Raw genomic sequence first — 41,923 nt, 5'->3', positions numbered from 1 at the left:
ATGCGAGCAGGGAGCCTCGTTTGCGCGTCCAATTCACCGAGTTGAGCATCGATTCGCTTCGTCATCCGGAAAATTCGACGGCATCTCGTCTGCAACTTGGGCAGTTGGTCCATTGATCAGCGCTTCCTTAGATGATTGCCGGAAAAGATGCACCGGACCAGGATGTAAATCAAACATTTGCCAAATATTCCGGCGCGGCGCGGACAAAATGGCGGGCGCGGCGGCATGCGCGAAGCGGCCTGGCATGCTTACAACCCGTAAAACTTTGGTGAAGCCGAAACAGGGTTGGCCTTACAATCGAGCCATATTCAGACAAGCTGGCCAGTCCGCTGATGAACGATCGAAAAACCAAGGGCTTACCCGACCAGATCTACGGCGACATTCTCAACCGCATCCTCGAAGGCGAGTACAAGGAAGGCGAGCGATTGCCGACCGAGCACGCGCTGGCGGAGCGTTTCGCCACGTCCCGACCGACCGTGCGCGAAGCGCTCGCGCGATTGCGGGCCGACGGCATCATCTCGACGCGGCACGGCTCTGGCACGACCGTCGCGCGGCGCCCCGATCCTGACGTACGCCGTTTCGCGCCGCTCGAAACGCTGTCCGATATCCGCCGCTGCTATGAGTTTCGCATCGTGACCGAGGCGGGCGCGGCCGCGCAGGCAGCGCTGAAGGCCGACGCCGACGACATCGCCGCGATCCAGCACGCGTGGGACGAGCTCGAGCGCATCATCGAGGCGCAGGGGATCGGCGCGAAGGATGACTTCCTGTTTCATCAGGCGGTCGCGCGCGCGTCGAAGAATCCGTTTTTCATCACGGTGATGTCGTTCATCGAGGAGCAGATCCTGTTCAGCATGAACCTGTCGCGCAATCTGTCGCTCGTCAAGACGGTGGAGCGGCAGCGGCTGGTGCAGGCCGAACACATGGCGGTGCTCGACGCAATCCGCCGCAAGGACGCGGCGGGCGCGGGGGCCGCAATGCGCGCGCATCTCGAGAACGCGCTGGAACGGATGTTCGGTTCCTGAGTCCGCGCGCGGGTGAAGGCGTCGCGACTTTTGTCAGGCCGCGCTTCGGCGCGGCTCAAGCAGCGACGGCGACCGGCCCGAACAGCGAGGTCAGCGTTTTCGCGCTCACCGCGACGTCGAGCGCGACGGCCCGCTCGATGCCAATCTGCAGCGGCGGCCCGAGCCGGCTGATGTCGAGGCCGGCACGGCGCAGCATGCGCTCAATCGGCGTGGTGGTCACCGTGACGTAATGCGTGATGCCCATGCGCTGCGCGAAGCGCATCACTTCCTGAATTGCGCGGATTGTCATATCCGTGAAACCAAACGACTGTTCCTCACCGCCGGTTTCGATCGCCCAGCGGCTCAGTTCCCAGATATGTCGCCCGACCGGCGCGGCCGCGCCATGCAGTAGCTGCGGGAAGGTGTCTTTCAGCATGTTCGGACCTTCGGTCGGCATCAGGCGCCAACAGCCGCGCAACCGTTCGTCTTCGCCCTGAATCAGCATGTAGTACGGCCCGAGCGCGTCGTAGCCGTCTATCTCCATTCCCGCGATGGTCGGAATTTCCCAGCCGAGCCGGCCGTGAAAGACACGGGCGCGCAAGCGGTACATCTCGTTGATCAGTTCGTTGTCGAATTCCTGCCGGAGTCCAATTCGGATCGTGGTTTGCATGACGTTCTCCTGTACGCGTTGGGGGGCTGCCAGATACGCAGGAAAACTTATGCATTCTGAATCTTTGCGCCACCTACCTACCTGGATAGGTGTGGATGCTTATCGGGTATATCAGAATTCAGACACGTCTCCGCCCCCAACCTACAAGGGTCCAAAATGGAACTCCTCGACAATCACTGGCAACCGCAAACCCACCTCCAGGCGCGTCCTTCGGAGGTGTCTTCGGCAGTGGATCGCGTCCTGATCATTGCCTATCGGAAGAAGAAAAAAGAGAGCCAGCGCCGTTTCTGGGCTCGCTTCGGCGTCACGCAATCGCGCGGCAGCCGCTTCGAGTCGGGCGCGGAGATCCCGGCGCCGGTGTCGATCCTGCTGGGTCTGTACTTCATGAAGACCGTGTCGGACGCCGATCTGGGTCGCGCCGAGCGTGTGATGTACAGCCGCGACGCGGCCGCGCTGCTCAACCCGGGTCAATAAGCCCAAGCTGCGCCGCGATCACGGCTGCCGCACGCCGCGAATTCACGCCGAATTTCGCCCTGATGTTTTTCATATGGAAGTTCACCACCGCTTCCGAGCAACTCAGGATGTGAGATATCTCCCACGTGGATTTGCCGCGTGCGGTCCATTTCAGACATTCTCGCTCGCGCGGCGTGAGCTTCGGCATCAAGGTCTGCGCATGTGAATTCAGATGCTGTTTGCTGGTGTCGATCACCAGGTCGCGCAACAGCACGAGGTTCGGCAACGCGGCGTTCACATGGCGCCTGAACCCGTCTGACGGCTTGTCGTCATTGACGAAGCACATCATGCCGGCTTCCAGATTCGGCCCATGAATTGGCAGCGTCACGCCCGCGCCGAGGCCGTACGAGCGAGCTTCCTCATACAGGGATTGCTGCGCCGGGCTGGCGAAAATCTCGGGCGTCCAGACCAGCGGCGATGAGCGTGACAGGCAGTGTGCGACCGTCGGATCGATATGCACCATGCCTTGCTCGTCGTACGTCTGGCGCCATGCCGGTGCGTAAGTGCTGCGCAGGTAAGCGTCCTCGAGACGCATGGTTGGCCGCGGCAGCATCGCGACCAGAATCTTGTCGAAGCCCCACGTTTCGGCAAAGCCCGTAATCACGCCGAACCATTCCGCCTCGTCGGCGGCGTCCAGTAGCGGTGCCATCTGCTCGATAAAGTGTAGCGACAATTTTTTGGCTCTCTCAGGCTCGCAAACATCCCGTTCGCGGTTATTGGCAGACAAACTTCGGTCCGCTCTTTTGGTCCGCATAATCTATCACTAAAAACTCGAACGCAATGCGCCGGTGCTCCGCGGGGTAAACGATAGCCGCCACGTGATAGCAACGTCGGCGTCGCCTATTATTATGCTGATTGAAATAAATCTTTAACCCGGCCGGGCTTCTCGGGTGCGCGGCGCGGCTAATCGGCATCCAGCGACAGATTTTAATATGTTTCGTTGACAGCATTATTTCGTCGCGCTTTAAACTAAATCGTATTTACTCGATTATCTCGGAAAGCGGGTTATTGCTCGCCGTGTCTTTGTTGCCAAAAAAAGCCTGCGCCGATTCCGCTGGCTGCGGGCTCGCTTCATTGTTATACAAAAGGAAATTTCGTGATCGGCTCCCGCGCAATTCGCCGCCGACGGCACGCTGGGCGATCGTCACGCGCAGGTTGTTTGACAACATTGTGATGCCGATGCTACCGTGAAACCTCCGCCTAGCGCGTTTCCGCGTCAACCATCATGAACGAATCACCGCTTAGCGACGGCGAGTTCGCCGCGTCGGTCATGGCCGTGCCGCCGCTCGCGCGCCGGGCCGACTACACGCTCGACCCTGCCCAGAATCTCGCGCTGATCCGCCATATCGAAGCGGGCGGCGTACGCACGCTGCTGTATGGCGGCAATGCGAACCTTTATCACGTCGCGGTCAGCGAATACCGCGAGCTGCTGGACCTGCTCGCCGAGGCCGCGGGTCCCGGGACACGGGTGATTCCGGCGCTGGGTCCCGACTACGGCAAGATGCTCGATCAGGCGCGCATCCTCGCGCAGACGCGTTACCGCACGGCGATGGTGCTGCCGCTCGGCGGCTTCACGACGCCCGAGGGCGTCGAGACGGGCCTCACGCGGATCGCCGACACGGCCGGCATGCCGCTCACGCTGTATATCAAGAGCGAAAACTACGTCGCTGTCGATACGCTCGCGCGGCTCGTCGAGCGTGGGACGCTGAGCGCGGTCAAGTATGCGATCCCGCGCGACAACCCCGCTGACGATCCGTATCTGCGCCGGCTGCTGCAACGCGTGCCGGCCGCGAAGATCGTATCGGGCATGGGCGAGCGGCCGGCGCTCGTGCATCTGCGCGAGTTCGGGCTCGCAGCGTGGACGACCGGAAGCGGCTGTATCGCGCCGAGCATGGTGATGGCGCTGCTGCGCGCGGTGCGAAGCGGCGGGAGCGCCGGTAGCGCCGGTAGCGCCGACCACGACACCGCCCAACGTCTGTACGATGCGTTCATGCCGCTCGAAACGCTGCGCAACGACATCTCGCTGATCCGCGTGCTGCACGATGCAATCACGTTCACGGGCCTCGCCGACATGGGGCCGCTGCAGCCGCTGCTCAGTTCGACACCGCGCGAGCATCATGCGAAGATCGCGCAGACCGCGCGCACGCTGCTCGCTCTCGAGCGCGAGTTCGCGCCCACCCAATCGAACCGCTCCGACACGCAGACAACCCCATGACCGATCACAGCCGACGCTATCCCGATCCCTCCATCCGTGTGTTCGATCCGCGCTTCAAGTCGTTGATCATCGCGTCGGCGTCGGTCGAATGCTTGTATCAGGGCACGCGCTGGTCGGAGGGGCCGGTGTGGTTCGGCGATGGCCGCTATCTGCTGTGGAGCGACATTCCGAACGACCGCATCCTGCGCTGGGACGAAACGACGGGCGCGGTCAGCACGTTCCGTCAATCGTCGAACAATGCGAACGGCCATACGCGCGATCGCGAAGGGCGTCTCGTCAGTTGCGAGCACCTGACGCGGCGTGTGACGCGCACCGAGTACGACGGCTCGATCACCGTGCTCGCCGATCGCTATCAGGGCAAGCGCTTCAATTCGCCGAACGACGTGGTCGTCAAATCGGACGGCTCGATCTGGTTTACCGACCCGACCTTCGGCATCGAAGGTTTCTACGAGGGCGAGCAGCAGCAGTCCGAGCTGAAGGCGTGCGTGTATCGGATCGACGGCCAGTCGGGCGAGGTGTCGATGGTCATCGACGACGTGCTCGCCCCGAACGGTCTCGCGTTCTCGCCGGACGAATCGCTGCTGTACGTGGTCCAATCGCGCGGCGAGCCGCGCAAGATCCGCGTATTCGATGTCGAGGTCAATGGCAAAGGCACGACGCTGTCGAACAACAGCGTGCTGATCGACGCGGGTCCGGGCACCCCGGACGGTTTTCGTGTCGACACGCATGGCAACTTGTGGTGCGGGTGGGGCATGGGCACCGACGAGCTCGACGGCGTGCGCGTGTTCAGCCCGCAAGGCGAGCCGCTCGGCCACATCGCATTGCCAGAGCGTTGCGCGAACGTTTGCTTCGGCGGACGGCATCGCAACCGTCTGTTCATGGCGGCGAGCCACGGGTTGTATTCGCTGTTCGTCAATACGCAGGGCGTGCGCGGAGGTTGAGCAGTGGTCCGCTAACCAGACAACATGTATTGCTATCGCGGCGAGGGCTCGGGTTTGCCCTTAACCCGCGGTGCCGGGCATTGAACGACAAGGATTTCAGGTTAAACGCGCCATTTTCTCGCCCGACCCACGCTCTCGACTATTTGCTTGACATCGGCTGTTGCGCTTCGCTATGTTCCCTTGGTAGAAAGACACCGCCCGCATCGCATCGACCAGCGGGCTTCCATACCAAGAAGCGAGGAGACGCAATGACTGTTTCGCACAGGTTGTCGTTCAAGCTGGTATCCGTCTGTATCGCCGCGAGCGCGGCGTTCACCCTTGCCGCGCACGCGGCCGATCCGGTCACGATCAATATCGTCGACGTGGCCGGCGATCTTCAACTCACGCAGAAGGGCTTCGAGGCGTTCAAGGCGAAGAATCCGAATCTCGTCGCGAACATCACGTTCACGAACGCGCCCGCGCCGCAATTGCCCGGCAAGATCAAGGCGATGCAGGCCGCGGGCCGCTCCGACATCGACCTCGTTTTGACCGGCACCGACGCGCTCGCGGCCGGCATCGAACAGAACCTGTGGATCAAGCTGCTGCCCGACAACGCGGCGCAGTTCCCCGGCGTGCTCGACAAGTACGCGCCGGGCCCGCGCAAAATGCAGGATCTCGCGCAAGGCTACGGGCTCGAGGTCGCGTATATGCCGGCTGGTCCGCTGCTCGAATACAACCCGGCCAAAGTCAGCGATCCGCCAAAGACACCCGAGCAACTGCTGCAATGGTGCAAGGCCCACCCCGACAAGCTGATCTACGCGCGGCCGGCCAATTCCGGTCCTGGCCGCACGTTCCTGATGGGCTTGCCCTACGTGCTCGGCGACAAGGACCCGCAGGACCCGGTGCACGGCTGGGACAAGACGTGGGCGTTCCTGAAGCAGTTGAACGACTGCATACCGTACTATCCGGGCGGCACCTCGGCGGTGATGAAGGAACTGGGCGAAGGCACGCGCGACATGACCGTGACCGTGACCGGCTGGGACATCAATCCGCGCGCGCTCGGCATCGTGCCGGCCGAATTCCGCGTACAACCGTTCGACAACATGACGTGGGTCAACGACGCGCACTACATGGTGGTCCCGAAGGGCGTGCCGAAGGAAAAGCTCGACGTGCTGTACAAGATGATGAACTTCATGCTGGAGCCCGCGCAGCAGGCGCTGACCTACGACGACGGCTATTTCTATCCTGGCCCCGCGATCAAGGGCGTCTCCGTCGAGCAGGCGCCCGCGCATAGCCAGGAGGTACTGCAAAAGTATGGCCGGCCCGAATACGCGAAGTTGTTGGCCGATCGTCCGCATGCTTTGCCGCTGAATGCAGCAGCGATGGTCGCCGCCTTCAGGAAGTGGGATAGCGACATCGGCGCGCAGAAGACCCGTTAGGCCTTCTCCATTGCGACGGAAAACGAGGCGAAACGCAGCGCGGCGTGAGGTACCGCCGCGCTGCATGTTTTCAGCGATCACGCGCCTCGGCTTAACTGCCTGATGCGCCGCGCCCACCGCACGCGCGGCATTCGCGACATCCGTCGCCTCACGCGGACCAGGAAACCGCCATGAAGCATCACTTTGAGCAGTTGCGGCTCGATTCGGTGAGCCGCAGTTTCACCAACGCGCAAGGCCACGCGATCGCCGCGCTGCAGGGTCTCGATCTGACGATCCGGCGCGGCGAGTTCATCGCGCTGCTGGGGCCGTCGGGTTGTGGCAAATCGACGGCGCTGAACTGCATCGCCGGATTGCAGCCGCTCACCGGCGGCGGCATCTGGCTCGACGAGCGGCGCATCGACGTGCTGCCGCCGGAAAAGCGCGGCTTCGGCATGGTGTTCCAGAACTACGCGCTGTTCCCGCATATGAGCGTGCTGGAGAACGTCGGCTTCGGGCTGAAAATGCGCGGCGTCGGCAGACGCGAGATCGCGCGCCGTGCACGCGAGGCCTTGAAACTGGTGCAACTGACCGGTCATGAGCACAAGCTGCCCGGCCAATTGTCCGGTGGCCAGCAGCAGCGTGTCGCGATCGCGCGTGCGATCGTGATCGAGCCGCCGCTGATCCTGATGGACGAGCCGCTGTCGAATCTCGATACGAAGCTGCGCATCGAAATGCGCGCGGAAATTCGCCGCATCCATACGCAGCTCGAACGCGCGACGCTGTACGTGACGCATGATCAGGACGAAGCGCTGTCGATGGCCGATCGCATCGTCGTGATGAGGGAGGGTGTCGTGCAGCAGGTCGCGACGCCGAAGGAGGTCTATACGCGGCCGCGCAATCTGCATGTCGCGCGCTTCATGGGTTATCGCAATGTCGCCGAGTTCACGCTGGAGGGCATGCAAGGCGATGGCGTCGTGGTCAGTGCCAACGGCGTGCGGCTCATCGGCACGCCGATGGCCGGCTTCGACGGCAAACGCGTGAGTGTCGCGCTGCGCCCCGAAGACATGGAGCGCGCCGAGCCCGGCGCCGACAACGCGTTCGAGGCGCTGATCGACGCGGTCGAGTATGGCGGCCACGATTCGCTGCTGCGCGTGAAGACCGCGTTCGGCGACGTGTGGGCGCGCGTGACCGGTGAATGCGCGGAGGGCGAGCGCATCACGCTGCGCGTGCGGCCGTCGTGCGTGCTCGTCTACGACGCCGAGGCCGCATGAACACGCCGACGCTTGTCCCCCCGCTTACGTCCCGCGCGCCGCGCGATGCCAAGGCCTGGCTCGTCGCGCCCGCGCTGCTCTTTATCATCGCGCTGTTCATCTATCCGTTCGCGTATGGTCTCGCGCTGTCGTTCCGGCCGATGAACGGCGGCGGCGTGTGGGCCAACTATCTGACGTTCTTCACCGACACGTCGATGTGGCCGACGATTCTCGTTACGCTGAAGCTGTCGGTGCCGGCCACGCTGATCAACGTCGGCGTGTCGGTGCCAGTCGCGTTCGCGCTGCGCCGCTACTCGCGGTATCAGAAGATCGTCACGACGCTGTTGGTGATCCCGGTGACGCTCGGCACAGTGCTGATCGCCGACGGCATGCTCACGTACTTCGGTCCGCACGGCTGGCTGCCGCAGGCGTTGCAGGCGCTGCATCTGTACACCCAAGAGGTGCGGCTCACGCACAACTTCACGGGCGTGCTGCTGTCGCTGATCGTGTCGGGCTTTCCGTTCGCGTTTCTGCTGACGCTGTCGTACGTGACCGGCATCGACCCGACGCTCGCAAGCGCGGCCGCGACGCTCGGCGCGAGTCCGTGGCAGCAGTTTCGCCGCATCTATCTGCCGCTGCTCGTGCCGGGGCTCACGATGGCCGCGTGTCTGTCGTTCGTGCAGGCGTTCTCGGTGTTTCCGTCGGCGGTGCTGCTCGGCGCGCCCGCGGGTCCGACGCGCGTGATGTCGATTGCCGCGGCCGAAGCCGCGTTCGAGAGCTACGACTATTCGCTCGCATCGGCGATCGCGATGGTGATGGGCTTCGTGCAACTGCTGGTGGTCGCCGCGCTGCTTGGCGCGCGCCGCTGGTTCTATCGTGGTCCCGTAACGGGAGGCAAAGGCTGATGACGACCGATCGTCGCGCGACGCAGCCCGACTGGTCCGCGTCCACCTCCGCTTGCGCGGCGCCTCAGCCGGGCGACGGCGCCCGCGAGCCAGCGCAACATGCGCGTCAGCGCGCGAATCTGCCGGGCCGCATCTGGCAGGTGCTGGTGTGGGCCGTGATGGCGTTCTTCCTGATCAACGTCGTGCTGCTGATTGCGACCGTCGCGGTGAATTCGATCGCGACGCGCTGGTTCGGCACCGCGTTGCCGCAAGGCTTCACGTTGCACTGGTATGCGCAGGCCTGGAGCGACTTCCAGCTCGCGAGCGTGCTGTGGGTGACCGTGCAGGTGGTCGGCGCGGTCGTGTTGCTGTCGGTGCTGCTCGGCGTGCCGGCTGCGTATGCGCTCGCGCGCGTGCAATTCCGCGGCAAGCGCCTTGCGATGCTGATCTTTCTGCTGCCCTTGATGGTGCCGCCCGTCACCTACGGCATTCCGATGGCGACCGCGATGTACAAGGTCGGACTCGCCGGGACGCTATGGGGCGTGATTCTTGCGAATCTCGTACCGGCGCTGCCGTTCGTGATTCTGGTGATGACGCCGTTCATCGAGCAGATCGATCCGAATCTCGAAGCGGCCGCGCGCATTTTCGGCGCGAACACGTTCCGCTATTTCCGGTACGTGTTGCTGCCGCTGCTCGTGCCGGGCATGCTGGCGGCGGGGCTGCTCGTGCTGGTGCGCACGATCGGCATGTTCGAGCTGACGTTTTTTACGGCCGGTCCGGCCACGCAAACGCTGGTGGTCGCGTTGTATTACGCTGTGTTTTCGACCGGCGTGCGCGCGCCGCAATCGATCGATGCGATGGCGATGATCTATATGGCGATCACGTTGATCTGGGTGCTGATCGCACTACAATTCGTGAGCCCGACGCAGATCGTGTCCCGCGTGAAAGAACAGAGGCGCTGACGCATGGTCGGCGCCAATCGTGGAGTAGACGTTGACGAAGAGAAAGACCCCCGAGGAATTGCGTAGTCATCGCTGGTACGGCGCGAACGATCTGCGTTCGTTCGGCCACCGCTCGCGCACCGCGCAGATGGGCTACAACCGCGACGAATACGCGGGCAAGCCGGTCATTGCGATTCTGAATACGTGGAGCGAGATCAATCCGTGCCACACGCATTTCAAGCAGCGCGTCGAGGAAGTGAAACGCGGCATCTGGCAGGCCGGCGGCTTTCCGATCGAGCTGCCTGTGCAGACGCTGTCCGAGCCGTTTCAAAAGCCCACCACGATGCTGTACCGCAATTTCCTCGCGATGGAAGCCGAGGAGATGCTGCGCTCGTATCCCGCCGACGGCGTCGTGTTGATGGGCGGCTGCGACAAGACCACGCCCGCTTTGTTGATGGGCGCGATCTCGATGGATCTGCCCGCCATCTTTCTGCCTGCCGGCCCGATGCTGCGCGGCAACTGGAACGGCGTGACGCTCGGCTCGGGTTCCGATTCATGGCGCTACTGGGCCGATCTGCGCGCGGGCACGCTGACGCCGGACGACTGGCAGGGCGTCGAGGGTGGCATCGCGCGCTCGCCCGGTCACTGCATGACGATGGGCACCGCATCGACGATGACGAGCGCGGCCGAAGCGCTGGGCTTCACGCTGCCCGGCTTCGCGTCGATTCCCGCGCCCGATTCGCGGCATGCGCAGATGGCCGCGAAAACCGGCATGCGTATCGTCGAGATGGTGTGGGAGGATCTGAAGCCGTCGGACCTGATCACGGCGGCATCGGTCGATAACGCGGTGACGACTTGTGTCGCGCTGTCCGGGTCGACCAATTCGGTCGTGCATATGATCGCGCTTGCACGGCGCGCGGGCATCGAGTTGACGCTCGACCGCTTCGACGAGATCGCGCGCCGCACGCCCGTGCTCGCGAACATCAGACCGACCGGCGCCTATCTGATGGAGGACTTTTTCTACGCGGGCGGTTTGCGCGGGCTGCTCGCGGAACTGGGCGAACTGATCGACGGCTCGCAGAAAACCGTGAACGGCCGCACGCTCGGCGAGAACCTTGCCGGCGCGCGCATTTTCAACGACGACGTGATCCGCCGCCGCACGAATCCGCTACTGCGCGACAGCAGCCTCGCGGTGCTGCGCGGCAATCTCGCGCCCGACGGCGCCGTGATCAAGCCGGGCGCGGCCGAGCCGCATCTGCTCGTGCATACGGGCCGTGCGGTCGTGTTCAGCGACTACGACGACATGGCCGCGCGCATCGACGACGACGCGCTCGACATCGACGAAAGCTGCGTGCTCGTGCTGCAGCACGCGGGGCCGGTCGGCGCGGGCATGCCCGAATGGGGTCAACTGCCGATTCCGCGCAAGCTGCTGCAAAAAGGCGTGCGCGACATGGTGCGCATCTCTGACGCACGGATGAGCGGCACGAGCTATGGCGCGTGCGTGCTGCACGCGGCGCCCGAGGCATTCGTCGGTGGGCCGCTGGCGTTGGTGCGAAGCGGCGATCTGATTGAGCTCGATGTGCCGCGCCGCAGGCTGAATCTGCTGGTATCGGACGAAGAACTCGCGCGCCGCAAGGCCGCGTGGGTCAAACCCGCTGCGCGCTTCGAGCGCGGGTATGGCGCCCTGCATCAGGCGCACGTGATGCAGGCGGATCAAGGCTGCGATTTCGACTTCCTGCAGCGTGGCGGCGTGAGTCCCGATAGCTCGGGCGAGCCGGAGATTCACTGAGGTTCAATACCCCACGCGATACACGCGCCCCGTCTGCGCCCCTTCCACACTGCGCAGATAAGCAAGCGCCGCGCGTTGCGCGTTGACGGGCTCGAAGCCGCGAAAGAACGGCGCGTAAGCCTCCATCGACTCGGTCAGCACGGTCGGACTCACCACGTTGATGCGCAGCCCGCGAGGCAGTTCGATCGCGGCGCCGCGCACGAAGCCCTCGAGCGCGAGATTGACGGTCGTCGCGCTCGCTCCCTGCGGGATCGGCTCGTCGCCCAGAATGCCGCTCGTCAACGTGAACGATCCGCCGTCGTTCACATACGGCAGCGCCGCGAATACGACGTTGATCTGGCCCATCAGCTTGTCGCGCAGCCCGACCCAGAACTGCTCGATGCTCATCTGCTCCAGCGGACCGAAATGCACCTTGCCGGTCGCGGTGACGACGCCGTCCACCTTGCCGATGTCGCGAAACAGCCGCTCGACGCTCGCCGGGTCCGTGCTATCGACGTGATATTGCCCGCGCGTCGCGCCCACCTCGATCACTTCGTGACGCGCCTTCAGCTCCGCGCGGATCGCCTGGCCCAGCGTGCCCGTGGCACCGATGACGACGATTCTTTTCATCCGCAACTCCGTTAAACGAACCCACGTTAAACCAAGCAAAGCACGCACCAGAATAAAACGGTGCGTGCTGCGTGATTGCCTGATAAATCGGAATAAACCCGGTAATTCAAACGCGCGCGTATAAAGGGATGATACGCGCGCGCCTATTTCACCCGGTGTAATTCGATTACGCGCGCAGGCCGCAAATGATTGAGCGCATAGTGAATGCGGCCACGATCGTGGCGCTGTCCGACCGGACGCGGGTCGTCGTACTGATGGTCGGCCGAGTAGACGCCGAGCGGCTCGGCCATGCCCTTGTCGATCACCGAGTAGCCCGGCTCGAGCGCGAGCAGCAGGTGGTTGCCGCCGACCCGGCTGTCGAAGCCGGCCATGCCATCGAGCGACTCGGGCACGCTATTGTCGAGCGTCGCATTGCTGGTCGTGACCGCGTCGGGCGAGATCGCGCCGTGGCCCGCCAGACGGGCCGCTTCGCGGTTCTTGCCGTCGGTGTCGACCGTGCTGTCGTGCGTGCGATCGTTGTGCAGGTCCGTGCTTCGTGGGTCCTTCGGGTCCGGTTTCGTACCGGCGTTTTCGGGTTTGCTGATCGCGCTGTTCATCGTGCATTCTCCTGAAGCGGACATTCGAAGAAAGAGCAAAAGCCGTTCCGACTGACACGGCGCCGCGGTGCGCGGAAGTCGCGATGCGTTGTCCGCCATCCTTCGATGCGAGTGGCGTTGCCTCGCGATTGAATGGCGATGACGTCCGCGATTCATTTCGTTTTTTTTAATGGACGCGTATTTTCTACAGAGTATGATCTTACTCCTGCGACCGACGCGCGGATAAATTGGCGGCATGCTCCGGCTGTTCCAGCATGGTCGGAAAAACTAACAAACAAATGGCCGCGCGACTGAGAAAATGTTACGGGGCTTCAGGGGCGGGTGACTCATGCACTTCGATGCTGCATTCACACATCGCGGCTATCTTCTGAATTGCGAACCGGCGCGCTCGGGCGACGGCTCCTGGCAACCGTATGTGGTGATCTCGCGCTCGAGCGACGGCGAACTGGTTGCTAACCGTTTCTTTCCCACGGAACTGCGCTTCTCCGACGAAGCCGCAGCCATCGCGCACGCGCGCGATTGGGCAGTGCGCTGGATCGACGCGAGCAGTCTGACTATCTGAAGTCAGGGAACGATGCGTGCATGCCAGCGCACGTCGACGCAATGAATCCGAGCCGACCTGCGCGCTGCCGGGCGGGCACCGTTAAAACGCGGTAATCTCTGCTCGATAACCACTTCGAACCGTGCACGCCGCACGGCGCCGTCCCTTATGCCCAACGAGCCTTCCCATAACTGGGGCCTTGAACAGATCGTCGCCGACCTGCGCGCCTCGCGCGAGCAATTGCATCGCACGCGGCATCCGCTCGGCATTCGCGAATTGCCATCGCGCGAAGCGGTGGTCAATATCGTGGCCGGTCTGCGCGCCGCGATGTTTCCGACGCATTACGGCGCGCCAGATCTAACCGACGAAACGGTCGACTACTACGTCGGCCACACGCTCGAAAGCACGTTGCGGCTGCTCGCCGAACAGATTCGCCGCGCGCTGCGCTTCCTGCCCGAGTTCGGCGAGACGCCGGACGCCGAGTTGCGGGAGCGCGCGTTCGCGGTGGCGCGCGAGTTCGCGACGCAGCTGGCGGGCATACGCGCGCTGCTCGTCAGCGACATCCAGGCTGCGTACACCGGCGACCCTGCCGCGCAGCACATCACCGAAATCCTGCTGTGCTATCCGGGCGTGTGGGCGATGACGCATCATCGGCTCGCGCATGCGCTGCATCGGCTCGGCGTGCCGCTGCTGGCGCGCTTCATCAACGAGATCGCGCACTCGGCGACCGGCATCGACATTCACCCGGGCGCGACGATCGGGCCGAGCTTCTTCATCGATCACGGCACCGGCGTGGTGATCGGCGAGACAGCGATCATCGGCGAGCGCGTGCGCGTGTACCAGGCGGTCACGCTCGGCGCGAAGAGCTTCGCGGCCGATGAGGACGGCACGCTGATCAAGGGCAACGCCCGGCATCCGATCGTCGAGGACGATGTCGTGATCTACGCGGGCGCGACGATTCTCGGACGCGTGACGATCGGGCGCGGGTCGGTGATCGGCGGCAACGTGTGGCTCACGCATAGCGTGCCGCCGGGCAGCAGCGTATCGCAAGGCAAGGTCCGCGAAGGAGAGCGCACCGACAACGGACGGCAATGATGCACGGCTAGCCGCCGCGCCCGCACGCCGGGCCGATAGCATCGCGCTGCGCCTAGCCGATCGGCCAATGGCGCAGCCACGGCAACGCATGCATGCCATGCAGCCACACATGCTCGCCGATAAGCCACGCGGCCGCCCAGGACGCCGCGACGACGATCAGATCGCAGTGCCCGCTATTCCATAGATTCAACGAATGTCGCCCGGTGATCCACGGCACGCCGAGCGGATTCGGCCAGTCGGCGAGCAGATGCATCAGGCCGCCGCACGCGAAGCCGAACGCGGGCGCCGCGAAGATCGAATGTCCGAGCGTGTGATACGACACCGCGAGCAGCGCGAGCCAGCCGATGCCCCAATGCGTCAACGTGCGATGCGTGATCCACAGCCGCCGCGCGCGCGACCACCATGCGACTTCGAGCCAGTCCGGCGCAGTGCTGCCGGCCACGCCGGCGATGAAGCTCAGCAGCACGCCAGCATGAAACGGACCGCCGCCGCTGCGCGCGACGATCGCCGCCGCGATGATGCCGGCTGCGAAACCGGTTGCATGATGCGCTTTGCTGGATGCCATCGAAACTCGCGGCACACGTGCCGCGCGAAAAACAAAGGGCGGCTATGTTCGCAGATGGGCGCATAAAAAAATAGCCGATGCGCGAGATAAAAATTCGCGCACCGGCCTTCCGTGCATGACGCGCACGGCGTTCAAGCGCGCCGCGCCGCTCAGGTCGCGCAGCGCGCGATATCGAAGCGCATTTCCTCTTCGGGCGGATCGTCGGGCGCATTGGCCGGATGCACGACCTTGATGACCGTGTTGCCGTTGAGCGGGGTCAGCGTGACGAAGTACGAGTTGTGCGAATCGGCACCGACCGCAAGTTCGGTCGCCGCGCCGGCGTGCGAGGTGCGCACGCGCGGCAGACGTTCTTCGAGGCAGGCGGCGATGGACGCAGGCGTGCGTGACGACGACACGTACACGAGCGGTGCGGACGCATCGCACGCGGGGCCGCCCGACGAACCGCAAGCGGCGAGGGTGGCGGTGAGGGCGACAGCTGGGGCAAGCAGGAGAAGTCTTTTCATGATCCGATCGTCGGCATTCCCGGTCATGCATGGGAAGGTGAGGCGCGGGCGAAGCGCGATGCGCTGACGTACAGCGCGATGCTTCGCGACGAAGCTGCCGTGCAGGCGGCGCGGTTTCGCGGCGTCGCACGGCGGCCGGGGCAGTATACCGAGCATGTGTCGACGTCGTCACTAGCGCGGCCATGCGCTTATTGCTCTGACGGCAAACCGTAAGGCCCATGAAAATACCCGAACGTGATCGTGTCGCGTGGGTTCGACCGCGCCACGCGGGGATGGCCGCGCGGCGCAATGCCTGCATGAAAAGCGTGGTGAGAACCGCCGTCAGAAGCGATGCCGCAGACCGACTGCCGCGGCGACCTGGTTGCCGGTCGACGACGGCGCAAGCGTATTGATCGCCGCGACGTTCGCGCCGAACTCGCCGAGTTCGCCCTATGCATGCTGGTACACGCCTTCGAGGTACACGTCGGTGCGCTTGCTCAGTGAGTCATCGCCCTGCAGCGACACGGTGTGCCAGTTCGGATCGCCCGAGCCGTTCGAACCACTCATCTTGCCGTCGGTGAACGTGTACGACGCGGCGACGCTCAATGCCGGCGTCAGCGCATAACGGCCGTCCACTTCGTAGTTGTCCAGATGCAGGTTGGCTCGCGATGCCCGGCAGCAACGCGCCGCCGACGTTCACGCCGGTGATGCCGTCAAGTTGCGTGTGCGTGTAGACGAAGCCCGCGGTAGCCGGCCCGTACGAATAGTTGATGCCTGCGCCGAACGTGGGTTGCAGACCGGCCGCGATCGCCGCGGTGCCGTCGCCTTGCGACACGGCGCCGTTCAGGTTGGAGCTGCCCGAGCTGTTCAACTGCAGATAGGCGGCGAAGCTGGTTGTTCGAGTAGACGAGGCCCGCGTCGAGCGAGCCGTACAACGTGACCGTGCTTTGCGCGTGGGCGGTGAGTCGGCATTCCAGCGAAAGTTGCTGCTTGCGCCCCGTTGACTGTCGATTCGCAGCGAAGTGTAATTGCCGCTATGCGGATATTTAATTGCGCGCCTTACAACGGTTTATTTTCGAATCCGGGATTATGTGAATTAATCGCGTAAGTGCAGGTCCGCAAAAGGAGAATATTTTTAACGATGAATGGCGGGACGCGCTGTCAAGTCAGGGGCTGTTGTCGGGCGGTAACGGCTCAAGGCCTCGCGGTGAGCATAAGGGGAAAGCGGACGAGGCCGTTTGCGCTGATTCCCACGGTTTTGCGCAATGCAGTCTTTCGAAGAAAGCCTTAAATCGAGGGGGGATGCCACTTATAATTTTGATAGACCCCTTCGACCAAAGGGTGTCTTTTTCATTTTTACACGCGGCTTTCGGGCCGCGTTTTTTTATCTGACATTTAAAGCGGATTTATAAATCGTCGCGTAGGTAAATATAACTTTTTGCGCGTTGAGCGGCGGCGCCGTTCCGAACGCGCCTTGTCCGTTCGTCAGAGCGAGCAGGGCCAAGCGGCTGGGCAGGTAGAATCGCGGGTTCGAAATCTGTTTGTGCGCCCCGCGAAGTGAGTGAACCTGTGATGACCGACACGCCCTTTCCCTCGACCGACACGAATGCCGAGTTCCTCGGACCCGACGACAGCGTGCATGAAGAACGTCTGTGGCGCGACAACGGCTGGACCGCGCGCATCATCAAGAACGAAGACGACGAAGGCTGGGCCGTCGAAATGATCAAGGACGGCGAGGCGGAGCCTGCGCTCGTCGGACCGTGGACGATGGGCCGCAACAAGAAGGATCCGAAGCCGCTCGACGTATCGGCGTTCAATACGCTCGTGAAAACCGCGGCGGAAGTGCTGCGTCGTCACGAGCAGCAGCTGCGCGCGCAGCTCCACAAGACGGTGCGCGTGCCGAGCGCGGACGGCAACGACGAACTCGACATCACGCTCGACATCGTCCCCGACGAAGACGAGCCGTATGCACTGTTGAGCGCGCTCGATATTTTCGGCGAGCAGATCGCGCAAGTGCAGGTTGCGCCGACGTTCAAGCTCAGCAAGGCGAGCGCCGCGGCGTGGGTGGCAAACGAGTTTCGTCGGCCGGGGTAAGTGGCGGTTGTAGGCGCGGTTGCGTCGTGATCGGATCCGCTGGTCGCTGACACTGCCGGCGATCATGGCGCAGTTGGCAGAGCGGCGCTGCTATGTCACTGGCCACTCGAACTGGCTCGTGGTCGAAGATATCGACGATCGTGGCGAAACGGTCGAATACGACGTCTCGCCAAACCCTAGCTGCGCTTGCAGAAAATCGCCGTGATGAGCGGCGCGACGTGATGCACGATCGCCGTGCTGCCGGCGTTTTCGAGCGCGCTTTTAACCTTGTCGTCGCTGCCGAACACGACCGCGCCATACGCGGACCGGGCGACCGGTTCGCCGTCGCCGACCCGGAACATCGGGTCGTCCTTTTCGAAGCCCACCACCGCGAATACGCGGAAACCGAACGCGGTCAGATGCGCATCGGGCATCGGCGAGAACGCGTTGATCGAGTTGCTTTCGACGTGACTTGGCTTTGGTTTGATCAGCTGCTGCTGCATCAGATCGGCAATGAACTGATGGCCGCTCTCATTGCATGTCAGCGGCGCGTCGAGCTCCACGGCGAACGAGGAAAGGGGCAGCGCGGCGGCGGCGGCAAACAGCAGAGGGACAAGGAGACGGTTCATGAGCGTAGGCGGGCGTCAACAGTCGATGTCGTGGATTAGCAACCACTGCGCCATACCCCGGAGGGCACGAGCGGTGCTGCACATCGAACAGATTCCGCGTGACTGGCACAACTGGATTCGCACTTTACAGCGATTCGGTGAATTCCGCTTTGTGACGGACACACGAACGGCATTTGCAAATTGCAGAGCAACGTATGGCATAACAGCAAGCTTTCAGAATCCCGTATATATTTCCGCCTTATGACTTCGCAACCCCGACCTCCAATCAACGTTCCGCCGCCACGTACGTGGGACGCCCGGCTCGCCCGCCGGCTCGTGACACCGCTAGTCGACACCTGGATCACCCCGAACCATTTGACCACGCTGCGCCTGCTGATCGGCGTCGCAGGCGCGCTGTGCCTTGCGCACGGGGGATTCGCGTGGGCCAATGCGGGCGCGCTGCTAATCGTCCTGTCGAATTTCGTCGATCACACGGACGGCGAACTCGCGCGAGTGGGCGGCAAGTCGAGCCGCATCGGTCATTTTTACGACCTCGCCTGTGATGCGCTCGTGACCGTGATGCTGTTCGTCGGCATGGGTATCGGTGTCGGCGGCGCGCAGATCGACGCTTTGAAGCTCGCGCCCGGCGTGCTCGGCGCGGTGGCTGGTGTCGCGGTCGCCCTGATCTTCTTTTTGCGCATGCGGATCGAGGAAATGGTCGGCAAGGCCGGCACGAAGCAGGCGTCGATGGGGGGCTTCGAAACCGAGGACGTGCTGTACCTGCTGCCCATCGTCACGCTGACGAATGTCGTCGCGCCGTTCGTGGTGGTCGCGTCGATCGGCGCGCCGCTGTTCGCCGTATGGGTGGTGATCGACTACTGGCGCGTCGCGCGCCGTAGCGCCCGCTCGACGGCCAAGGCCGCCGGCGCGTCTGAATCCCGTCAACAGTGGGCCAGCAAATGAATCTGCACGCCGAAGACGACGTGATCGCGCCCGTGTCGTCAGGCACGCCCGTGGCGGCGCTCACGCCCGCGCCCGATGCCGACCGCGCGGTCGCGAGCCGTACCCGCACGTTCGACAACGCGCGTCTGCGTAAAGACTTCGCCGCGCAGGACGCGTTTCTGTATCTGGACGATTTCCTCGCGCCGGAAGTGACCGCGCAGCTGGTACACAGCGCGCGCGCGCTGCTCGACGAAGTGAACCGCAACTATCTGCCGGGTCACAAGCAGGGCGGCAGTGTGAGCCGCCATACGATCGACCGTCTCGCGCCGTTCATCGCCGAGCTGTATCGCTCGAAGGAGTTGATCGGCTGGCTCGAGCAGCTGAGCGGCGACCAGTTGCAGGTGTCGCCCGCCGACGATCCGCACGCCTACGCGCTCTACTATTACACGCGCCCCGGCGACCATATCGGCTGGCACTACGATACTTCGTATTACGACGGACGCCGCTACACGCTGCTGCTCGGCGTGATCGACGAATCGTCGTGCCGGCTCGACTACGAACTGCATACGCGCGATCCGGAGGTGCCGGACCAGCCGGGCTCGGTGCAGATTCCGCCGGGCGGCCTCGTGTTTTTCGATGGCGACAAGCTGCGTCATCGCATCACGCCGGCCGGGCCGAACGAGATGCGTGTGTCGCTGACGTTCGAATACGTCACCGATCCCAACATGCGGCCGTGGCGCCGCTTCGTTTCCAACATGAAGGACGCGATCGCGTACTTCGGTTTCCGCCAGGTGTTCCGTCAGATGGCCTCGCGCGGCAAGGACGCCGCGTGAGTCGGGCGGCCCTGCTTCTGCTGTCGATCGGCTCGGCGCTGTTCGTCGGCCTGCTCGCCTGGCAGGGCTTCGGCTCGGTGGCGTCGACCTTGCTCGCAGCCGGCTGGGGGCTCGCGGTCGTCGCCGCGTTCCACGTGGTGCCGCTCGTGCTCGATGCGGCTGCGATCGCCGTGTTGTTCAGGCGCGACCACCCCTCGCGTGACGGTGCGCATGAAGGTCCGGCAAGCGGTGCAACCAGCCGCCCGACGAGCGCTGCGCGAGCCGAACCCTCGCTGCGCGATGCGTTGTCCGCGCGCTGGATCGGCGAGTCGGTGAATAGCCTGCTGCCCGCTGGGCAGATCGGCGGCCCGGTGGTGATGGTGCGTCAACTGTCGCAGCGCGGCATGCTGCTGCGCGACGCGGCCGCCGCGATCACCGTCAGCACGACCTGGCAGGCGCTCGCGCAAATCGTGTTCGCGCTCGGTGGCCTCGCGATGTTCGGCGCGTACGCCGCGCACGGCACGCTGCACGACCTGCGCACCGCAACGCTGATTGCGACCGGCGTGCTCGGCGCGCTGATCGCCGCGTTCTACTTCGCGCAGCGGCGCGGTCTGTTCGGCCGGCTGCTGGGCGTGGTGTCGAAGGTGTTCGGCAAGCGCGACTGGTCGTCGCTGATGACGCGCGCGGAAGCCGTCGATGCCGCCGTGCAGTCGCTGTACCGCGAGCGCGGCCGCGTGGCGGCGAGCTTTGCGCTGAGCCTCGTAGGATGGGTCGTCGGCACGGCCGAGGTATGGCTCGCGCTGCGTTTTCTCGGTCATCCGGTCGGCTGGATCGACGCGCTGCTGCTGGAAAGCATCGGCCAGGCGATTCGCGGCGCGGCCTTCATGATCCCGGGCTCGCTCGGCGTGCAGGAGGGCGGCTATCTGCTGCTCGCGCCGCTGGTGGGTTTGCCGCCCGACGCGGCGCTGGCGTTGTCGCTCGCCAAGCGTGCGCGTGAACTCCTGCTGGGCCTGCCGGGCCTGCTGGTATTGCACTTCAGCGAACGAAGCTGGCAACGGCGGCGCGCTCCACGGCGCGTGCCGGTTGCCGATTGACCTCCGTACTTTTTTCAAAGGACCGCGCATGCGCGCAATCATTCTCGCAGCGGGCCTCGGCCTGCGTCTCCAGCAGCCGCCGCAAGCCCAGTTTCCGAAATGCCTGTTGCAGTTCGACGGCATGAGCCTGCTCGAACGGCATCTGCAGATGCTCGAAACAGCCGGCGTGACCGACGTCGTGCTGGCGCTCGGTTTCCAGCCGGAATCCGTGCAGGCGGAACTCGCGCGCATCGACTGGCCTCACAAGGTCGAGACCGTGCTCAATCCGCGCTTCGATCTTGGCAGCGTGCTGACCGTGCATACCGTTGCCGACGCGTTGACGCGCGGCGGCGACGTGCTGCTGATGGACGCCGACGTGCTGTACGACGAGCGCATCCTGAGCGCGCTGGTGGCGGGCGAGTCGGTGAACCGTCTGCTGATCGACCGCGATTTCGAAGCGGGCGATGAGCCCGTCAAGCTGTGCCTGAAGGACGGCGTGCCGGTCGAGTTGCGCAAGCAGCTCGCGGTCAATCTGGAGTACGACACGATCGGCGAGTCGGTCGGCTTCTTCCGCTTCCGCGAGGAAACCGCGCGACGCTTCACGCAGATCGTCGCGGGCTATATCGACAGCGGCCGCGCGAACATGCCGCACGAAGAGGCGGTGCGCGACCTGCTGCTCGAGCGCAGCCAGCGGTTCGACACGGCCGAGGTGACCGGCGCGCCGTGGATCGAGATCGACTTCCCGAACGACGTCGCGCGCGCGGCCAACGAGATCCTGCCGCAGTTGCAGCCGCTCGTCAGCGCATCGCGCTGAGGCGTCCGTGCCGCGCGCGAAGATGCACGGCAGCGCGCGATGGCACACGGCAAAATCACGTCGCGCGACAACATTTGTTGTCGCCGCGATGCCATAATCGACGCTTTCCATTGATGGCTGGCCGCCCGTCGCCATGACAATGCTGCTCGCTTTAGGCGCTTTCATCGTTCCGCTGATCGTCGCGTGCGCGATGTTCATGGAAAACGTGGACGGCACGGTCATCGTGACGTCGCTGCCGGTTCTGGCACGCGACCTCGGTCATGATCCGATCACGCTGAAGCTTGCGGTCACCGCGTATGTGATCGGCCTTGGCGTCTTTATCCCGATCTGCGGCTGGGTCGCCGACCGCTTCGGTTCGCGCACCGTGTTCCGGACCGCGATCGGCATCTTCATGGCGGGCTCGCTGCTGTGCGCGGCCTCCACTTCGCTCGTTACCTTCGTGCTCGCGCGCTTCGTGCAGGGCATCGGCGGCGCGCTGATGGTGCCGGTGGGCCGCATCATCATCTTCCGGTCGCTGCCGAAGTCGGAGTTCATTCGCGCGATGAACTATCTGACGGTGCCGGCGTTGCTCGGTCCGGTGGTCGGGCCGCCGCTCGGCGGCTTTATCACCACCTATCTGCACTGGCGTCTGATCTTCGTGATCAACGTGCCGATCGGCCTGCTCGGCATCTGGCTCACCAACAAGTACATCGCCAATACGCGCGAGCCGCATCCGGGCCGGCTCGACTGGCTCGGCTTCGTGCTGTCGGCTAGCGGGGCTTCGCTGTTCATGCTCGGGCTCTCGCTGGTCGGCGGCGAACTGGTGTCGACGGGACAATCGGTCGGCATGTGCGTGACCGGCATCGTGTTGCTGCTGCTTTATGTGCTGTACGCGAGCCGCGTCGCGCTGCCGGTGCTCGATCTGCGTTTGCTGCGCATTCCAAGTTTTCATGCGAGCGTGATCGGCGGTTCGCTGTTTCGGATCGGTCTTGGCGCCGTGCCGTTCCTGTTGCCGCTCGCGTTGCAGGAAGGGCTCGGCATGACCGCGTTCAGAGCCGGCGCGATCACGTGCGCATCCGCGTTCGGTTCGATTTTCATGAAGACGGTGGCGTCGCGCATTCTCGAACGCTTCGGCTTTCGTACCGTGCTGATGGTCAACGCCGCGTGCGCGGGTCTCGCGATCGCCGTGTACGGGTTGTTCTTTCCCGGCACGCCGCATTGGGTGATCTGGTGCATCGTGCTGGTGGGCGGCTTCTTTCCTTCTCTGCAATTCACGTCGCTCAATACGCTGGCCTATGCGGATATTCCGGGCAGCGACGTCGGCCGCGCGACGAGTGTCGCGAGCGTCATCCAGCAGATGTCGCTCGGCCTCGGCGTGACGATCTCGGGCATCGTGCTGCAGATTTCGCATCGTGTGCAAGGGCATCCGAACATCGTGTTCTCCGATTTCTGGCCGGCGTTTCTCGTCGTCGGTCTGTTCTCGTGCCTGTCGATTCCGATTACGCGGCGGCTGCCGCGAGACGCGGGCGATGAGATCTCGCGCGGCCGTCGCGGGCGCGCGTAAGCCATCATGCGGATGTCGTCGTCGTCGATGAGGAGGTCATGAACTTGTTTCGCAACGTCAAAGCTTCAACCAGTGCTTCGATCAGCGGTCTTGCCCTGATCGCAATCCTCTGCGTTTCAACCGGGTTTCTCGAGGCGGCGCCTGCTGTCGCGAAAGCGCCCGCGAAGACGCAACCGGCCGTGCTTGCCGGTTCGGCGATTGCGGTGCCGGACTCATACAGCGCCGATGCCGCCGAGGAGATCTTCAACGAAGGCGGCAATGCGGTCGATGCGGCCGCCGCGATCGCCTTCACCCTTGCGGTCACGTTCCCGGATGCGGGCAACATCGGCGGGGGCGGGTTCATGACGCTGTACGTCGACAACAAGCCGTATTTCCTCGACTATCGCGAGCGCGCGCCGCTCGCCGCGACGAAGAACATGTATCTCGACGACAAGGGCGAGATCATCAAAGGTATGAGCCTGGTCGGCTATCGCGCGGTGGGCGTGCCAGGCACCGTCGACGGCATGTGGCAAGCGCAGCGCCGTTTCGGCAAGCTGAAATGGCAGCAGGTGCTCGCGCCGGCTATTCACTATGCGCGCGACGGCTTCGTGGTCGCCCCGCAACTGCAGAAGCGGCGCGACGATGCGGCGAAGAACTTCGCGGGCAAGACCAATTTCGACACTTACTTCGGCAATCTGAAGCAGGGCGTCATCTTCAGGCAGCCTGACCTTGCCGCGGTATTGCAGCGTATCTCCGATCAGGGCCCGAAAGATTTCTACACGGGCAAGACTGCCGATCTGATCGCCGCTTCGATGCGCGGCCACGGCCTGATTACGAAGGCCGATCTCGCGCAGTACAAGGCGGTTTGGCGCGAGCCGGTGCAGGCGAACTGGAACGGCTACCGCGTGATCACCGCGCCGCCGCCGAGTTCGGGCGGCGTCGGGCTCGTGCAACTGCTGAAGATGAAGGCCGATATCGCGCCCGAGTTCAAGAACGTGCCGCTCAATTCCGTGCAATACGTGCATCTGATCGCGGAGCTCGAGAAGCGCGTGTTCGCGGACCGCGCGCAGTACCTCGGCGACCCGGATTTCTACAAGGTGCCGGTCGCGCAACTGATCGACGACCCGTATCTGGCCAAGCGCGCGGCCGAGGTCGATCCGAATATGCCGTCGGACACGAAGAGCATTCAGCCGGGGCTCGGGACCTCGATGCCGGAGAAGGCGGAGACCACGCATTTTTCGGTGGTCGACAAATGGGGCAACGCGGTGTCGAACACGTACACGCTGAACGGCGCGTTCGGCTCGGGCGTCGTGGTGGATCGGGCAGGCATCGCGCTGAACGACGAGATGGACGACTTCTCCGCGAAGCCGGGCGCCGCCAACATGTTCGATGTGGTCGGCAGCGACGTGAATGCGATCGAGCCGAAGAAGCGCCCGTTGTCGTCGATGGCGCCGACGATTCTGACGAAGGACGGCAAGGTCGCGCTCGTGATCGGCACGCCGGGCGGATCGCGGATCTTCACGACGATCTTCCAGGTGATCAACGACATCTACGACTTCGACATGCCATTGCCGGATGCGCTCGCCGCGATGCGTTTCCATCACCAGCTATTGCCGCCGAATACGATCTATTCGGAGCCGTACAAGCCGATCGAGGGCGAACTCGCACAGCAGCTCGAGGCGAAGGGCTACACGCTGGAAGGGCAGCAATTCACCGGCGATGTTCAGGTGATCAGGATCGATGGGGACGAGCCGGAGGCGGCGGCCGATCCGCGCGGGCGAGGGGTGACGCGGGTGGTTCGGTAGGGTTTCACGTTGGGCATCCAGGCAAGGCTGCCCAACGCAAAGTGCCCCATCACCCTGCCTGCTCCACCGGCGTCACCGTCAACTCCACCCGCTGCGCGCCGCGCAACACCGTCACGTTGACCGGCTTGTCGATACGCGAAGCATCGAGCGTGCGTTGCAGAGCATCCACATCCTGCACCGGCTGCGCGTCGATCGCGACGATCGTGTCGTCGGTGCGCAAGCCGCCGAGCGCCGCCGGACTGCCTTTGACGATCTCCATCACGCGCACGCCGCTTTGCGTGCCGAGCCCGAAGTAGCGCTGCACGCGCCGCGACAGCGGCGTCGTCGTGCCGGCCACGCCGATATACGCGCGTCGCACGCGACCGTGCGCGAAGATCTGCATGATGACCCACTTCGCGGTATCGATCGCGGTCGCAAAACAGATGGCCTGTGCGCCAGGAATGATCGCGGTATTCACGCCGATCACCTGACCCGCCGAATTGATCAGCGGTCCGCCCGAGTTGCCCGGATTCAACGCCGCGTCGGTCTGGATCACGTCGTAGATCATGCGGCCGGAGTTCGAGCGCAGCGACCGGCCGAGCGCCGAAACGACGCCGGTCGTCACGGTCTGTTGCAGCCCGAGCGGGTTGCCGACCGCAATGGCGATCTGCCCGACGCGCAGCTTCGATGATTCGCCGAGTTCGACATGCGGCAGCGGTTCCGGCGAACCGATGCGCAGCACCGCGAGATCGCTGCCGGGATCGTCGCCGACCAGATCGGCGTCGAACTTCGCGCCGTCGGCTAGCGTCACCTGGATGTGCGTCGCGCCATGCACGACGTGGCTATTGGTCAGCAGGTAGCCGTCGGGCGTGAACAGGAAGCCCGAGCCGGTGCCGCCGCGCGCGCCGCGCCCATGCGCGGACGCGTCGCCGGGCAGCCGGCGTTCGACGGCGATAAACGCGACCGCCTGCTGCACGCGCTCCAGTGCACCGATCACGGTGCGGGAGTAGGCGTCGAGCAGCGCGTCGTCGTCGTGGGTCAAAAGGTCGGTGGATTGGGGCCCGGGGGCGTCGGATGCGGCGCTCGACAGGTCATCGATGAAGCGTGGGCGGCTTCCCATAACGATGCTCCGGATAGACGGGCTCCGAGATGCGGGGCGCTGCGCGAGTTTTCAAGTGCATCCCGGGGGCGTGGGCGGTGCCCCGGCCGCGCCGCCAGACCGGTGGCCACTGCCCGTGAGACACTTTCCCGGGCGGGCCGTCGCTCGCCGCTCGCTCGCGCCACGGAGACCCTGTTCATGTCCGCATCTAACGCTTCAGCGCCGCAATCCCCGCAGCCGGGTCCACGCATCGAGTCGCTCTGTGCGATCACGCTCGCCACCAGCGACATGCAGCGCGCCGTCGCGTTCTACGAAGCGCTCGGCTTCCCGCTCAAGTTCGGCGGTCCGCGCGAGGCCTTCACGTCGTTCGCGTTCGGCAGTTCGTATTTGAACCTGATCGCCGATGCGCGCGCGCCGGTCAACTGGTGGGGGCGCGTGATCATCTACGTGTCGGACGTCGACGCGTTCTATGCCAGGGCGGTGGCGGCAGGCTTGCAGCCGACGTTCGCGCCGTCGGATGCGCCGTGGGGCGAGCGCTATTTTCATATTACCGATCCGGACGGCCACGAACTGAGCTTCGCGCGGCCGCTGCCCTAGCGGCGGAAGTCGGGGCAAAACTCGCTATCATGGGGTTATCACGCATGTGCAGCGGCCGCCCACGCGGTAACACGGCTGACACCTCGCGCTTCGATAATCGAACGCGACCGCGTCGCGCTAGCCGCCGCGCGCCATCCCATTCCTGTTGCGAGGAGAGCCGCAATGAAAGAGCCGGACCCGAGACCCGATATCGAACTGATGGCGGAGCGGCAACGCCGTTTCGAGGAAGACCTCATCGACGCCTACGACGAAGAACTCGAAATGGAGGTCGACGACCGCATCATCGACGGCCCGGCCGGCCTTACGCCCGAGCATCGCGAGGCGCGCAAGCAGTACTTCCGCGAACTGTTCCGGCTGCAGGGAGAACTGGTCAAGCTGCAGGACTGGATCGTCGCGACCGGGCACCGGCTCGTCGTGATCTTCGAGGGGCGCGACGCGGCCGGCAAGGGCGGCGCGATCAAGCGCATCACACAGCGCCTCAATCCGCGCGTGTGCCGCGTGGCCGCATTGCCCGCGCCGAACAATCGCGAGCGCACGCAATGGTATTTCCAGCGCTATGTATCGCATCTGCCGGCGGGCGGCGAGATGGTGCTATTCGATCGCAGCTGGTACAACCGCGCGGGCGTCGAGCGCGTGATGAACTTCTGCACCGACGAGGAATACGAAGAGTTTTTCCGCTCGGTGCCGGAGTTCGAAAAGATGCTGGCGCGCAGCGGCGTGCAGATCCTCAAGTACTGGTTTTCGATCACCGACGAAGAGCAGGAAATCCGCTTCCAGAACCGCATTCACGATCCGCTCAAGCAGTGGAAGCTGAGTCCGATGGATCTGGAAAGCCGGCGCCGCTGGGAAGCCTATACGCTGGCTAAGGAGGTGATGCTGCAGCGCTCGCATATCCCCGAGGCGCCGTGGTGGGTCGTGCAGGCCGTCGACAAGAAACGCGCGCGCCTGAACTGCATTCAGCATCTGCTGAGCCAGGTGCCGTATCACGAGATCGAGCATCCGCAGATCGACTTGCCGTCGCGTGTCTATCACGAGGACTATAGCCGTCAGCCGGTGCCTCAGTCGATGATCGTGCCCGAGGTGTATTAAAAGCGGATCGTATGAAATAGCTGGCCAACGAAAAAGCGCGGTACGTATATCAGCGTACCGCGCTTTTCTTCGTGCTTCGCCCCGCCAGATCGGCGAGCTCAGAACACCGAACGGAACACCCAGAACAGCCCGCCCGCGAGCGCGATCGACGCGGGCAACGTCAGCACCCAGGCGAGGATCAGACTGCGCACCGTGGCCCATTGCAGACCCGAGCCGTTGGCCGCCATCGTGCCGGCCACGCCGGAAGAGAGCACATGGGTCGTCGACACCGGCAGACCGTAGACGTCGGCGGCACCGATCGTGACCATCGCGACGAGTTCAGCCGACGCGCCCTGGCCGTACGTCAGATGCTGTTTGCCGATCTTCTCGCCCACCGTAACGACGATGCGCTTCCAGCCGACCATCGTGCCGAGACCCAGCGCGATCGCGACCGCCACCTTGACCCACGGCGGAATGAACTTGGTCGCGTGGTCGATCTGCGTTCTGAAGTTGGCGATGATCTTCGCGTCCTCGGGCGAGAACTGCGGCTGATTGGCCTTCTGCATCAGACGGATCGCCTCGGAGGTGACATACATGTTGTTGCGCACGTTATCGACGATGCCTTGCGGCACCGCGGCCATCGAGCCCGACTCGCCGACCTGGCGACCGATCTGCTCGGTCAGCTGCTGCAGCGCCGGCAGCGTGGCGGGCGTCAACTGACGGGTGCGCACGAAGGCCTCGACGTCGGCGCGCGGATCCGCGGAAGGCACCGCGCCCTGCGTGTAGCGCGACAGCGTCGCCGCGGTTTGATGCGCGACCGCGACGAAGTTCTGCGTTTGCGCCGGCGTGACCGCCTTGTTCAGCGCGTAGGCGGTGGGCACGGTACCGATCAGGATCAGCATGATCAGCCCCATGCCTTTCTGGCCGTCGTTCGAGCCATGCGCGAACGACACGCCCGTGCAGGTCAGAATCAGCAGGCAGCGAATCCAGAACGGCGGCGGCTCCTTGCCCTTCGGCTCGGCATACAGCGCGGGCACGCGCACGACGGCCTTCAGGATCAGCAGCAGCAGGCCCGCAAGCAGAAAGCCCACGATCGGCGAAAACAGCAGCGACTTGCCGACGCCGAGCGCCTGATTCCAGTCCACGCCACTGGTGCCGTTCGCACCATGCAGCATCTGATTCATCAGACCTACGCCGATGATCGAGCCGATCAACGTGTGCGAACTCGAAGACGGCAGGCCCAAAGACCACGTGCCCAGATTCCAGATGATCGCGGCGATCAGCAACGCGAATACCATCGCGAAGCCGGCGGCGCTGCCAACCTGCAGAATCAACTCGACGGGCAGCAGTTGCAGAACGCCGAAGGCGACCGCTCCGCTCGACGTCAGCACGCCCAGAAAATTCCACGCGCCGGACCAGACGACCGCGATATTCGGCGTCAGCGAGTGGGTATAGATGACAGTGGCGACCGCGTTGGCCGTATCGTGAAAGCCATTGACGAACTCGAAGCCGAGCGCGATCAGCAGCGCGACACCGAGCAGCAGATACGGCAGTACCGAGCTTTCGCGTACGGGCTGCAGATCGTCTATCAGATGAACGCCGCAGTACACGACGCCCGCGATGAGCAGGGCAACGAAAATAACCAGGCCCGCGCTACGGCCTTTGCCGCTGGCGGCGCCTGGTTGCGGATACGAAAGTTCCGGCATGACGTGAGCCCCAAAAAGTGGTCGCAGAGTTCTTGATGCTGCTTTCGCTGTGTGTCGCAAGGATGACAACTACGTGACGGCATTGGGGTGCGGGAAAAGCAGGCGCGGCGCGGCCTATGCTACGCCGCGCACGCCGGTAAATACTACGCAGGCTGGCGGACGGGAATAGCAAGATGTCCGAACCGAACTAAGCAAGAGCACGAGCGGCGAGCGGACTTCGGTTGCGCTTACGATGCGCTGACTACTTCGCCGCTTGCGCTGCCACCGAGGGTGCGTTTATAAGCTTGCGCGACGATTTCCGCCGGTACCCCTTGCGATGGATCGCGGCCCATCGATTCGAGCGTTTCGGCGACCCACCCCGGGCTCACCACATTGACGCGGACCTTGCCCCGCAACTCGAGCGCGGCCGAGCGCGCGAACGCTTCGACACCCGCATTGACGATGCTGACCGCGGCGCTGCCTTCCATCGGCTGTTGCGCGAGCACGCCGCTCGTCAGTGTGAACGAGCCGCCTTGCGACACATGGTCCACGCCGCAGCGCACCAGATTGACCTGCCCCATCAGTTTGTTGGCAAGACTAAAAGAAAAGTCTTCGTCGCCAAGCGCCGCGAGCGGCGCGAATTTCGCGGAGCCGGCCGCGCAGATGATCGCGTCGAAGCTGCCGGCTTGCGCATACATCGCTTCGATGCTGCGTTTGTCCGACAGGTCGACGTGCAGTTCGGAGCCTTTGCGGCTCGCGCCGACCACGTCATGCTCCGTGGCCAGCAGCCTCACGATGTGCGAACCGAGCAGGCCGGTCGCACCGACAACGAGTATTCGCATACATCCTCCTAAGGTCTGTTTGCGGCATTTGCCGCACTGCACACTGCATCGTCGCCGGAGCACTCGCCGAGCCGTGCAACGCGCGATCCTATCGGTCGAGGATAGACGCTGCCGGCGCGACGCGCCAACGCGTGAAGGAAGAGCCGGCTGATACGCGCCGCGATCCTCCTGAGCATCATTTTTGCTACGCTGGAAGTAAGGTCATGTTTCTGGAGAGCGTCGATGAAGCAAGACAGCGAGACAGTCAACGAGCCGGTAGAGGACGAACCGGCACAGCGTGCCTTCACTTCCTATGCCGCGCCGCTCGTCGATGAGGCAATCCGGCTCGCCAACGGGGTGCACGGCGACGCGTCACCCGAGGCGCTGCACAAACTGCGCGTTTCACTGCGGCGTTTGCGTTCGTTATGGTGGGCTTTCGCACCGCTGCTCGACAAGGGCGAAAATTCCCGGCAACGCGCGGTCTACAAGTTTCTCGCCACCGCGGCGGGTAAAACGCGCGATTGGGACATCCTGATCGCGTTGCTCAGGCAGCAAGACAGCGGCGCGCAAGCATTGATGCCGAAGCTCGAGCAGGCGCGCCGCGACACGCTGGCGACCAGCCGCGAGACGTTGTTGAACGCCGACGTCAAACACCTGCTGCGCGATGCGTTGGCCACCACTTCCGCGCAACTGCACGCCACGCACGATTCGGCTCTTGCGCTGCGCAAATTTGCCGCTCGACGCATAGGGGCGTCGGAGCGCTCATTGAAAAAGCGCATCAAACGCGCGCGCCATGCGAAACGCTCGAATTACGCAGCCTTTCACGATGTCAGAAAAGCGGGCAAGAAACTGCGCTATCTGTTCGAGTTTTTCGGGCCGGTGCTTAAAACCAGCCATAAGCGCACGCTCAAGCGCCTGAAAAAAATCCAGAAGCGCTTCGGCATGCTCAACGATACCGTCGCGAGCGAAACGCTGTTGCGCGATAATGCCGCGTCGCTTGCCGACGCGGACCACATCGAAGCCGCGTTGGGTTGGCTCGACAGGAAACGCAAACGCCGCTTGCGCGCGGCGTCGGAGCTACTGGGCTGAGAGAGCGCGTTCGGTCCTCGCTAGCGCGGAGGATCCGCAGCCCAAAATGCACGGCGCACCGCGCTGCGGTCCGAAAGAATAGTCCGCGAAGGAGGCGAGGAGCGTGGCACCGCATGGGCTTTCGCTGCGTCATCGGCTGCGCCTGACGTTGCGCGCCGCTCGAGCCGGGATGACCCGCTATGTGGGCAACCGCCCGTGGGTGGCCGGCGTCGCCGGCACGCTCGTCGCGTTGGCGATGTCGATCCTGACAGCGGTGGAGGTCGGCGAAGGCCGCCGCGAAATGCTCGATCATGCGCGCCAGACGTCGCAAAACCTCGTGTCGATCATTTCCGCCGATCTCGCGCGCAACGTCGAAATTTATAGTCTGTCGCTGCAATCGATGGTGGATGCCGCGGGCGATCCGCTCACCTGGACGCTGCCGGTTCCGGTGCGCCAGGCGATGCTGTTCGATCGCGCGACCACCGCCGCGTTTCTCGGCGGCGCGTATATAGTCGGCGCCGACGGTGAAGTGGCCGCCGCGCAGTACGCCGACGCCAACACCACCGTCCATCTCGACGATCGCGAATACTTTCAGGTGCATCAGCGCAATCCGGCGGCGGGCCTGTATTTCTCGCATCCGTTCATGTCGCGGCTGCGTGGCGGCAAGCTGTCGATTGCGCTGACGCGGCGCATCGACGATGCGCAAGGCCGCTTTGCCGGCATCGCGCTGCTCGCGATCCGCATCGAGTATTTCCAGCACCTGCTGGACCGGATCGACACCGGCGAGCAGGGCTCGGTTTTCATCGTGATGGCGGACGGCACGCTGCTCGCGCGCAAGCCGTTCGACGCGCGCGCTATCGGCACGAGTGTCGCCAAGTCGCCGACCTTCGCGCCGATGACCGTGCGCGACTCCGGCAGCTACGTATCGGTCTCGCCGGTCGACGGTGTGCGGCGCATCTTCACCTACACGCACGTATCGGGCACGCCGCTGATCGTGGCCGTCGCGCCCGCCGTCGATGACGTGCTCGCGCCGTGGCAGCGTCGCAGCCACGTGGCCGCCGCGCTGACCATCTCGTTCGGCTCGGTGTTCGTGCTCGTGTCGTGGCTGCTCGCGTTCGCGCTGCGCGACAAACAGCGCGCGCAGGCCGCGTTGCTGCGTCTTGCCGCGACCGATCCGCTGACCGGGCTCAACAATCGCCGCGTGCTCGACAAGCGGCTCGACGACGAATGGAAGCGGGCGCGACGCGAGAACAAGCCGCTGTCGGTGCTGTTCATCGATATCGATCACTTCAAGCGTTTCAACGATACCTACGGCCATGAGAGCGGCGACGAGGTATTGGTCGCGGTGGCTGATTGCATCGCGTCCGTGGTGCGGCGCTCGGCCGATCTGGTCGCGCGCTACGGCGGCGAAGAGTTCGCGGTGGTGCTGCCGGATACGACCGCGCAGGGCGCGTTCGCGGTCGCGGAGCAGATTCGTCGCAAGGTGGAAAACCAGGTCATCGTGCGCGGACACGATGCGCCGCAGGCGGTGACGGTGAGCGTCGGCTGCGCAACGGCGCTGCCGAGCGCCACGGATGTTGCGAACGGACTCGAGCTGATGGCGGCCGCTGATGGACAGTTGTATATGGCGAAGAACGAAGGGCGCAATCGCACCCGGTCGGCGCAGTGGGACGAGTATTCGGCGGCGCAGGGGGTCTCGCGCACGGGGGCGGCGCCTTAACGCCAGCTGTTCGTTCGCGTGAGCGTGAGCGCCTTCCCGGCCCAGATTGTTGCGACGCAACGCAATTCAGGCGCGCTCCGCACTGCGCGGCGCGAAGCCGCGCAACGTCACCGCCGCTGGTGTTTCGCCCAGCAACGCCGAGCGCGGCCGATCGGCGGCCGAACCATCCGCGTGAGCCAGCAAGCCCACCGGGAAGCCGCGCCGCTGCCATGCATCGAGCCCGCCGGGCAGTGCGCGAATCCGCGTGTAGCCATTGCTGCGCATATGTTGCGAGACTTCGAGCGCGGTCGCGCTGTCCGGGCAGATGCAATAGATGACCAGGTCGTATGTGCGTAGCGCGCCGTCGATCTGTTCAGGCGAATGCGGATCGAGCGCGCGCGCGTCGGGAATCTGGCGTCGCAGATCGAGCAGCGGAGCGCCGGGCCGCGCATCGAGCACGCGGGACGGCGCCATGCGGCTCAGGCGGCCGGAGCGCCGCCAGCGCCACGGCATGCTCGACGCGGCGGCACTCGCCGATGAGGCCTGCGTCGGCGCGGCCAGCATCGGCGCGGCTTGGGCCGACGTGGCTCGCGTGAACCGGCGCCGTTCGTAATATCGCAGATACAGCCGGTAGAGCAGATAGACGAGCGCCACCGCAAGAAGAATGTCGGCGATCGTGCCGCCGCGCTGCTCGACGAACGCGCGCAGCATGTGCACCTCGCGTTCCACGGCCGCGCCGCCGAGCAGCCAGAACGTCGCCCACGCGATCACGCTGGCCAGATCCCATAGTGCGTAGATGCGGATGTCGACGGCGGTCGTACCCATCAGCGGCGGCGTGATCAGGCCGAGGCCCGGCACGAACTTCGAAACCGACACGAGCGGCACGCCATAGCGTTCGAATAGTGCGCGCGCGGTTTCCAGCCTCGTATCGACGGCGGGCGACAAGCGGCCGAGCCACGCGAGCAGTTTGCGTCCATACAGACGGCCCGCCGTGAACCAGGTGCCGTCGCCGATCAATGCGCCCAGCACCGCCGCGCCGAGGGTCGGCCAGAACGCCAGGGTGCCCGCAGCGATCGCCGAGCCCGCGAACAGCAGCATCGGCACGGCCGGAATCGGTACGCCGAGGCGCGTCAGCAGGACGTTGACGAACACGATAGCGCTGCCCCAGGTTGAAACCGCCGACAACGGAAACTCGACCAATTGAGGCGCTCCTGTTGCTGCTGTTGGGCTGCCATGCGTGGACGGCCGGTGTCGACCATCGGCCTCAATCGTCAATACGCAACTAACTGTCACTCCCGCGTACCCACCGCAACGTGGCCGGCGCGCTTGAAGAGAGTGCGCGCGGGCGCGCACGCTGGATTCGCAGGGGCGGGGGCTGCATCGTCAACGAACCACGAGCAGCCCCCGGATCCACCTCATCAGGCATTCGGCATCGCTACCACGCCCGGATTCCCGACGATCGCCAGAAACTCCCGCCGTGTCGACGGATCGGTGCGGAACGTGCCGAGCATGCGCGACGTGACCATCGTGACGCCCGCCTTGTGCACGCCACGCGTCGACATGCACTGATGCGCGGCTTCGAGAATCACGCCCACGCCGGCCGGCTGCAGCACCTCGTTCAGCGTATCGGCGATCTGCACCGTCATCTTTTCCTGGATCTGCAGCCGTTTCGCGAACGCATCGACGAGGCGCGCGAGCTTCGAAATGCCGACCACGCGATGGTTCGGCAGATACGCCACGTGCGCGCGTCCGATGATCGGCACCATATGGTGCTCGCAGTAGCTTTCGAAGCGGATGTCCTTCAGCACGATCATTTCGTCGTAGCCGTCCACTTCGGAGAAGGTACGCGCGAGGATGTCGCGCGGATCGACCTGGTAGCCGACGAAAAACTCGTCGTAAGCGCGCGTCACGCGTGCCGGCGTGTCGATCAGGCCTTCGCGCTGCGGATCGTCGCCGGCCCAGCGCAGCAGCACGCGCACGGCTGCCTCAGCTTCTTCGCGGCTCGGGCGTTCGGCGGCCGCTACGGGTTTGGTCTTCTTTGCCTTGCTGCTGGTCATGCGTCGCTCTCCTGGATCGCGCGTCGACGCTGCGCGGCGCGCGGGGTCAGTAACTGAGGTCATTGTTCCATGTTTTGCGCTGAAGGTGCCGATGCCCCTTTCGCGGCCGGGGCAGTCGCGGGCGTGCTGCGCACGGCTACTTCGGCCATTCGTCCATCGCATCGTTGAACAGCTCAGCGACCACGCCGCGCAGCCAGCTGCCGCGCGGATCGTTATGAAACTTGCGATGCCAGTGCTGCCGCAGGTCGAAGCGCGGCAGCGGCAGCGGCGGCTCGACGAGCATGATCGACGCATGCTCCGACACGTACGCGAAGCCGATCGCGTGCGGCACGGTCGCGAGCAGGTCGGTGCGCGCGAGGATGAAAGGCAGGCTCATGAAGTGCGGCGTTTCGAGCACCGCGCGTCGCTTGATGCGCTTCTTTTCGAGGTACTGCTCGAGCACTTCCTGGCTGCGTCCCTCGGCGCGCACGACCGCATGCCCGGACGCCACGTATTGCTCGATCGTGAGCGGCCCCTTCGACAGCGGATGTCCGCTGCGCATCAGGCAGATGAAGCGATGCGTGAAGAGCCGCTGCTGAAAGAAGTTGTTGCCCGCCAGGTCCGGAAAATAGCCGACGGCGAGATCGACATCGCCCGATTCGAGCCCGCGTTCCACTTGCGACGGCGACAGCGTGACCGAGCGCAGATTCGCGGACGGCGCGCGCTCGGCGAACAGCTGCAAAAGACGCGGCAGAAACACGATTTCGCCGACGTCGGACAGCGCAATCGAAAACGTGTGCGTGCTCGTCGCCGGATCGAAATCCTGCACGTCGAGCATGCCTTTCTCGATGCGCAGCAACGCGTCGCGCGCGGCGGGCAGGATCGCGAGCGCGCGCGGTGTCGGCTCCATGCCTTTCGATGTGCGCACGAACAGCGGATCGTCGAAGTATTCGCGCAGGCGCCCAAGCGCGGTGCTCACGCGCGGCTGGCTCACACCGAGCTGCTCGGCGGCGCGGCTCACGTTGCGCGTGTCTTCCATCGCGACCAGATAGGGGATCAGGTTCAGATCCAGATGTGTCTCGGACATGCTTGTTATGGCTCGCGGGGAGGGCGGGGCAAGGGAATGCTTATGCCGTATCGCTATAGAGCCTAGTTGAAAAATCGCCCGTAAGCATAGTGGGATTTTGCGCGGCCGGCATTTTCGCGCGCAGGGCGAGCGCTGGACGAGGGCATCCCGGACCTTCGCCGCCGCGCGCGGCGACCTATGATGAAGGGGGTTTCCCTGCCTTGACAACCCGCCCACAGGACAACCATAATCGCCGAAGCGTTCGCTAAACGAATCACTGTTCACACAACGAACAATTCAGCAGCGAAGCAATCGAAGGCGCCAGCCCGCTCTCCCCCTCGCGAGCCGTCGCCAGCATGCCCGGAGACTGTTTCCGCGCGAGCCTTGCCGGTTACGGCTGTCAGCCCAGCGGCACGTAGCGCCCCCAAAGGAAATTCGACATGATCAACAAGATTTTCGAGACACTTCAATCGGCGGTCGCCGATGTCCACGACGGCGCGACCGTCATGATCGGCGGCTTCGGCACGGCCGGCATGCCGTCCGAGTTGATCGACGCGCTGATCGAGCAGGGCGCGCGCAATCTCACCATCGTCAACAACAACGCAGGTAACGGCGATATCGGCCTCGCGGCGCTGCTGAAGGCCAAGCGCGTGCGCAAGATCATCTGCTCGTTCCCGCGCCAGACCGACTCGTATGTGTTCGACGCGCTCTATCGCGCCGGCGAAATCGAACTCGAACTCGTGCCGCAAGGCAACCTCGCCGAGCGCATCCGCGCCGCGGGGGCGGGCATCGGCGGCTTCTTCACGCCGACCGCGTACGGCACCAAGCTCGCCGAAGGCAAGGAAACCCGCCTGATCGACGGCCGTCACTACGTTCTCGAAGCGCCGCTGCACGCGGACTTCGCGCTGATCAAGGCGTACAAGGGCGATCGCTGGGGCAACCTGATCTATCGCAAGACCGCGCGTAACTTCGGACCGATCATGGCGAGCGCAGCGAAGACCGCGATCGTGCAGGTGTCGGAAGTGGTGCCGCTCGGCGGCCTCGATCCGGAAGAAATCGTAACGCCCGGCATTTTCGTGCAACGCGTGATCGCGGTGCCGCAAGCGGCGCATGCCCCCACGCCCAATCCTCACGACGCTGCTGCCTGACCCGGAGACCGACATGAAGAAACTGACTCGCGATGAAATGGCCAAGCGCGTTGCCCAGGACATCCCTGAAGGCGCTTACGTGAACCTCGGCATCGGCGTGCCGACGCTGGTGGCGAACCACCTCGCCGCAGACAAGGAAATCTTCCTGCACAGCGAAAACGGTCTGCTCGGCATGGGCCCGGCACCGGCGAAGGGCCAGGAAGACGACGAACTGATCAACGCCGGCAAGCAGCACGTCACGCTGCTGACGGGCGGCGCCTACTTCCATCACGCGGATTCGTTCGCGATGATGCGGGGCGGCCATCTTGACTTCTGCGTGCTCGGTGCGTTCCAGGTGTCGGCGAAGGGCGATCTCGCGAACTGGCACACCGGCGCACCCGACGCGATTCCGGCGGTCGGCGGCGCGATGGACCTCGCGATCGGCGCGAAGCAGGTCTACGTGATGATGGACCATCTGACCAAGCAGGGCGAGAGCAAGATCACCGCCGAGTGCTCGTACCCGGTCACCGGTATCGGTTGCGTGACCCGTATCTATACGGACCTCGCAATGATCGACGTCACGAAGGAAGGCCTCGTCGTGCGCGAGATTTTCACGGACATCGGCTTCGACGAACTGCTGAAGCTGACCGGTGTGCCGATGACCGACGGCACGCAGGCCGCGCGCGCGGCCTGATGGCTGGCTGAGGCGTCGCGGGGGCGGTCTGCTTTGCGGCCGCGCCGATGGCGTCTCGTCTGAAAGCGGCATTGCGCGAACGGGCCAGCGCTGACGGGGCGAACTCCTCGTCAGCGCTGGCCTGGCAACTTCAGCGACGGGTTGACCGCGTTTGGCGCACAATACGCAGCACATACCGCGGCATACGCACGGCACGAGCGCTTGCTCCGCCACGGCGTCTGCTTCGAATCGCCGCGCGCCGTGCCGCTTCTTCGCTTCCGATTCCCTCAAACATCGTCGTCACCATGCTCGACTCCAGCGCCCGTCTGACTGGCCTTCTTTGCGGCACACAGCCGATGAACGACATCTGGGCGCCGCGTGCCACGCTGCAACGGATGCTCGACGTCGAAGCCGCGCTCGCGCGTGCCTCTGCCGCGCACAAAGTCATTCCCGAATCCGCCGTCCCCGCGATCGAAGCGGCCTGCCAGGCCGACCAGCTCGACGCGGACGCGCTCGCACGCGACGCCGCGCTCGGCGGCAACCTCGCGATTCCGCTCGTCAAGCAACTGACTGCACGCGTCAAAGCCGCCGATGCCGAAGCTGGAAAATACGTGCATTGGGGCGCGACGAGCCAGGACATCATCGACACCGCGACGGTGCTGCAACTGCGCGACACTTTCGATCTGCTCGACGGCGGCCTGCAAGCCACCTGCGACGCGGTCGCGAAGCTCGCGGCCATCCATCGCGCGACACCGATGATCGGCCGCACGTGGCTGCAACAGGCGCTGCCGATCACGCTGGGTCTGAAGTTCGCGCAATGGCTCGACGCGCTGTTGCGTCATCGCGAGCGGCTCGACGCGTTGCGCGAACGTGTGCTGGTGCTGCAATTCGGCGGCGCGGCCGGCACCCTCGCGAGTCTGCGCGAGGCGGCGCCGCAGGTCACGCAGTCGCTCGCCAAGGAACTCGGCCTCGCGGTACCGACCTTGCCGTGGCACACTCAACGCGATCGCATCGCCGAGACGGCGTCGCTGTTCGGCATGCTGATCGGCACGCTCGGCAAGATCGCGCGCGATGTTTCGCTGCAGATGCAAACCGAAATCGACGAACTCGCCGAACCGGCCGCGGCCGGCAAGGGCGGTTCATCGACGATGCCGCACAAACGCAACCCGGTCGGTTGCGCGGCGGTACTGACGGCCGCGACGCGCGCGCCCGGCCTCGTGTCGACCGTGTTCGCCGGCATGGTGCAGGAGCACGAACGCGCGCTCGGCGGCTGGCAGGCCGAATGGGACGCGCTGCCGGATCTCGCGCGCCTCGCGGGCGGCGCGCTCGCGAACATCGAACAGATCGCGTCCGGCCTGAGCGTGAACGTACCGCGCCTCGCCGCGAATCTCGACGTCACGCACGGCCTGATCCTCGGCGAAGCGGTGATGCTCGCGCTCGGCGATTCCATCGGCCGGCTCGACGCGCATCATCTGGTCGAGCGCGCGTCGAAGGCGGCGATCCGCGACGGCAAGACGCTGTATGACGTGCTCGCCGCCGACGCGGCCGTCACCGAACATCTTTCGCTCGAGCGCCTGAAGCAGCTGCTCGATCCCGCTCAATACGTCGGCCAGGCGCACGCATATGTCGACGCCGCGCTGGCGCTTCACACCACGCGCGCGCAGCGCGCCCATTCCAAGGAGTAACCGGCATGCCCTACGCCGCAGTCAACGGCACCGAGCTTCACTATCGTATCGACGGCGATCGTCACGGCCACGCGCCGTGGCTCGTGCTGTCGAATTCGCTCGGCTGCGATATGTCCATGTGGACGCCGCAGGTCGCGGCGTTGTCGAAGCACTTCCGCGTGCTGCGCTACGACACGCGCGGCCACGGTCATTCGGAAGCGCCGAAGGGTCCGTACACGATCGAGCAGCTGAGCGGCGATGTGCTCAGCCTGATGGATACGCTGAAGATCGCGCGCGCGAATTTCTGCGGCATATCGATGGGCGGCCTGACCGGCGTCGCACTCGCCGCGCGTCACGGCGACCGCTTCGAGCGCGTCGTGTTGTGCAACACGGCCGCGCGCATCGGCTCGCCGGAAGTGTGGGTGCCGCGTGCCGCGAAGGCGCGCAGCGAAGGCATGTTCGCGCTCGCCGACGCGGTGCTGCCGCGCTGGTTCACGGCAGACTTCATCGAGCGCGAGCCGGTCGTGCTGGCGATGATCCGCGACGTGTTCGTGCATACCGACAAGGAAGGCTACGCATCGAACTGCGACGCAATCGACGCGGCCGATCTGCGTCCCGAAACGCCGGGCATCAAGCTGCCGACGCTCGTGATCAGCGGCACGCACGATCTGGCCGCCACGGCCGCGCAAGGCCGCGAACTTGCGCAGTCGATTCCGGGCGCGCGCTACGTCGAACTCAATGCCTCGCATATCTCCAACATCGAAAAGGCCGGTGAGTTCACGAAGACCGTGCTCGACTTCCTGACGGAGGCAAAATGAACGACGAAGACCGTTACGAAGCCGGTATGGAGGTGCGTCGCGCGGTGCTGGGCAACGCGCACGTCGACCGTTCGCTCGCGAACCGCACCGAGTTGACCGAGGAGTTCCAGAACCTGATCACGCGTTATGCGTGGGGTGAGATCTGGACGCGTGAAGGTCTGCCGCGTCATACGCGCAGCTTGCTGACGATCGCGATGATGGTGGCGTTGAATCGCAGCGAAGAACTCGCGCTGCACCTGCGTGCCGCCAAAAACAACGGCGTGACGCGCGAGCAGATCAAGGAAGTGCTGCTGCAGACCGCGATCTACTGCGGCGTGCCGGCCGCTAACTCCGCGTTTCACCTGGCCGACAAGCTGTTCCGCGAGGATGATGCGGCGGCCGCGGCGGCGAAGTCGTAAACACTGCGAGCTGTAGTTTTCCACTTAATTCAGCAAAAGCGCGGCGGACATCTCCGTCGCGCTGAGACCGTCGACGAGCCGGGTGCAGGCCGGGTCGATCACGCAGCCGTGGCGACGGTTTAGCAGGCGCGCGACGCCACCTTGCGCAGACCGAAGCAGTTGGTCGCGGCGGGTAGGGCATTGATCTGGTAGCGGTGCAGGAGCTGCACGGGCGTGAGGCATAACGGTCTCCGGCAGATGGGACATGCAGGACTCACACCACTCGCAACGACGAAGTCAACCGGGATGCTATCCGCGCATCGGGTTGTTTAGGACAAACATCGCTCCTGCCGAAAGTTGCGATGCCGACCCCCCTTCTCGCGGCGTCGAGCGCCCTGCGTGAGCGCAGCAGGTTCGCTCTTCCGGCACCACCGGAAGAGCGCGCGTGAAAAGCTACTTCTATTCTTTAATCAGGGGTTCGACTGGCCCCATGTGTTGCGAAACGACAAAAACTTCAACGCCGCTCATTGAGCATTCTGTCCAGCCGGCGTCGTTCACAGTAATAACGCTTACCTGCTTTCCGCTCTCTTCGTAGAAGGTAATGTGATAGACCTGGCGATACAAATCCTTGCCGTAAAACTGGTCTTTGCCGATTTTTTCCGATGAAAGTCGCACGGCCCTGGTTTTCGAGAAATCCAGCTTCGTCTGGTCAATCAGCCCCGCTGCTTTCAGCTTACCTTCGGCTACGTTGGTTGGCCATCTGTCGCAGGGCGGGGGCTTCGCCAGAGATAGCGCAGGAAGTGATAGCAGCAGGGTTGCAACAGCGCGTTTCATGGATGCACCACTTTTAACAGTCTGTCTCGACTGTCCAGATTCTCTCCCCCCCGGCGTCATAGTAGTTGTCGCCTCTGAATTTTTTTATCAAGAAGAGTCAGAGGTGCAAGTTGAAGGCGAAACAAACTTATTCTGTCGAGTTCAAGGAGCAGGCGCTCTCGAAGGTCCTGCAGC

At 64.3% G+C, this 41,923-nt stretch carries 42 protein-coding genes and 1 pseudogene; 27 read left to right on the top strand and 16 right to left on the bottom strand.

The annotated features are described in order from the left end of the window. Window positions 1–332 precede the first annotated feature (332 nt). Entirely contained in the window at window positions 333–1,022 is a 690-nt protein-coding gene (locus F6X39_RS32480; RefSeq protein WP_090807327.1) for a FadR/GntR family transcriptional regulator, read from the top strand. Window positions 1,023–1,077: 55 nt separating this feature from the next. On the opposite strand, the gene F6X39_RS32475 is transcribed toward F6X39_RS32480, so the two are convergent. After that, window positions 1,078–1,671, bottom strand: coding sequence for an acyl-homoserine-lactone synthase (locus F6X39_RS32475; RefSeq protein ID WP_090807325.1), 594 nt, complete (start codon window positions 1,669–1,671; stop codon window positions 1,078–1,080). A 156-nt stretch (window positions 1,672–1,827) separates the two neighbouring features. Between F6X39_RS32475 and F6X39_RS32470 the strand changes: the two genes are divergently transcribed. Next, complete coding sequence (locus tag F6X39_RS32470) at window positions 1,828–2,145, top strand: hypothetical protein (protein ID WP_013092374.1); 318 nt, start codon at window positions 1,828–1,830, stop codon at window positions 2,143–2,145. Here F6X39_RS32470 and F6X39_RS32465 read toward each other — a convergent pair. Next, a complete protein-coding gene (locus F6X39_RS32465) occupies window positions 2,129–2,833 on the bottom strand; it encodes a helix-turn-helix transcriptional regulator (protein WP_184024798.1) in 705 nt (234 codons plus the stop codon). The genes F6X39_RS32470 and F6X39_RS32465 overlap by 17 nt on opposite strands. Before the next feature lie 331 nt (window positions 2,834–3,164). Next, window positions 3,165–3,353, bottom strand: coding sequence for a hypothetical protein (locus F6X39_RS32460; protein WP_187619624.1), 189 nt, complete (start codon window positions 3,351–3,353; stop codon window positions 3,165–3,167). Window positions 3,354–3,409: 56 nt separating this feature from the next. Here F6X39_RS32460 and F6X39_RS32455 point away from each other — a divergent pair, with 56 nt between their 5' ends. The 7 genes from F6X39_RS32455 (at window position 3,410) to araD (ending at window position 11,601) form a co-directional block, all read left to right on the top strand. Then, window positions 3,410–4,399, top strand: coding sequence for a dihydrodipicolinate synthase family protein (locus F6X39_RS32455; protein WP_187619623.1), 990 nt, complete (start codon window positions 3,410–3,412; stop codon window positions 4,397–4,399). Further along, a complete protein-coding gene (locus F6X39_RS32450) occupies window positions 4,396–5,340 on the top strand; it encodes an SMP-30/gluconolactonase/LRE family protein (protein WP_187619622.1) in 945 nt (314 codons plus the stop codon). The genes F6X39_RS32455 and F6X39_RS32450 overlap by 4 nt, the downstream gene beginning before the upstream one ends. 248 nt (window positions 5,341–5,588) lie before the next feature. After that, complete coding sequence (locus F6X39_RS32445) at window positions 5,589–6,758, top strand: extracellular solute-binding protein (RefSeq protein ID WP_184024804.1); 1,170 nt, start codon at window positions 5,589–5,591, stop codon at window positions 6,756–6,758. Window positions 6,759–6,928: 170 nt separating this feature from the next. Beyond that, window positions 6,929–8,008, top strand: coding sequence for an ABC transporter ATP-binding protein (locus F6X39_RS32440; RefSeq protein WP_187619621.1), 1,080 nt, complete (start codon window positions 6,929–6,931; stop codon window positions 8,006–8,008). Beyond that, complete coding sequence (locus F6X39_RS32435) at window positions 8,005–8,892, top strand: ABC transporter permease (protein ID WP_187619620.1); 888 nt, start codon at window positions 8,005–8,007, stop codon at window positions 8,890–8,892. The genes F6X39_RS32440 and F6X39_RS32435 overlap by 4 nt, the downstream gene beginning before the upstream one ends. Continuing rightward, window positions 8,892–9,833 (top strand): ABC transporter permease, encoded by a 942-nt coding sequence (locus tag F6X39_RS32430; RefSeq protein WP_184063285.1) that lies wholly within the window; start codon window positions 8,892–8,894, stop codon window positions 9,831–9,833. Before F6X39_RS32435 ends, F6X39_RS32430 begins: the two co-directional genes overlap by 1 nt. A gap of 31 nt (window positions 9,834–9,864) precedes the next feature. After that, the gene (gene araD, locus F6X39_RS32425; RefSeq protein ID WP_187619619.1) at window positions 9,865–11,601 is read left to right on the top strand and encodes an L-arabinonate dehydratase; all 1,737 of its coding nucleotides are present in this window, start codon (window positions 9,865–9,867) and stop codon (window positions 11,599–11,601) included. Window positions 11,602–11,604: 3 nt separating this feature from the next. On the opposite strand, the gene F6X39_RS32420 is transcribed toward araD, so the two are convergent. Next, window positions 11,605–12,210, bottom strand: coding sequence for a short chain dehydrogenase (locus F6X39_RS32420; protein WP_187619618.1), 606 nt, complete (start codon window positions 12,208–12,210; stop codon window positions 11,605–11,607). A 143-nt stretch (window positions 12,211–12,353) separates the two neighbouring features. Further along, window positions 12,354–12,806: a DUF3005 domain-containing protein gene (locus F6X39_RS32415; protein ID WP_187619617.1), complete on the bottom strand. Its 453-nt coding sequence runs from the start codon at window positions 12,804–12,806 to the stop codon at window positions 12,354–12,356. 328 nt (window positions 12,807–13,134) lie between these two features. Between F6X39_RS32415 and F6X39_RS32410 the strand changes: the two genes are divergently transcribed. Together F6X39_RS32410 and epsC are read left to right on the top strand one after the other, a co-directional pair. Next, the gene (locus tag F6X39_RS32410) at window positions 13,135–13,368 is read left to right on the top strand and encodes a hypothetical protein (protein ID WP_013092363.1); all 234 of its coding nucleotides are present in this window, start codon (window positions 13,135–13,137) and stop codon (window positions 13,366–13,368) included. Window positions 13,369–13,515: 147 nt separating this feature from the next. After that, window positions 13,516–14,442: a serine O-acetyltransferase EpsC gene (gene epsC, locus F6X39_RS32405; RefSeq protein WP_090807303.1), complete on the top strand. Its 927-nt coding sequence runs from the start codon at window positions 13,516–13,518 to the stop codon at window positions 14,440–14,442. 52 nt (window positions 14,443–14,494) lie between these two features. Here the strand turns inward: epsC and F6X39_RS32400 are convergent, their stop codons facing one another. The 3 genes and pseudogenes from F6X39_RS32400 to F6X39_RS32390 form a co-directional block, all read right to left on the bottom strand. Beyond that, complete coding sequence (locus tag F6X39_RS32400; RefSeq protein WP_187619616.1) at window positions 14,495–15,007, bottom strand: metal-dependent hydrolase; 513 nt, start codon at window positions 15,005–15,007, stop codon at window positions 14,495–14,497. A 149-nt stretch (window positions 15,008–15,156) separates the two neighbouring features. Beyond that, complete coding sequence (locus tag F6X39_RS32395; RefSeq protein ID WP_187619615.1) at window positions 15,157–15,666, bottom strand: hypothetical protein; 510 nt, start codon at window positions 15,664–15,666, stop codon at window positions 15,157–15,159. Between the two features lie 165 nt (window positions 15,667–15,831). Next, window positions 15,832–16,378 (bottom strand): annotated as a pseudogene (locus F6X39_RS32390) (porin); the annotation flags it as partial. A 683-nt stretch (window positions 16,379–17,061) separates the two neighbouring features. Here F6X39_RS32390 and F6X39_RS32385 point away from each other — a divergent pair. Then, window positions 17,062–17,583: a hypothetical protein gene (locus F6X39_RS32385; protein ID WP_184024828.1), complete on the top strand. Its 522-nt coding sequence runs from the start codon at window positions 17,062–17,064 to the stop codon at window positions 17,581–17,583. Window positions 17,584–17,759: 176 nt separating this feature from the next. Here the strand turns inward: F6X39_RS32385 and F6X39_RS32380 are convergent, their stop codons facing one another. Continuing rightward, window positions 17,760–18,191 (bottom strand): hypothetical protein, encoded by a 432-nt coding sequence (locus F6X39_RS32380; RefSeq protein ID WP_187619614.1) that lies wholly within the window; start codon window positions 18,189–18,191, stop codon window positions 17,760–17,762. Window positions 18,192–18,431: 240 nt separating this feature from the next. On the opposite strand from F6X39_RS32380, the gene F6X39_RS32375 reads away from it, so the two are divergent. The 6 genes from F6X39_RS32375 (at window position 18,432) to ggt (ending at window position 25,138) form a co-directional block, all read left to right on the top strand. After that, window positions 18,432–19,133 carry a CDP-alcohol phosphatidyltransferase family protein gene (locus F6X39_RS32375; RefSeq protein WP_187619613.1) on the top strand — a complete coding sequence of 234 codons (702 nt, stop codon included), beginning with the start codon at window positions 18,432–18,434 and terminating at the stop codon, window positions 19,131–19,133. Continuing rightward, window positions 19,130–19,945 (top strand): 2OG-Fe(II) oxygenase, encoded by an 816-nt coding sequence (locus F6X39_RS32370; RefSeq protein WP_187619612.1) that lies wholly within the window; start codon window positions 19,130–19,132, stop codon window positions 19,943–19,945. The genes F6X39_RS32375 and F6X39_RS32370 overlap by 4 nt, the downstream gene beginning before the upstream one ends. Next, window positions 19,942–21,018 carry a lysylphosphatidylglycerol synthase domain-containing protein gene (locus tag F6X39_RS32365; protein WP_184063263.1) on the top strand — a complete coding sequence of 359 codons (1,077 nt, stop codon included), beginning with the start codon at window positions 19,942–19,944 and terminating at the stop codon, window positions 21,016–21,018. Before F6X39_RS32370 ends, F6X39_RS32365 begins: the two co-directional genes overlap by 4 nt. A gap of 28 nt (window positions 21,019–21,046) precedes the next feature. Then, the gene (locus F6X39_RS32360; protein WP_187619611.1) at window positions 21,047–21,811 is read left to right on the top strand and encodes an NTP transferase domain-containing protein; all 765 of its coding nucleotides are present in this window, start codon (window positions 21,047–21,049) and stop codon (window positions 21,809–21,811) included. A 139-nt stretch (window positions 21,812–21,950) separates the two neighbouring features. Then, window positions 21,951–23,354, top strand: coding sequence for an MFS transporter (locus tag F6X39_RS32355; protein WP_187619625.1), 1,404 nt, complete (start codon window positions 21,951–21,953; stop codon window positions 23,352–23,354). 38 nt (window positions 23,355–23,392) lie between these two features. Further along, window positions 23,393–25,138, top strand: coding sequence for a gamma-glutamyltransferase (gene ggt, locus F6X39_RS32350; protein ID WP_187619610.1), 1,746 nt, complete (start codon window positions 23,393–23,395; stop codon window positions 25,136–25,138). Window positions 25,139–25,187: 49 nt separating this feature from the next. Here ggt and F6X39_RS32345 read toward each other — a convergent pair whose 3' ends face one another. Next, on the bottom strand, window positions 25,188–26,237 hold the full coding sequence (locus F6X39_RS32345; protein WP_187619609.1) for a S1C family serine protease: 1,050 nt from the start codon (window positions 26,235–26,237) through the stop codon (window positions 25,188–25,190). Window positions 26,238–26,414: 177 nt separating this feature from the next. Here F6X39_RS32345 and F6X39_RS32340 point away from each other — a divergent pair, with 177 nt between their 5' ends. After that, window positions 26,415–26,813 carry a VOC family protein gene (locus tag F6X39_RS32340; protein WP_187619608.1) on the top strand — a complete coding sequence of 133 codons (399 nt, stop codon included), beginning with the start codon at window positions 26,415–26,417 and terminating at the stop codon, window positions 26,811–26,813. A gap of 162 nt (window positions 26,814–26,975) precedes the next feature. After that, window positions 26,976–27,902 carry a polyphosphate kinase 2 gene (gene ppk2, locus F6X39_RS32335; protein ID WP_184024931.1) on the top strand — a complete coding sequence of 309 codons (927 nt, stop codon included), beginning with the start codon at window positions 26,976–26,978 and terminating at the stop codon, window positions 27,900–27,902. A 98-nt stretch (window positions 27,903–28,000) separates the two neighbouring features. Here the strand turns inward: ppk2 and F6X39_RS32330 are convergent, their stop codons facing one another. Next, a complete protein-coding gene (locus F6X39_RS32330; protein WP_187619607.1) occupies window positions 28,001–29,587 on the bottom strand; it encodes an inorganic phosphate transporter in 1,587 nt (528 codons plus the stop codon). A gap of 227 nt (window positions 29,588–29,814) precedes the next feature. Beyond that, window positions 29,815–30,408 (bottom strand): short chain dehydrogenase, encoded by a 594-nt coding sequence (locus F6X39_RS32325; RefSeq protein ID WP_187619606.1) that lies wholly within the window; start codon window positions 30,406–30,408, stop codon window positions 29,815–29,817. 222 nt (window positions 30,409–30,630) lie between these two features. Between F6X39_RS32325 and F6X39_RS32320 the strand changes: the two genes are divergently transcribed. Then, on the top strand, window positions 30,631–31,476 hold the full coding sequence (locus F6X39_RS32320; protein ID WP_187619605.1) for a CHAD domain-containing protein: 846 nt from the start codon (window positions 30,631–30,633) through the stop codon (window positions 31,474–31,476). A gap of 103 nt (window positions 31,477–31,579) precedes the next feature. Next, a complete protein-coding gene (locus tag F6X39_RS32315) occupies window positions 31,580–33,175 on the top strand; it encodes a sensor domain-containing diguanylate cyclase (protein ID WP_187619604.1) in 1,596 nt (531 codons plus the stop codon). 66 nt (window positions 33,176–33,241) lie between these two features. On the opposite strand, the gene F6X39_RS32310 is transcribed toward F6X39_RS32315, so the two are convergent. From F6X39_RS32310 to F6X39_RS32300, 3 genes are all read right to left on the bottom strand, one after another. After that, complete coding sequence (locus F6X39_RS32310; protein ID WP_187619603.1) at window positions 33,242–34,354, bottom strand: VTT domain-containing protein; 1,113 nt, start codon at window positions 34,352–34,354, stop codon at window positions 33,242–33,244. A gap of 218 nt (window positions 34,355–34,572) precedes the next feature. After that, a complete protein-coding gene (gene folE, locus F6X39_RS32305) occupies window positions 34,573–35,211 on the bottom strand; it encodes a GTP cyclohydrolase I FolE (protein ID WP_187619602.1) in 639 nt (212 codons plus the stop codon). A 136-nt stretch (window positions 35,212–35,347) separates the two neighbouring features. Further along, window positions 35,348–36,277 (bottom strand): LysR family transcriptional regulator, encoded by a 930-nt coding sequence (locus F6X39_RS32300; RefSeq protein ID WP_187619601.1) that lies wholly within the window; start codon window positions 36,275–36,277, stop codon window positions 35,348–35,350. 419 nt (window positions 36,278–36,696) lie between these two features. Here F6X39_RS32300 and F6X39_RS32295 point away from each other — a divergent pair, with 419 nt between their 5' ends. The 5 genes from F6X39_RS32295 (at window position 36,697) to pcaC (ending at window position 40,936) form a co-directional block, all read left to right on the top strand. Continuing rightward, window positions 36,697–37,404: a 3-oxoacid CoA-transferase subunit A gene (locus tag F6X39_RS32295; RefSeq protein WP_062131411.1), complete on the top strand. Its 708-nt coding sequence runs from the start codon at window positions 36,697–36,699 to the stop codon at window positions 37,402–37,404. A 13-nt stretch (window positions 37,405–37,417) separates the two neighbouring features. Further along, the gene (locus F6X39_RS32290) at window positions 37,418–38,077 is read left to right on the top strand and encodes a 3-oxoacid CoA-transferase subunit B (protein ID WP_184063370.1); all 660 of its coding nucleotides are present in this window, start codon (window positions 37,418–37,420) and stop codon (window positions 38,075–38,077) included. 284 nt (window positions 38,078–38,361) lie between these two features. Continuing rightward, window positions 38,362–39,741, top strand: a complete 1,380-nt coding sequence (locus F6X39_RS32285) for a 3-carboxy-cis,cis-muconate cycloisomerase (RefSeq protein WP_187619600.1) — start codon at window positions 38,362–38,364, stop codon at window positions 39,739–39,741. Window positions 39,742–39,746: 5 nt separating this feature from the next. Beyond that, the gene (gene pcaD / locus F6X39_RS32280; protein ID WP_184063224.1) at window positions 39,747–40,538 is read left to right on the top strand and encodes a 3-oxoadipate enol-lactonase; all 792 of its coding nucleotides are present in this window, start codon (window positions 39,747–39,749) and stop codon (window positions 40,536–40,538) included. Continuing rightward, window positions 40,535–40,936, top strand: coding sequence for a 4-carboxymuconolactone decarboxylase (gene pcaC, locus F6X39_RS32275; protein WP_187619599.1), 402 nt, complete (start codon window positions 40,535–40,537; stop codon window positions 40,934–40,936). Before pcaD ends, pcaC begins: the two co-directional genes overlap by 4 nt. A 438-nt stretch (window positions 40,937–41,374) precedes the next feature. Here the strand turns inward: pcaC and F6X39_RS32270 are convergent, their stop codons facing one another. Further along, window positions 41,375–41,749, bottom strand: coding sequence for a hypothetical protein (locus F6X39_RS32270; protein WP_187619598.1), 375 nt, complete (start codon window positions 41,747–41,749; stop codon window positions 41,375–41,377). Between the last annotated feature and the right edge of the window lie 174 nt (window positions 41,750–41,923).

Origin of the sequence: Paraburkholderia sp. UCT2 (assembly GCF_014397665.1) — a bacterium.
Lineage (GTDB): Bacteria > Pseudomonadota > Gammaproteobacteria > Burkholderiales > Burkholderiaceae > Paraburkholderia > Paraburkholderia tuberum.
This window is presented reverse-complemented; position numbering and strand designations above follow the sequence as displayed.

Bases quoted from the DNA above. Each gene is read 5' to 3' on its own strand.
- F6X39_RS32285 (WP_187619600.1), top strand. From the start codon at position 38,362: ATGCTCGACTCCAGCGCCCGTCTGACTGGCCTTCTTTGCGGCACACAG.
- F6X39_RS32480 (WP_090807327.1), top strand. From the start codon at position 333: ATGAACGATCGAAAAACCAAGGGCTTACCCGACCAGATCTACGGCGAC.
- pcaC (WP_187619599.1), top strand. From the start codon at position 40,535: ATGAACGACGAAGACCGTTACGAAGCCGGTATGGAGGTGCGTCGCGCG.
- ppk2 (WP_184024931.1), top strand. From the start codon at position 26,976: ATGAAAGAGCCGGACCCGAGACCCGATATCGAACTGATGGCGGAGCGG.
- F6X39_RS32455 (WP_187619623.1), top strand. From the start codon at position 3,410: ATGAACGAATCACCGCTTAGCGACGGCGAGTTCGCCGCGTCGGTCATG.
- F6X39_RS32375 (WP_187619613.1), top strand. From the start codon at position 18,432: ATGACTTCGCAACCCCGACCTCCAATCAACGTTCCGCCGCCACGTACG.
- F6X39_RS32340 (WP_187619608.1), top strand. From the start codon at position 26,415: ATGTCCGCATCTAACGCTTCAGCGCCGCAATCCCCGCAGCCGGGTCCA.
- F6X39_RS32320 (WP_187619605.1), top strand. From the start codon at position 30,631: ATGAAGCAAGACAGCGAGACAGTCAACGAGCCGGTAGAGGACGAACCG.
- F6X39_RS32270 (WP_187619598.1), bottom strand. From the start codon at position 41,749: ATGAAACGCGCTGTTGCAACCCTGCTGCTATCACTTCCTGCGCTATCT.
- ggt (WP_187619610.1), top strand. From the start codon at position 23,393: ATGAACTTGTTTCGCAACGTCAAAGCTTCAACCAGTGCTTCGATCAGC.
- F6X39_RS32370 (WP_187619612.1), top strand. From the start codon at position 19,130: ATGAATCTGCACGCCGAAGACGACGTGATCGCGCCCGTGTCGTCAGGC.
- F6X39_RS32380 (WP_187619614.1), bottom strand. From the start codon at position 18,191: ATGAACCGTCTCCTTGTCCCTCTGCTGTTTGCCGCCGCCGCCGCGCTG.
- F6X39_RS32385 (WP_184024828.1), top strand. From the start codon at position 17,062: ATGACCGACACGCCCTTTCCCTCGACCGACACGAATGCCGAGTTCCTC.
- folE (WP_187619602.1), bottom strand. From the start codon at position 35,211: ATGACCAGCAGCAAGGCAAAGAAGACCAAACCCGTAGCGGCCGCCGAA.
- F6X39_RS32450 (WP_187619622.1), top strand. From the start codon at position 4,396: ATGACCGATCACAGCCGACGCTATCCCGATCCCTCCATCCGTGTGTTC.
- F6X39_RS32420 (WP_187619618.1), bottom strand. From the start codon at position 12,210: ATGAAAAGAATCGTCGTCATCGGTGCCACGGGCACGCTGGGCCAGGCG.
- F6X39_RS32400 (WP_187619616.1), bottom strand. From the start codon at position 15,007: ATGGCATCCAGCAAAGCGCATCATGCAACCGGTTTCGCAGCCGGCATC.
- F6X39_RS32465 (WP_184024798.1), bottom strand. From the start codon at position 2,833: ATGGCACCGCTACTGGACGCCGCCGACGAGGCGGAATGGTTCGGCGTG.
- F6X39_RS32300 (WP_187619601.1), bottom strand. From the start codon at position 36,277: ATGTCCGAGACACATCTGGATCTGAACCTGATCCCCTATCTGGTCGCG.
- F6X39_RS32440 (WP_187619621.1), top strand. From the start codon at position 6,929: ATGAAGCATCACTTTGAGCAGTTGCGGCTCGATTCGGTGAGCCGCAGT.
- pcaD (WP_184063224.1), top strand. From the start codon at position 39,747: ATGCCCTACGCCGCAGTCAACGGCACCGAGCTTCACTATCGTATCGAC.
- F6X39_RS32435 (WP_187619620.1), top strand. From the start codon at position 8,005: ATGAACACGCCGACGCTTGTCCCCCCGCTTACGTCCCGCGCGCCGCGC.
- F6X39_RS32355 (WP_187619625.1), top strand. From the start codon at position 21,951: ATGCTGCTCGCTTTAGGCGCTTTCATCGTTCCGCTGATCGTCGCGTGC.
- F6X39_RS32470 (WP_013092374.1), top strand. From the start codon at position 1,828: ATGGAACTCCTCGACAATCACTGGCAACCGCAAACCCACCTCCAGGCG.
- F6X39_RS32290 (WP_184063370.1), top strand. From the start codon at position 37,418: ATGAAGAAACTGACTCGCGATGAAATGGCCAAGCGCGTTGCCCAGGAC.
- F6X39_RS32360 (WP_187619611.1), top strand. From the start codon at position 21,047: ATGCGCGCAATCATTCTCGCAGCGGGCCTCGGCCTGCGTCTCCAGCAG.
- F6X39_RS32295 (WP_062131411.1), top strand. From the start codon at position 36,697: ATGATCAACAAGATTTTCGAGACACTTCAATCGGCGGTCGCCGATGTC.
- F6X39_RS32345 (WP_187619609.1), bottom strand. From the start codon at position 26,237: ATGGGAAGCCGCCCACGCTTCATCGATGACCTGTCGAGCGCCGCATCC.
- epsC (WP_090807303.1), top strand. From the start codon at position 13,516: ATGCCCAACGAGCCTTCCCATAACTGGGGCCTTGAACAGATCGTCGCC.
- F6X39_RS32325 (WP_187619606.1), bottom strand. From the start codon at position 30,408: ATGCGAATACTCGTTGTCGGTGCGACCGGCCTGCTCGGTTCGCACATC.
- F6X39_RS32410 (WP_013092363.1), top strand. From the start codon at position 13,135: ATGCACTTCGATGCTGCATTCACACATCGCGGCTATCTTCTGAATTGC.
- F6X39_RS32395 (WP_187619615.1), bottom strand. From the start codon at position 15,666: ATGCTCGGTATACTGCCCCGGCCGCCGTGCGACGCCGCGAAACCGCGC.
- F6X39_RS32460 (WP_187619624.1), bottom strand. From the start codon at position 3,353: ATGTTGTCAAACAACCTGCGCGTGACGATCGCCCAGCGTGCCGTCGGC.
- F6X39_RS32330 (WP_187619607.1), bottom strand. From the start codon at position 29,587: ATGCCGGAACTTTCGTATCCGCAACCAGGCGCCGCCAGCGGCAAAGGC.
- F6X39_RS32430 (WP_184063285.1), top strand. From the start codon at position 8,892: ATGACGACCGATCGTCGCGCGACGCAGCCCGACTGGTCCGCGTCCACC.
- F6X39_RS32475 (WP_090807325.1), bottom strand. From the start codon at position 1,671: ATGCAAACCACGATCCGAATTGGACTCCGGCAGGAATTCGACAACGAA.
- F6X39_RS32415 (WP_187619617.1), bottom strand. From the start codon at position 12,806: ATGAACAGCGCGATCAGCAAACCCGAAAACGCCGGTACGAAACCGGAC.
- F6X39_RS32445 (WP_184024804.1), top strand. From the start codon at position 5,589: ATGACTGTTTCGCACAGGTTGTCGTTCAAGCTGGTATCCGTCTGTATC.